Source organism: Streptococcus sp. HSISS3 (assembly GCF_000448605.1).
GTDB lineage: Bacteria > Bacillota > Bacilli > Lactobacillales > Streptococcaceae > Streptococcus > Streptococcus raffinosi.
This window is the reverse complement of the sequence record NZ_CM002130.1, coordinates 123932-181602: the sequence shown is the minus strand read 5'-3', so window position 1 is coordinate 181602 and position 57671 is coordinate 123932. Positions and strand designations below refer to the sequence as shown.

The 57671-nt window shown below is 40.9% G+C and carries 51 protein-coding genes and 1 pseudogene (1 of these 52 cut by a window edge); 10 read left to right on the top strand and 42 right to left on the bottom strand.

From position 1 onward, the window contains the following. Positions 1 to 2472 (bottom strand): annotated as a pseudogene (gene leuS, locus HSISS3_RS00950) (leucine--tRNA ligase) (it extends 29 nt beyond the left edge of the window). A 193-nt stretch (positions 2473 to 2665) separates the two neighbouring features. Between leuS and HSISS3_RS00945 the strand changes: the two are divergent. Further along, positions 2666 to 3433, top strand: a complete 768-nt coding sequence (locus tag HSISS3_RS00945; RefSeq protein ID WP_021151387.1) for a DeoR/GlpR family DNA-binding transcription regulator — start codon at positions 2666 to 2668, stop codon at positions 3431 to 3433. Beyond that, a complete protein-coding gene (locus tag HSISS3_RS00940; protein WP_021151386.1) occupies positions 3426 to 4235 on the top strand; it encodes a Cof-type HAD-IIB family hydrolase in 810 nt (269 codons plus the stop codon). The genes HSISS3_RS00945 and HSISS3_RS00940 overlap by 8 nt, the downstream gene beginning before the upstream one ends. Positions 4236 to 4363: 128 nt before the next feature. Here the strand turns inward: HSISS3_RS00940 and HSISS3_RS00935 are convergent, their stop codons facing one another. From HSISS3_RS00935 to pbp2a, 5 genes are all read right to left on the bottom strand, one after another. After that, complete coding sequence (locus HSISS3_RS00935; protein ID WP_042771689.1) at positions 4364 to 4852, bottom strand: phosphatase PAP2 family protein; 489 nt, start codon at positions 4850 to 4852, stop codon at positions 4364 to 4366. 127 nt (positions 4853 to 4979) lie between these two features. Continuing rightward, positions 4980 to 5519, bottom strand: coding sequence for a transcription termination/antitermination protein NusG (gene nusG / locus HSISS3_RS00930; RefSeq protein ID WP_008535769.1), 540 nt, complete (start codon positions 5517 to 5519; stop codon positions 4980 to 4982). A gap of 203 nt (positions 5520 to 5722) precedes the next feature. Then, complete coding sequence (gene secE / locus HSISS3_RS00925) at positions 5723 to 5899, bottom strand: preprotein translocase subunit SecE (protein ID WP_008535768.1); 177 nt, start codon at positions 5897 to 5899, stop codon at positions 5723 to 5725. A gap of 8 nt (positions 5900 to 5907) precedes the next feature. Beyond that, positions 5908 to 6060, bottom strand: coding sequence for a 50S ribosomal protein L33 (gene rpmG / locus HSISS3_RS11345; RefSeq protein WP_002946904.1), 153 nt, complete (start codon positions 6058 to 6060; stop codon positions 5908 to 5910). A 48-nt stretch (positions 6061 to 6108) separates the two neighbouring features. Beyond that, positions 6109 to 8436: a penicillin-binding protein PBP2A gene (gene pbp2a, locus HSISS3_RS00920; RefSeq protein WP_021151384.1), complete on the bottom strand. Its 2328-nt coding sequence runs from the start codon at positions 8434 to 8436 to the stop codon at positions 6109 to 6111. A gap of 65 nt (positions 8437 to 8501) precedes the next feature. On the opposite strand from pbp2a, the gene HSISS3_RS00915 reads away from it, so the two are divergent. The 4 genes from HSISS3_RS00915 to HSISS3_RS00900 all read left to right on the top strand — a co-directional run bounded on the left by HSISS3_RS00915 (position 8502) and on the right by HSISS3_RS00900 (position 11228). Beyond that, a complete protein-coding gene (locus HSISS3_RS00915) occupies positions 8502 to 9374 on the top strand; it encodes an RluA family pseudouridine synthase (protein ID WP_021151383.1) in 873 nt (290 codons plus the stop codon). 169 nt (positions 9375 to 9543) lie between these two features. Continuing rightward, complete coding sequence (locus HSISS3_RS00910; protein ID WP_021144952.1) at positions 9544 to 9876, top strand: TM2 domain-containing protein; 333 nt, start codon at positions 9544 to 9546, stop codon at positions 9874 to 9876. Next, a complete protein-coding gene (locus HSISS3_RS00905; protein ID WP_042771687.1) occupies positions 9876 to 10193 on the top strand; it encodes a DUF2752 domain-containing protein in 318 nt (105 codons plus the stop codon). Before HSISS3_RS00910 ends, HSISS3_RS00905 begins: the two co-directional genes overlap by 1 nt. 99 nt (positions 10194 to 10292) lie before the next feature. Then, the gene (locus HSISS3_RS00900) at positions 10293 to 11228 is read left to right on the top strand and encodes a superinfection immunity protein (protein ID WP_021151382.1); all 936 of its coding nucleotides are present in this window, start codon (positions 10293 to 10295) and stop codon (positions 11226 to 11228) included. A 74-nt stretch (positions 11229 to 11302) separates the two neighbouring features. On the opposite strand, the gene groL is transcribed toward HSISS3_RS00900, so the two are convergent. From groL to mecA, 34 genes are all read right to left on the bottom strand, one after another. Continuing rightward, on the bottom strand, positions 11303 to 12922 hold the full coding sequence (gene groL, locus HSISS3_RS00895; RefSeq protein ID WP_021151381.1) for a chaperonin GroEL: 1620 nt from the start codon (positions 12920 to 12922) through the stop codon (positions 11303 to 11305). Positions 12923 to 12967: 45 nt separating this feature from the next. Beyond that, positions 12968 to 13255 carry a co-chaperone GroES gene (gene groES, locus HSISS3_RS00890; protein WP_021151380.1) on the bottom strand — a complete coding sequence of 96 codons (288 nt, stop codon included), beginning with the start codon at positions 13253 to 13255 and terminating at the stop codon, positions 12968 to 12970. A gap of 167 nt (positions 13256 to 13422) precedes the next feature. Beyond that, positions 13423 to 14226, bottom strand: a complete 804-nt coding sequence (locus HSISS3_RS00885) for an ABC transporter ATP-binding protein (RefSeq protein ID WP_021151379.1) — start codon at positions 14224 to 14226, stop codon at positions 13423 to 13425. After that, the gene (locus HSISS3_RS00880) at positions 14226 to 16166 is read right to left on the bottom strand and encodes an ABC transporter substrate binding protein (protein ID WP_021151378.1); all 1941 of its coding nucleotides are present in this window, start codon (positions 16164 to 16166) and stop codon (positions 14226 to 14228) included. The genes HSISS3_RS00885 and HSISS3_RS00880 overlap by 1 nt, the downstream gene beginning before the upstream one ends. Before the next feature lie 606 nt (positions 16167 to 16772). Next, positions 16773 to 18635: a proline--tRNA ligase gene (locus HSISS3_RS00875; RefSeq protein ID WP_134954270.1), complete on the bottom strand. Its 1863-nt coding sequence runs from the start codon at positions 18633 to 18635 to the stop codon at positions 16773 to 16775. 73 nt (positions 18636 to 18708) lie between these two features. Further along, a complete protein-coding gene (gene rseP / locus HSISS3_RS00870; RefSeq protein ID WP_021151377.1) occupies positions 18709 to 19971 on the bottom strand; it encodes an RIP metalloprotease RseP in 1263 nt (420 codons plus the stop codon). Between the two features lie 16 nt (positions 19972 to 19987). After that, a complete protein-coding gene (locus HSISS3_RS00865; protein WP_021144944.1) occupies positions 19988 to 20782 on the bottom strand; it encodes a phosphatidate cytidylyltransferase in 795 nt (264 codons plus the stop codon). Between the two features lie 12 nt (positions 20783 to 20794). Next, positions 20795 to 21499, bottom strand: coding sequence for an isoprenyl transferase (locus tag HSISS3_RS00860; protein ID WP_051176034.1), 705 nt, complete (start codon positions 21497 to 21499; stop codon positions 20795 to 20797). A gap of 191 nt (positions 21500 to 21690) precedes the next feature. Beyond that, complete coding sequence (locus HSISS3_RS00855; RefSeq protein WP_004183800.1) at positions 21691 to 22029, bottom strand: preprotein translocase subunit YajC; 339 nt, start codon at positions 22027 to 22029, stop codon at positions 21691 to 21693. A 125-nt stretch (positions 22030 to 22154) separates the two neighbouring features. Next, complete coding sequence (locus HSISS3_RS00850) at positions 22155 to 22871, bottom strand: YebC/PmpR family DNA-binding transcriptional regulator (protein WP_021144941.1); 717 nt, start codon at positions 22869 to 22871, stop codon at positions 22155 to 22157. Between the two features lie 159 nt (positions 22872 to 23030). Then, a complete protein-coding gene (locus tag HSISS3_RS00845; protein WP_021151376.1) occupies positions 23031 to 24608 on the bottom strand; it encodes an ATP-binding cassette domain-containing protein in 1578 nt (525 codons plus the stop codon). A gap of 153 nt (positions 24609 to 24761) precedes the next feature. Further along, positions 24762 to 25634: a helix-turn-helix domain-containing protein gene (locus HSISS3_RS00840; RefSeq protein ID WP_021151375.1), complete on the bottom strand. Its 873-nt coding sequence runs from the start codon at positions 25632 to 25634 to the stop codon at positions 24762 to 24764. A gap of 191 nt (positions 25635 to 25825) precedes the next feature. After that, complete coding sequence (locus HSISS3_RS00835) at positions 25826 to 27175, bottom strand: glucose-6-phosphate isomerase (RefSeq protein WP_021151374.1); 1350 nt, start codon at positions 27173 to 27175, stop codon at positions 25826 to 25828. A 103-nt stretch (positions 27176 to 27278) separates the two neighbouring features. Beyond that, the gene (locus tag HSISS3_RS00830) at positions 27279 to 28094 is read right to left on the bottom strand and encodes an endonuclease/exonuclease/phosphatase family protein (RefSeq protein ID WP_021151373.1); all 816 of its coding nucleotides are present in this window, start codon (positions 28092 to 28094) and stop codon (positions 27279 to 27281) included. 97 nt (positions 28095 to 28191) lie between these two features. Continuing rightward, positions 28192 to 30378: a PTS transporter subunit IIBC gene (locus HSISS3_RS00825; RefSeq protein WP_021151372.1), complete on the bottom strand. Its 2187-nt coding sequence runs from the start codon at positions 30376 to 30378 to the stop codon at positions 28192 to 28194. A 151-nt stretch (positions 30379 to 30529) separates the two neighbouring features. After that, entirely contained in the window at positions 30530 to 31468 is a 939-nt protein-coding gene (locus HSISS3_RS00820) for an AEC family transporter (RefSeq protein ID WP_021151371.1), read from the bottom strand. Positions 31469 to 31627: 159 nt separating this feature from the next. After that, positions 31628 to 32440 (bottom strand): metal ABC transporter permease, encoded by an 813-nt coding sequence (locus HSISS3_RS00815; RefSeq protein WP_021151370.1) that lies wholly within the window; start codon positions 32438 to 32440, stop codon positions 31628 to 31630. Further along, positions 32433 to 33140 carry a metal ABC transporter ATP-binding protein gene (locus HSISS3_RS00810; RefSeq protein WP_004183815.1) on the bottom strand — a complete coding sequence of 236 codons (708 nt, stop codon included), beginning with the start codon at positions 33138 to 33140 and terminating at the stop codon, positions 32433 to 32435. Before HSISS3_RS00810 ends, HSISS3_RS00815 begins: the two co-directional genes overlap by 8 nt. Before the next feature lies 1 nt (position 33141). Next, positions 33142 to 33585: a zinc-dependent MarR family transcriptional regulator gene (locus HSISS3_RS00805; protein WP_021144930.1), complete on the bottom strand. Its 444-nt coding sequence runs from the start codon at positions 33583 to 33585 to the stop codon at positions 33142 to 33144. Between the two features lie 159 nt (positions 33586 to 33744). Further along, a complete protein-coding gene (gene dusB, locus HSISS3_RS00800) occupies positions 33745 to 34722 on the bottom strand; it encodes a tRNA dihydrouridine synthase DusB (RefSeq protein ID WP_002883588.1) in 978 nt (325 codons plus the stop codon). Continuing rightward, positions 34715 to 35581, bottom strand: coding sequence for an Hsp33 family molecular chaperone HslO (hslO, locus tag HSISS3_RS00795; RefSeq protein WP_021151369.1), 867 nt, complete (start codon positions 35579 to 35581; stop codon positions 34715 to 34717). Before hslO ends, dusB begins: the two co-directional genes overlap by 8 nt. Before the next feature lie 80 nt (positions 35582 to 35661). Beyond that, complete coding sequence (locus HSISS3_RS00790) at positions 35662 to 36021, bottom strand: hypothetical protein (protein ID WP_021151368.1); 360 nt, start codon at positions 36019 to 36021, stop codon at positions 35662 to 35664. 121 nt (positions 36022 to 36142) lie between these two features. Continuing rightward, positions 36143 to 37081 carry an ABC transporter ATP-binding protein gene (locus HSISS3_RS00785; RefSeq protein WP_008535734.1) on the bottom strand — a complete coding sequence of 313 codons (939 nt, stop codon included), beginning with the start codon at positions 37079 to 37081 and terminating at the stop codon, positions 36143 to 36145. A 1-nt stretch (position 37082) separates the two neighbouring features. Next, positions 37083 to 38123, bottom strand: a complete 1041-nt coding sequence (locus HSISS3_RS00780; RefSeq protein ID WP_021151367.1) for an ABC transporter ATP-binding protein — start codon at positions 38121 to 38123, stop codon at positions 37083 to 37085. 13 nt (positions 38124 to 38136) lie between these two features. Further along, positions 38137 to 39171, bottom strand: a complete 1035-nt coding sequence (locus HSISS3_RS00775; protein ID WP_037609338.1) for an ABC transporter permease — start codon at positions 39169 to 39171, stop codon at positions 38137 to 38139. A gap of 7 nt (positions 39172 to 39178) precedes the next feature. Beyond that, positions 39179 to 40093, bottom strand: a complete 915-nt coding sequence (locus HSISS3_RS00770) for an ABC transporter permease (protein ID WP_004183834.1) — start codon at positions 40091 to 40093, stop codon at positions 39179 to 39181. A 130-nt stretch (positions 40094 to 40223) separates the two neighbouring features. After that, complete coding sequence (locus tag HSISS3_RS00765) at positions 40224 to 41870, bottom strand: peptide ABC transporter substrate-binding protein (RefSeq protein WP_021151366.1); 1647 nt, start codon at positions 41868 to 41870, stop codon at positions 40224 to 40226. Positions 41871 to 42167: 297 nt separating this feature from the next. Next, positions 42168 to 43586: a Fe-S cluster assembly protein SufB gene (gene sufB, locus HSISS3_RS00760; RefSeq protein WP_004183836.1), complete on the bottom strand. Its 1419-nt coding sequence runs from the start codon at positions 43584 to 43586 to the stop codon at positions 42168 to 42170. A 39-nt stretch (positions 43587 to 43625) separates the two neighbouring features. Beyond that, positions 43626 to 44060 (bottom strand): Fe-S cluster assembly sulfur transfer protein SufU, encoded by a 435-nt coding sequence (sufU, locus tag HSISS3_RS00755; RefSeq protein WP_021144924.1) that lies wholly within the window; start codon positions 44058 to 44060, stop codon positions 43626 to 43628. Continuing rightward, complete coding sequence (locus tag HSISS3_RS00750; protein WP_008535728.1) at positions 44047 to 45279, bottom strand: cysteine desulfurase; 1233 nt, start codon at positions 45277 to 45279, stop codon at positions 44047 to 44049. The genes sufU and HSISS3_RS00750 overlap by 14 nt, the downstream gene beginning before the upstream one ends. Before the next feature lie 53 nt (positions 45280 to 45332). Beyond that, a complete protein-coding gene (gene sufD / locus HSISS3_RS00745; protein ID WP_021144923.1) occupies positions 45333 to 46595 on the bottom strand; it encodes a Fe-S cluster assembly protein SufD in 1263 nt (420 codons plus the stop codon). A 36-nt stretch (positions 46596 to 46631) separates the two neighbouring features. Then, entirely contained in the window at positions 46632 to 47402 is a 771-nt protein-coding gene (gene sufC / locus HSISS3_RS00740) for a Fe-S cluster assembly ATPase SufC (protein WP_021144922.1), read from the bottom strand. A 121-nt stretch (positions 47403 to 47523) separates the two neighbouring features. After that, complete coding sequence (locus tag HSISS3_RS00735) at positions 47524 to 48717, bottom strand: glycosyltransferase family 4 protein (protein WP_021151365.1); 1194 nt, start codon at positions 48715 to 48717, stop codon at positions 47524 to 47526. Positions 48718 to 48720: 3 nt separating this feature from the next. Beyond that, entirely contained in the window at positions 48721 to 49470 is a 750-nt protein-coding gene (gene mecA / locus HSISS3_RS00730) for an adaptor protein MecA (RefSeq protein ID WP_021151364.1), read from the bottom strand. Between the two features lie 205 nt (positions 49471 to 49675). Between mecA and HSISS3_RS00725 the strand changes: the two genes are divergently transcribed. Next, the gene (locus HSISS3_RS00725; RefSeq protein WP_042772030.1) at positions 49676 to 50047 is read left to right on the top strand and encodes a DUF3021 family protein; all 372 of its coding nucleotides are present in this window, start codon (positions 49676 to 49678) and stop codon (positions 50045 to 50047) included. A gap of 206 nt (positions 50048 to 50253) precedes the next feature. Beyond that, positions 50254 to 51135, top strand: coding sequence for a diacylglycerol/lipid kinase family protein (locus tag HSISS3_RS00720; protein WP_021151363.1), 882 nt, complete (start codon positions 50254 to 50256; stop codon positions 51133 to 51135). Positions 51136 to 51336: 201 nt separating this feature from the next. On the opposite strand, the gene HSISS3_RS00715 is transcribed toward HSISS3_RS00720, so the two are convergent. After that, positions 51337 to 52191 carry an undecaprenyl-diphosphate phosphatase gene (locus tag HSISS3_RS00715; RefSeq protein ID WP_008535722.1) on the bottom strand — a complete coding sequence of 285 codons (855 nt, stop codon included), beginning with the start codon at positions 52189 to 52191 and terminating at the stop codon, positions 51337 to 51339. A 202-nt stretch (positions 52192 to 52393) separates the two neighbouring features. On the opposite strand from HSISS3_RS00715, the gene HSISS3_RS00710 reads away from it, so the two are divergent. After that, complete coding sequence (locus HSISS3_RS00710) at positions 52394 to 53944, top strand: ABC transporter substrate-binding protein/permease (RefSeq protein ID WP_021144918.1); 1551 nt, start codon at positions 52394 to 52396, stop codon at positions 53942 to 53944. Further along, a complete protein-coding gene (locus tag HSISS3_RS00705; protein WP_008535720.1) occupies positions 53944 to 54684 on the top strand; it encodes an amino acid ABC transporter ATP-binding protein in 741 nt (246 codons plus the stop codon). The genes HSISS3_RS00710 and HSISS3_RS00705 overlap by 1 nt, the downstream gene beginning before the upstream one ends. A gap of 88 nt (positions 54685 to 54772) precedes the next feature. Here HSISS3_RS00705 and HSISS3_RS00700 read toward each other — a convergent pair whose 3' ends face one another. Then, positions 54773 to 57340, bottom strand: a complete 2568-nt coding sequence (locus HSISS3_RS00700) for an SEC10/PgrA surface exclusion domain-containing protein (protein WP_021151362.1) — start codon at positions 57338 to 57340, stop codon at positions 54773 to 54775. Between the last annotated feature and the right edge of the window lie 331 nt (positions 57341 to 57671).

Here is a 57671-nt window from a genome sequence, read left to right as displayed (position 1 = left end):
TAGGTACCGCAATCACCTTAACAATTTCCTTGCCATCGATCTCTGCTTTGACTTTTTCATCAGCAAGAGCTACTTCTTGCAACTCTTCGCGTGATAGGTCTTTAGCAACCATGAGTTTAGCACGGACTTTACCTTTGATTTGGACGACGATTTCGATTTCATCTTCAATCAATTTGCTTTCGTCCCATGTTGGCCAAGCTACGTAAGAGATTGACTCACCTGTTTCTGCTACTGTTTGCCAGAGTTCTTCTGCCAAGTGAGGGGCAAATGGGGCAATCAATTGGACGAAGCCTTTGGCGTAATCCACATAGAGTTTGTCTTCCTTGTTAGCAGCATTGACAAAGACCATGAGTTGGGCAATGGCTGTGTTGAATTTCATGGACTCGATTTGCTCAGTGACAGATTTAACGGTTTCGTTGTAAACCTTGTCCAGAGCACCATTGTTTTCCGCAACGATTTCCTTACTTGTAATCAAACGGTAAACACGGTCGAGGAATTTACGACTTCCTTCCAAGCCTTCTTCAGACCAAGCGATAGAAGCATCGAGTGGTCCCATGAACATTTCATAGACACGAAGGGTATCCGCACCATATTGTTCCACCACATCGTCTGGGTTAACAACATTCTTGAGGGATTTAGACATCTTGGCTGGTGCTTGCTCCAACTCTTCTCCTGTTTCCATGTGGAAGAAGGAACCGTCACGTTTTTCAACCTTGTCAGTTGCCACAAGAGCACCACGGTGGTCACGGTAGCTAGTTCCTAAAATCATTCCTTGGTTAAAGAGTTTTTGGAATGGTTCTTTAGTAGGAACGACACCGAGGTCATAGAGGAACTTGTGCCAGAAACGAGCGTAAAGCAAGTGGAGAACGGCGTGTTCTGCACCACCCACATAGATATCTACTGGCAACCATTGTTTGAGGAGGTCCTCATCAGCCAATTTTTCTGTGTTATGTGGGTCGATATAGCGAAGGTAGTACCAACTTGAACCAGCCCATTGTGGCATGGTGTTGGTTTCACGACGACCTTTGACACCATCTTCGCGAGTCACTTCCAGCCAGTCGGTCAAGTTAGCCAATGGGCTTTCACCAGTACCTGAAGGGCGGATGTCCTTGGTGACTGGCAAGACAAGTGGCAATTCACTTTCTGGAACGGCTGTTGAAGTTCCATCTTCCCAATGAATGATAGGGATTGGTTCACCCCAGTACCGTTGACGGCTAAAGAGCCAGTCACGAAGACGGTAAGTGATTTTTTCTTGACCGAAACCTTTTTCTTCCAACCAAGCCACGATTTTAGCAATCGCTTCTTCTTTGTTGAGACCGTTCAAGAAGTCAGAGTTGACGTGAAGGCCATCTTCTGTGTAAGCAGCCTCTTCAACGTTGCCACCTTCAAGCACTTCTACGATTGGAAGGCCAAACTGTTTAGCAAATTCCCAGTCACGCTCATCGTGGGCAGGTACGGCCATAACGGCACCTGTTCCGTAGCTAGCAAGAACGTAGTCGGCAATCCAGATTGGGATTTCTTTACCATTGACAGGGTTTACGGCATAAGCACCAGTCCAAACCCCTGTTTTTCCTTGGCAAGGTCGGTACGAGCCAAGTCTGATTTAAGGCTGGCTTGGTGTTTGTAGTCAGCTACAGCCTCAGCTTGTTCAGGTGTTGTGATAGCATCTACCAAGTCATGCTCAGGAGCCAAGACAGTGAAAGTTGCACCAAAAAGAGTATCTGGACGTGTCGTAAAGACTGTAAATTCCTTATCAGTCCCTTTTACTTTGAAAGTGACATTGGCACCGGTTGATTTACCAATCCAGTTGCGTTGCATGTCCTTGATAGACTCTGGCCAGTCAAGGTCATCCAAGTCATTAAGCAAACGTTCTGCGTAGGCAGTGATTTTGAGCATCCATTGGCGCATTGGTTTGCGGACAACTGGATAGCCTCCACGCTCAGACGTTCCATCAGGAAGGACTTCTTCGTTGGCGATGGCTGTACCCAATTCTTCAACCCAGTTTACTGGCACTTTAGCTTCATAAGCCAAGCCTTTTTCGTAAAGTTTGGTGAAAATCCATTGCGTCCATTTGTAGTAGTTTGGATCTGTTGTGTTGACTTCACGATCCCAGTCGTAAGAGAAGCCAAGCGCATTGATTTGGCGTTTGAAGTTGGCAATATTCTCTGCTGTGAATTCTGCTGGGTCATTCCCTGTATCCATAGCGTATTGCTCAGCAGGCAAACCAAAGGCATCCCAGCCCATTGGGTGAAGGACGTTGTAGCCTTGTGCACGTTTGAAACGGCTGAGGATATCAGTTGCTGTATAACCTTCTGGGTGTCCTACGTGAAGACCCGCTCCAGATGGGTAAGGAAACATGTCAAGCGCATAAAACTTAGGTTTTGAGGCATCTGTTCCTGTCTTAAAAGTGTGATTGTCAGCCCAGTATTTTTGCCACTTAGGCTCGATTTCTTTATGATTGTAAAAACTCATGGTTTCTCTCCAATATTCGTAATGCTTCTATTATAGCATTTTTGAGGGATTTTTAAAGATGATAAGGGAACTTTAAGAGGCAAATTCACCCTAGTAGGTTTTGCGCTTTTTTCGTTCTTTTTAAGTTTTTTTGCTACTTTATGTTATAAAAAAGCAAAAAGATGCTATACTAGAATCAGAAAGAAGGTGACTCATGTATCAGGAACAACGATTTGAGAAAATTTTGGATCTCTTAGACGAGCGAGGAAATCTATCCGTCAAGGAAATGGTTGACGCATTAGGTGTTTCCAAAGATACCGTCAGAAGAGATTTCGACTGTCTCAGCCAGAGGAATCTGGCTCAACGTACCCATGGTGGCATTCTGCCAGTTAAAAATACCACTGTTCTTGGCTTCCAAGAACGTCAGAAAGGACTAACAGAAGACAAGAAAAAAATGGCAGACCTAGCACTTAGTTTTGTCAAAGACCAGTCTCTCCTCTTCTTTGATGTCTCTACCTTGATGCTTGAGGTTTCTCAAAAGCTAGATAAAAGCGTTACCGTCTACTCCCACTCTTTGGACAACGCCTTGGTACTAAGTGGCAAAGAAGGCGTTGACTTCCATCTCTTGGGAGGAAGATTTTACAGTAAAAACCGCTTCTACTATTCGCTTCACGAAGCCCAGCTCTTGCAACATCTACGATTTGACTTAGCTTTCTTTGGAGCGGCTAGTCTCAGTCAAGGAGTGGTTAGCTATGAAGATGAAGAGGACGTTGCTGTCAAACAACTAGCCATGCAGGCTGCCAGAACCAAGATACTTATTGCTGAAGTAGACAAGTATGAAAAACATTCCAAATATATATTGGGCAAGATTGAAGACTTCGACTACTGGATTACAGATAAGAAACCTGAGCCTGATTTAGTCGAAGCTCTTAAAGACAAGGTAACAATTTTATACGACGGGAAGGAAAGCAATTATGAGTAGTATTCGTTTGATTATCAGTGACATTGATGGCACTATTCTCACCAGTCACCACCAGGTAGATAAGCAACTGATTGAGGTCATGCCAGAGCTTGAAAAGGCAAAGATTCCCTTTGTTTTAGCTTCTGCCCGTTCTCCACTAGGGATGCAACCAATCGCTCATAAACTGGGACTTCATGAAAATCCTATCGCCTGCTACAACGGCGCCTTAGTACTTGAGGGTAATCGTACTATCATCGAACATCCTGTGGATAAAACTGAAATCCAAGAACTTCTTAGCTACTTATCTACAGACTACCCGAGTGTATCTGTGAATATCTACTCTGGCAAGGATTGGATTACCAACCAACTAGACAAATGGTCTCAGCTGGAAGCAGGTATCACAGGTGAATCTCCTATTCTTAAGGAACTACAAGAAACTGTCTCAGACTCTGAACCACCTGTCCACAAGCTATTGTTGATTGATAAGCCTGAAGTTATCCAGAACCTCCACCAAAAACTCCTAAGCATGGATTTTCCACAGACAGCCTTCTACTTATCCAAAGATAACTACCTTGAAGTCACAGCCAAACACGTTTCTAAAGAGCATGCTCTCCTTGAGGTTGCCAAATATTATGGCATCCCGCTTGAACAGGTTATGACTATTGGTGATAACTTCAACGATAGCCCTATGCTGGCTCTGGCTGGACTAGGAATTGCTATGGGCAATGCACCTGAAGGGGTCAAGGAAACTGCAAACTTAGTAACGGCTTCAAACGATGATCATGGTGTCGCTCAAGCCATTACAGAGCACGTCCTAAACTAAATACTATTCAATGGTGGAAACAACTTTTAATTGCCAACTCGATTTTAGAACAGAAGGAAAGGTACCCTAAGGGGCCTTTTGTTTTTCAAGGAAAAAAGCCTTCCTCTATCGAAGAAGACCAAAATTTTCTAAAGGTAAAGAAGGAGACCTACAAGAATTCCAATGACATAGCCTGCCAAAACATCACTAGGATAATGAACGCCACCTAGCACACGCAAGATAGCCAGAATTGCTGCCAAAAAAAGCATAGTCCCACCTAGCCAGGGGTTAATCATCAGTGCCAACATAGCAATGACAGTCGCTGAGAAAACATGCCGACTGGGAAAAGATTTGCCAAGACTGTCCTTCTTAATAAGGGGCTGAATATCCCAAGTCTGATAAGGGCGTGGGCGATTATAGAGCCTACGACCAAGAGAAAGGAGAAAGAAGCCTCCTCCCATAATAAGCACTGTCGTAAAAAGAACAAACCAGCCATTCCTCAACCAAACCAAACTAAGAAATATAGGAAAAAGTAGGTAAAAAGTCCTAGTTATAACCTTATTAAGCCTCTCTAAAATACTAGTATAAGGACGCAATGGACCGCTAATCCTATCGTAAAATCGTTTATAATTCATCATCATCCGTTAGAAAAAGGGAGTGACACAGAACTAAATTTAAAAAATCTAGCTTCTAGTCTCTCCCTCATGTTTAATGAGATAGTCTTCCGAGGTTGAAATCTCTTATTTTGACCTCTTTTTGTCTATCTTAAAGTTCAGCGATTTGGTAAAGTTCAAGTTCGGCTGCTGTTTCAGAACCAAACATGTTAATCATGATTTTAACCTTGTTATTGTCAATTTCCACAACACGGCCTTCTTGACCCATAAAGGCACCATCAATGATTTGAACCACATCACCAACCTTGATATTAGTATCAAAGACATCAACAGTTTGACCCATTGAAATCAAGATTTGACGAATTTCTTCTTCCAAGAGTGGAGTAGGTTTAGAACGGTTACCGTGAGAACCAACGAAACCAGTAACGTTTGGAGTGTTACGAACAACGAACCATGCTTCGTCTGTCATTACCATCTCAACAAGAACGTATCCTGGGAAGCGGTTTTCTTCCACTTCTTTAACCTTACCATTTTTCTCAACATTGACAGTTTGAGTAGGGATTTCAACGCGCAAGATATTTTCAAGCATGTTGTAAGTCTGAGCACGTTGCAAAAGGTTTTCTTTAACTTTGTTTTCGTATCCTGAATACGTTTGAAGGACGAACCAGCCCTTATCGAATGAATCTAACATTTTAGGATTCCTTTCTTTTTTACTAAAATGGCACTTAGACTCAGAGGAATCTGGATGAGATAGCCATCTGAGTGGTAAATGCACGTGGAGTATCTGTTTTCATTCAAAGCCTAATAAAAAAGCCTCGTGGCCTTTGTTTTCGCTTTTATCTGCACTTATTATAACAAAAAAGAGCAGGCATTCCTACTCTTTTTATGTTTTCTTTAGAAAAAGTTAATCAGTGCTGACATAGCGCGACTCAACAATACATCAAACGCATAGATGATGACTGTGAAGAACGCAGTATACTCAAGAACTGAAATAAAATCGTGCCAGCGTTGTTTGCGATCTGGCCAAGTCGTGTCTTTCAAGACTTTGAAAATACTTCCAGTTTGTCTCACGGTGTCTCCTATCTTGTTTCTTTATGCAAGGTATATTTTTTACAATTTTTACAAAACTTGTTCACTTCTAGTCGTGTTGGTTTGGGAGTGCTACTAACACTAATCGAGTAGTTTCGGTTCCCACAATCTGCACACGCTAGGCTTGCTTTTTTTTGTGCCATAACGCCTCCGTTCTTTTTATCTTACCACTTTTAAACTTAATTGACAAGCTATCTGAATAGACCTGAGAAGGAGTCTGAGATCTTATCCCATAGGCTACTTGCCTGGTCTTTGACATCATTCACAACGTCAGAAGCCTTGTCTGTCCATGACTTATTATTGCTATTACGTGAATCGTTTGGATTTGCTGTATAATCTAAGGTTTGACCATCAGCCGCATAAGCATTTTCAACAGTAAACTCAGTTCCTGGTGTATTTGGCAAAACATCTGCAGCGATATAGCTGAAAATAGTTGAAGCCGTTCCTGAGCTAGCCCCTGTCAGGTAGTGACTCTCATCGGTCTTGTCAAAACCAATCCAAGTTGTCATGACCACATCAGGCGTATAACCAATCACCCACTGGTCACTGGTCAAATCTTTATTAAATTCTGCCTGAACAGTACCTGTCTTACCTGCCATAGTATAACCTGTATAATTGGCATTAACAGCAGAACCATTTGAATAGGTTCCAAGCATCATGCTGGTCATTTGATTGGCAACTGACTGGCTGATAACACGTTTAGACTTCTTACTATGAGTAGCGATGATATCTCCACTGGCATTTTCAATTTTAGTAATGAAATAAGCAGTGTTCATCTCACCACCGTTGGCAAAGGTCGCGTAAGCCTGAGCCATTTGAAGAGGACTAGCTGTCACACCACCACCAAGGGCAACTCCCAATTCTTCTGGGACATTGTCAAAGTTAAGACCAAATTTCTGACCATAACTAATTCCTTTTTGAATACCGATTTGATTAAAGAGGTAAACTGCTGGGATATTGTACGAATTAGCCAAGGCTTGATACATGGGCACATCCTCTGTCTCAACACCACCGTAGTTGGTTGGCGTATAGCCGTTGTAGTCAATCGGTTTATTTGGAAGGTCCTTGTTAATACTCCATCCCGAAGCAAGAGCCGGGGCATAGACTACCAAAGGTTTGATGGTCGAACCAGGACTACGCTTCCCTTGAGTGGCATAGTTGAAGTTACGGAAGGTTGCATCACTGGTACCACCTACACGACCGACTAAACCACGGACTGCTCCAGTCGACGGATCGAGGGCCACACTGGCTGATTGAGCTGTACTACCATCACTTTCTGATGTTGGGAAGAGATAGGTATTTTCATAGGTCTGTTGCATATTAGCCTGTGAATTGGCATCCATCTCTGTATAGATTTTATAGCCGTTCTTAACAATCTCATCCTCACTCAAGCCGTAGGTCTTAGTGGCTTCTTCGATGACGGCATCAAAGTAAGAAGGATACTTGTAGTCATCACCAGTTCCTTGATAGGTATCATCCAAACGACTCGCCATATCTACTCCAGCAGCACTGTCAGCGTCAGCCTGGCTCAACTTCTTGTCATCAACCATGTTGGCAAGGACTGTGTTTCGACGGTTGGTCGCATTTTTGATATTGTCAATGGGATTGTAAATTTCAGGTCCCTTAAGCATACCAGCAAGGGTAGCCGCCTCATCAACGGTTAGATTAGCAGCACTCGTACCAAAGTATTTTTGGCTGGCATCTTCAACACCCCAAACCCCATTGCCAAAATAAGCATTATTAAGGTACATGGTGAGGATTTCTTTTTTGCTATACTTCTTGGTTAATTCCAAAGAAAGGAAGAATTCCTTGGCCTTACGTGTCACTGTCTGCTCTTGAGTCAAAAAGGCATTCTTAGCCAATTGTTGCGTAATGGTTGAACCACCACCAAAGTGTCCCATAGACACAATCGCCAAGAGGAAACGTTGAACATTGACACCACTATTTTTGTAGAAAGTCCGGTCTTCTGTTGCGATAACAGCATTTTCCAAGCTATCGCTAATGGCATCAAGCTCCACATAGGTTCCTTTTTGTCCAGACAAAGAACCGGCTTGATTGCCGTCTTTATCATAGATAACCGTAGTTGCCTTCAGAGCATCTTGAAGATCTGAGACATTGGTTGTCTTAGCAATGTAAAAGAGGTAGGAACCTATAGTCAGAACCAGTATAGCCACTAAAATAAAGAGAATCTTGCCAATATGATAGCGACGCCAGAAACGACGAATAGGATTTCTTGGTGAAAGGGTGAATTTGCTCAAGAAAGCCTGAACCTTACCCAGTGGCTTGCTTGTATCAATAGGTTTCTTTTGCTTAGAACGTTGATAACGTGAGGTTTCTTGATTTTCTCGAGACATATCTAGGTCTTCAACAGCCTGTTCGACCTCATCAGGCTTCTTGGTGAAAAGACCCTTAATCTTGTCTTGAAAATCCTTGGATTTTCCTACAGATTGATCATTCTTAACCCTTTTGCCATTTTCTTCTTTAAAAAGTTTGTTTTTTAGATTATCAAAAAATGTCATAACTTTATTATACCAAGTTTTAAGGGATTCTGTCCTCTTTGAAGCGTTCATGATATAATGAAACCATGACTTTACACGTAGATATTATCAATCCCTATCCCGCAACAACGGTCAAAGACCTGCTTGAGTCAAAACTCCTTATTCCTCGTAAAATTCGTCATTTCCTACGCACTAAAAAACACGTGCTCATCAACGGAGAGACCATTAATTGGCAAAGTCCAGTTGAAAAAGGCGATAAAATTAGCCTGACCTTTGACACAGAGGACTATCCTGATAAAACTATTCTCATGGGGGAAGCCAGTCTTGTAGAGCCTCTCTATGAGGATCAGCATCTCATCGTTGTCAATAAACCCGAGGGGATGAAGACGCATGGTAATGAGCCTACAGAGATAGCCCTGCTTAACCATGTCGCAGCCTACTGTGATCAAACCTGTTATGTTGTTCATCGACTAGACATGGAGACCAGCGGAGCTGTTCTTTTTGCTAAAAATCCTTTTATTCTACCAATCCTCAACCGACTCCTGGAAGATAAGCTCATCCAACGTCAATATTGGGCTTTGGCAGAAGGAAGGTTTCAGACTAAGGAAACCGTTTATAAAGACAAGATTGGTCGTGACCGCCACGATCGCAGAAAACGTGTGGTGGACCCTCGAAAAGGACAGCGTGCTTATACGACGGTCACGCGCCTCAAGACATTCAATGGTGCTAGTCTGGTCAACTGTCAGTTGAAGACTGGCCGTACCCACCAAATTCGTGTTCATCTAGCCCATCATGGGCATGCTATCTTGGGAGATCCACTATATAGCCACCGACATGCATCCCGTCTCATGCTCCACGCCCACTCTCTTAGTTTCACCCATCCCTTAACACTCGAAAAAATCACTGTGCAGGCTAGATCAGAAAGTTTTGAACAAGGGTTGAGAAATCACAAACCATAGAAGCAAGCTCATTCTCAGACATGGTGCGAAAAGATTATTCTTATTTATAGGACAGTGGAAGCTTGCAAATAAGTTGCTTTTATTGACTTCGAAAGCCTTGACCACCTTGAATCTCCCTAGACATTATGTTAAGCTTTACATATCATATAAATTAGAGGAGTATTTCATTATGAATCCAGCAGATCAATGGTTAGCTATCAATGCCAAGTATTTCCCAACAGAACAAGTTCAATATATTCGCCAACGTATTGAGGCTCTTCCAGAGGCACAAGTCCAATTGCTCTATACACTTAGTTTCCAAGACCCAACCATGATGTTGGTTATCTCACTTTTCGGTGGATCTCTTGGAATTGACCGCTTTATCTTAGGACACGTGGGATTAGGTGTTGGTAAACTATTGACAGTCGGTGGCTGTGGTATCTGGACAATCGTTGACTGGTTCCTTATCATGGATGCTACTCGTCAAGCAAATGCTCAAAAACTTTATTCTCTTATCGGCTAATGAAAATTTATTTCACACGCTTGTGGGCTTACCACCAGCGTTTTTTTAGACTGTACCTCTTACTTTTAGTGGCTATCTACGGAATTTATCTTCTACACCTTCCAACACCACTCAGCCTTATCCTTAAACCTTTTGGCATAAAAAGTTGGAGTGCCGGATTAACACGGGCTAGTGTTAGGCTTTTTCACCTAGATTGGCAGGGAGCTTGGGACTATAATCCCTTAATCTATCCTCTGGTAATATATATCTTTGCCTATGTCTTTCTTTTTCCTATTTTCAGCGATAAGAACATCAATACAAAAGTGCCAGGCAAATAAAGTAACCATTCCTATATGACTCCCATTGCACATCATTAACACTATTGCTATAATTGTAATTATCAAATTTTATAATCAACTCAAACGGAGGTTAAAAACATGAATCAAAAAGATTGGATTGATTTTTTCCAGGCAGTTAACGGACGCAATCCAAGTATCCAAGAGATGGCTGACGCAGCCAAGAGAGGCGAATTTGTCCGAGAAAGCTCTAAAAGACAGGAACAACCTGTTGAGGTAAAAAAAGCTGAGGAAACGGTAGAAATCAAGGAACCTTTGGCACCTGTCGAACCAGCCAAAACTGAAAAAACAGTAGAAACGACACTCCCTAAAGAAGCCACAGAAAGTGTTGAACCTGTCGTTGAGAGCTATGATGTCGCTGAAGAACCCTTAGTTGATTCTAGTATTGAAGAAAGACAAACTTTCCAAACTCCTAACCTAGGTCAAGAAGCTCCAACAGCTAACTTTCAAGCGCAAGTAAATCCAATACAGGGCACTACTAATAAGTCTTTAAATTCCTTTGCAGAGCAAGCTAATGCAAGCTTCCAACAAACAAATAGCACCCTCAACCAGCCTTGGAAGAAGCCAGAAAAGAAATCCCCAACAAACCTCATCATGATAGCCATCGCTACCATCCCTGTTATCCTTTGGGCTCTTGGAATGTTCATACTTGGAGTTGTTGGAGACGAGTCTAGTATGGGCTTGGGTTTGGCATTTTGGACTTTGGTTGTGGGGCTACCAGCAATCATTATTGACATCCTACCAGCACTTCTAAACAAAACAGATAAGAAATGGCTAATCTTTGTTTTCTCAATACTATTAAGCTGGACTTTCCTTGGATGGATCATCTTACTCATTGTTTCCATCAACATGAATAAGGAAGCAGAACGTCTTAAACAGCAACAAATGATGATGCAGATAACGGGAGAACTCGGAAACACTGCTACCTATAATTCCTTCCAAACACAAGCAAGGACGGCTCAACAATTCCAAGATGCTTCGTTTGGCCCTAACTCAAATCCAAATAACACTAACTAAATTTCCTTAGTTGACACAAAAAACCTAGAAAAGTGAAAACTCTTCTAGGTTTTTATTGTTTATTTCTTAAAATCTTAGTAACCCATCATACCTGGATCCATAGCTGGCGCTGCTGGAGCCTCTGGTTCAGGCTTATTAGCAACGACTGCTTCTGTTGTCAAGATAAGACTAGCTACAGAAGCGGCATTTTGAAGGGCAGAACGTGTTACCTTAACTGGGTCAATGATTCCTGCTTCAACCATATCTACCCACTCACCGTTGGCAGCATTAAAGCCTGTACCAACTGGACTATTCTTCAATTTATCAATGATAACTGAACCTTCATAACCAGCATTGAAAGCAATTTGACGAACTGGTTCTTCCAAGGCACGAAGAACAATGTTACGTCCTGTAGCGTCGTCACCTTCAAGGTCAAGTTCAGCTACCTTAGCAATAACATTGACTAGAGCTGTACCACCACCAGCTACGATACCTTCTTCAACAGCGGCACGAGTGGCATTAAGGGCATCTTCGATACGAAGCTTCATTTCTTTGAGGGCTGTTTCAGTGGCTGCACCAACTTTAACGACAGCAACCCCACCTGACAATTTAGCCAAACGTTCTTGAAGTTTTTCACGGTCAAATTCAGAAGTTGTTGTTTCCAATTGAGATTTGATAAGGTTGACACGGTTGGCAATAGCTTCTTGGCTTCCTGCCCCTTCAACGATAACTGTGCTATCCTTTTCAACAGTTACTTTTGATGCTTGACCAAGCGCTGCCATAGTCGCATCCTTAAGCTCAAGGCCAAGGTCTTCTGTGATGACAGTTGCTCCTGTCAAAACGGCAATGTCTTCCAACATCGCTTTACGACGGTCACCAAAGCCAGGAGCCTTAACAGCTACGACATTGAAAGTTCCACGAATCTTGTTAAGAACAAGGGTTGGAAGAGCTTCACCATCCACGTCATCAGCAATAATCAAAAGTGGACGGCTTGTCTTAAGCACTTCTTCCAAGAGTGGAAGAACATCTTGGATATTTGAAATTTTCTTGTCAGTCACAAGGATAAATGGATTATCAAGGTCAGCTACCATTTTTTCATTGTCAGTCACCATGTATTGAGAAAGATAACCACGGTCAAATTGCATACCTTCGACCACTTCCAGTTCTGTCTCCATACCACGAGACTCTTCAATAGTGATGACTCCGTCATTACCAACACGTTCCATAGCTTCTGAAATGTATTCACCAACTTTTTCAGAGCGAGATGAAACCGCTGCGACTTGAGCAATAGCTTCCTTATTGGCAACTGGTTGGGCAATGGCTTTAAGCTCTTCCACAGCTGTAGCTACAGCTGCTTCAATCCCACGACGGATACCAATTGGATTAGCACCAGCCGTTACGTTTTTGAGCCCTTCACGGACAATAGCTTGTGTCAAAACGGTTGCTGTGGTTGTTCCATCACCGGCAATATCATTCGTTTTTGAAGCCACTTCGCTAACGAGTTTGGCCCCCATATTTTCAAAGTGATCTTCAAGTTCAATTTCTTTAGCGATTGTCACACCATCATTAGTGATAAGAGGTGATCCAAAAGCCTTTTCCAAAACAACATTACGACCCTTAGGGCCAAGCGTTACCTTAACTGTATCAGCTAAAGTATCAACACCACGCACCATTGCTGCGCGTGCATCTGATGAAAATTTAATATCTTTTGCCATAGTTACTCCTTCTTTATCTTAGTTTATATTCTGATTAGCAAATGCCTAGGCTAGGACTGCTAAAATATCTGCTTCACGAATAATAGAAACGGAATCATCACCGTCTTTAACAGTGACACCTGCACCATTTTCGACAAGGACTTTTTCGCCTGCTGCAACACTAGGTGTAATCAATTCACCAGTAAGCGTACGAACGCCTTCACCTACTGCCAAAACCTCTGCAGTCTTTGTAGCTTCATGACTAGCTCCTGCCAATACAAAGCCACTGGCTGTTTTTTCTTCTGTTTCTTCAAAACGGACGACGATGCGGTCGCCCAATGGTTTCAATGCCATACCAATTACCTCCAAATGTTATTTCGTATAAGTAACGTTTTAAACGTTGTTTTTAGCACTCATACACGATGAGTGCTAATCTATATATTCATTTTAGCACTTGGTCAAAAATAGTCAAGAAAAAACTACCCAAAACATAAACTTTGGATAGTTTCTTTTCTAATCTCTTAACCAAGTACCAAGGCGTCGTCATTGAGGACCTGTCCACTATTTTTATGGAAGAGATCCATAAGTTCTGCCACAGTGAGGTTTTTCTTTTCTTCACCACGCACATCTACTACGATCTTACCATGATAGAGCATAACTAGACGATTTCCATATTCGATGGCATGTTCCATATTATGGGTAATCATGAGGGTCGTTAACTCTTGTTCTTCGACAATCTTGCGAGTTAGATGCATGACCATGTCACTTGTCTTAGGATCTAGCGCCGCAGTATGTTCATCTAAGAGCAAAATCTTTGGACGGACTAGGGTTGCCATAGCAAGTGTTAAAGCCTGGCGTTGACCACCTGACAAGAAATTGGCATCGGTCTTCATACGATTCTCAAGACCAAGACCAAGGTCTACCAAGGCTTTCTTGAAAAGTTGGCGTTCACTTTCGGTGATTGACTTTTTAAAGAAGCTACGTTTCTTACCACGACGGTAGGCAATCGCCATATTTTCTTCGATAGAAAGGTTGGTCGCTGTCCCCATTCGAGGGTCTTGGAAGACACGGCTAATATCCTTAGAACGCACATCTACAGATGCTTTCTTAATAGACTGCCCTTCTAATAAGATATCTCCCTCATCAATGCTGAGGACACCAGCGATGGAATTCATCAAGGTTGATTTACCAGCACCATTTCCTCCGATAACAGAGATAAAATCTCCTTGTTCGATGTCAAGATCCAAACCACGTAGGACGTGATTTTCATTGACTGTCCCTTTTTCAAATGTTTTATGAATCTTTTGTAAACTAAGCAAAGCCATTACTTGTCACCTCCTGGAGTCAATGATTTATTGGGCTTGATTTTCAATTTTCCTCGCACTTCAGGTACATAAAGAATGATAGAAAGCAAGATAGCTGAGGCCAATTTCAACATCTGTGCGTCAACGTTCATAGCAAGGATGATAACCAAAACCAAACGATAGAGAACAGCACCTAGGACAATTGACCAGAGACGTTTGCCAAGTGGTAAGTACTTAACAATAACTTCAGCCAGGATGATAGCAGCCAAGCCGTTTACGATTGTACCAGTACCCATGTTCATATCTGCATAGCCATTATTTTGGGCTAAGAGGGCACCTGAGAGGGCAATCAATCCATTAGAAATCATGTAGCCAAGAATTTTCATACGGTCTACCTTGATACCATTGGCTTCACCCATAGCAAGGTTATCACCGGTCGCACGAAGAGCTAGACCAACCTGCGTATTGAGAAGAACAACCAACATGAGCACGACTAGGCTAACAAAGATAAGCCCGAGTAGAATGACACCATTTAACTTAGACAAACCAAGCCCCATAACCATGGTCACGAGCGTGTTATGCCCTGCAAGAGAGACGTTGGCGCTACCAAGAACCAAAAGGTTAACTGAATAGAGACCGGTCAAGGTGATGATCCCCGTTAAGAGAGCCGGTATTTTCATTTTGGTATGCATAAATCCAGAAACAGCTCCTGCAAACATACCAGCTACAAAACCACCAATAGTCGCAAAGATTGGGTTAATCCCACGGATAATCATGATAGTTGTTGTCGCAGCACCAAGTGGGAAAGCCCCTTCAGCTGTCAAATCAGCAAGGTCCAAGATACGGAAGGTAATGAACACCCCAATGGCCATAATGGCCCAGAGAAGACCTTGAGAAATAGCTGTCAACACCACATTCGATAAACCATTTTTAGATGATTTCTTCACTTGAAGCTTGATGACACCCTTGTCTTTTTTAGCGATAGGTTTGTCATCTTTCATTGCAGAATTAGATTCCTCATCACTAATACTAGACATATCAATACCGAGTTCCTTGGCCATGTCATGGTTAATCACAACATTCAAGGTCTTAGGATATTCGGCATCTACATCCTTGATTTTCTCACCTCGGATAACACGACCTGCCAACTTACCGGTTTGGCGACCAAGTGCTTCATAGTTCGTTCCGTAGGTAAAGAGAACACCTTTTTCAACACTTCCAGCATCACCACCGACAACTGGTATCTTCGTCTCCTTCGAAAGGTCGACCAAGGTATTGATTGCACTAACAATGGTATTGTCAGTCGGGATAAAGATAACTTCTGTCTGACTCATTAAGCTCTTGGCTGTATCTTGGATATCATTGGTTGATGAAATTCCCTTAACAACTGTCTCTATACCAGCTTTCTTGAAGTATTTCTTGGCTTCTTCAACCTGAACTTCTGAATTACGCTCACTAGTCGTGTACATAATCCCAACTTTTTTAGTGTTCGGAAGGACCTTTTTCAATAATTCAACTTGTTTATTGATAGGTGACATATCACTCGTTCCGGTGACATTGCTACCAACATTGTCCATAGACTTAACCAACTTAGCTGAGACTGGATCCGTAACAGCTGTAAAGAGAATGGGTTTATCCTTTGTCAAACTACTCAAAGACTGGGCCGCAGGGGTTGCGATAGCCAACATGAGATCGTTATCTTCAATGAGCGATTGAGAAATCGTCTGTAAGTTAGACTGATCTCCTTGCGCATTTTGATAATCAATCTTGATGTTCTTACCATCGACATAGCCTTCCTTTTTGAGTTCTTCAATGAACCCCTTACGTGCTGCTGACAAGGACGGGTGCTCCACATATTGGAGAACACCAACGTGAACCATTTTTTTGTTAGAAACATTGGAACATGCAACCAAGAGGACAGCTGTGAGAACAGCCATCATACTGACCAAGAATTTCTTCATCTTGTATACCTCTATTTTTTTATTCTATCTATTTTCGATTCCTTTTTCTGAAGCGGTCAGACTACAAACATGCGTCTTCGTCGTTTCATTGTTTACTTCAAGGAAGCACTTTCCCAAGTCATCCATCAAGTAAACACTGGCACGCTTTACATCTCAGCGACAAGTAACCAAGATATAGAAAATGCGTGTGGTAAAAAGAGATATCAAAAATAGACCACGGCATGGAAAAACCAGCTAGGACAGGCCCAACTGGTTTTCTGCATCTTGACTAGCATAAGCTAGCTTATGTCACCGGTTAGACCTATTCATCTAATCGGCTAATCCACCACAAAATGCTTTAGCTTCATAGATACAAACTGACTGACGCTTGTATCCTGAAACACAAACGTCCTATCTAAAGAAACTAAAGTAATAAAAAGCTTTAAGATTTCCCAAATGGGTCGCTTTATTAAGCATGTGATGCCTCCGTAGTTAAGATAGTTTTAAGTTTACACTATTTAGACAATTCTGTCAAATTGGAATTTGTCTCCTTCTCCTTTCTTAACCATATTTACACTTAAGACAAAAAATCTCTTCCTGCTCCTGCAAGAAAAGATTTTTTAAAGATTAAGCATTTTGTTCTGTTGTCAAGATAGCGAGTGTTTCAATCAAGTTATCTGCGTTAACTTCAATAGTATCACCAGTTGCCTTAATTTTAACTTCAACAACACCTTCGCTGGCTTTTTTACCAACTGTCACACGGATTGGAAGTCCGATGAGGTCACTATCAGAGAACTTAGAACCGACACGTTCGTTACGATCATCTGTCAAGACATCATAACCTTCAGCCATAAGAGCAGCTTCCAAACGTTCTGTCAAGGCAGTTGCTTCCTCGTCTTTAGTGTTAACCGTAATCAAGTGAACATCATAAGGCGCCAATTCTTTAGGGAAATTAATACCCCAAGCATAACGGTATTGACCTTTTGGAGTCTTGTTAACAAAGAGACGTGCATGTTGCTCGATAACCGCTGATAAGATACGGCTAACACCGATACCGTAACATCCCATGATAATTGGAACTGCACGACCATTTTCGTCAAGAACATTAGCCCCCATACTTTCTGAGTAACGCGTACCAAGTTTGAAGATATGGCCGATTTCAATACCACGCGCAAACTTAAGAACTCCTTGACCGTCTGGAGAAATCTCACCTTCTTTGACTTCTCGAATATCCACGTATTCCGCCTTGAAGTCACGCTCTGGGTTAACTCCTGTCAAGTGGTAGCCATCTTCGTTAGCTCCAGCGACAGCATTAGCCACATCTTGAACCTTACGGTCGGCAATGATACGAATATCGTCAGGAAGGTTGACCGGACCAAGAGAACCAAAGTTAGCACCAAAGACTTGACGAGCCTCGTCTTCTGTAGCTGGTTCAAGGAAGTCCGCTGCAAGGAAGTTCTTCAACTTCACATCATTAACATGATCATTACCCACGAGGAGGGCCACTACAGGCTCATCATCCGCCACAAAGAGTAAGGTCTTGATAGTTTGTTCTTCTGGAACATTCAAGAAAGCAGCAACTTCATCAATTGACTTGCAATTTGGTGTTTCAACACGAGTCACTTCTTCTTGCGTCACAACCTTGGTCGCTGGTGTGTAGGCATTTGTTGCCATCTCAAGGTTAGCGGCATAGCTTGATTCTGTAGAGTAAGCAATCGTATCTTCACCTGATACCAACCATGATGTCAATTCATGCTTGATGTCTTCCATGACATCTTCTGGGATTTCATCTAATGAAGCGATTGACTTGTCAAGAACGACCCAACGATCAAGGTCTGTACGCTCAGGAGTAACCGCCATGAATTCTTGAGAATCCTTACCACCCATGGCACCACCGTCACCGATGATACCCTTAAATTCAAGACCAGCACGTGTGAAGATAGCCTCATAGGCCTTACGGTAGTCTTCATAAGTGACATCCAAATCTTCATAGTTTTGGTGGAAACTATAGCCATCTTTCATGATAAACTCACGTGTACGGAGAAGACCGTTACGTGGACGTTTTTCATCACGATATTTAGATTGGATTTGGTAGAGGTTAAGTGGCAATTGCTTGTATGATTTAACCGCATCACGAACCAAGGCTGTGAACGTTTCTTCATGAGTTGGACCTAAGATAAAGTCAGATTTATCACGGTTTTTCAATTTATACAGGTCTTCACCATAGGTTTCATAACGGCCTGATTCACGCCACAAATCTGCTGTCAAAAGCGCTGGCGCCAACATTTCAACCGCACCGATTTTTTCAAATTCCTCGCGCATGATCGCTTTGAATTTTTCAATAGCACGATTTGCTAATGGCATATAAGCGTAAATACCAGCAGAGACCTGACGCACGTAACCCGCACGTACCATAAGGGCATGACTGATAACTTGAGCATCACTTGGCATTTCACGAAGTGTTGGAATCAACATTTTACTTTGTTTCATCATTTACATACTAAGGAGCTGGCCCTTGGGTCAAGTCCCTTAGACTTCCTTTCATTTCATTTTTTGTTTCTAATTAAAAGAAAGCACGTATAATATCATTCCAAGTGACTGCAATCATGAGGACGACCATGACCGCAACACCTGCAAGTGTGATATAGCTTTCAATTTCTTGATTAAGGGGTTTACGACGAATGGCTTCAATAAGGTTCATGACAATTTTACCACCGTCAAGGGCTGGAATTGGAATAAGATTGAAAATTCCCAAGTTAATAGAGAGCATTCCCATAAGATTGAGAATATCAACCAACCCATTTTCAGAAGCTTGAGCAGACATCTGGAAGATGGCAACAGGTCCACCGAGCTTGTTCAAACTAAAGTGGGTAATAAGGCCCTTCAGCGCCACAAGAATGGTTGTTGTCCCTTCCCAAGCCATTTGGAAACCACCAAAAATCTTATCTTTAAGACCTGTCTTTAAGGCAGGAGAGACACCCAAAAGATAGCTACCTTGGCTCTCCTTCGGTTTAATAGAAACTGTTTCTTCCTGACCACTACTTCTCTTAACTGTCACAGAAAGGCTGTCACCTTTGGAGAATTTTTGAGTATTACTTGTCAAAGCTGCTTTTAAACTATCCCAATCCGTAACCTTGTCCTTATTGATAGCCTCAATGGCATCTCCATTTTTCAAGCCTGCCACCTGAGCAGCACCACCATCTGCCACTTGAATACGGTTGGTTGATGTGTCGTGGACACCTCCTTGAACAAAGGCTAAGATAATAAAAACAAGCACTCCAAGAATGAAGTTATTCATAGGACCAGCAAAGTTGGTTATTAAACGTCCCCAAATGCTAGCATTTTGATATTGGACGTCCTTTGGAGCGATACGAAGTTCTGTACCATCTTCCTCAACAATAGTAGCATCATGGTCAACGTCATAAGTCTTGGTTTCATCTAGAACTAGACCAGTAATGGTCAACTTATCTTCTAAATCATAGGCAGTGACATTCATAGGCAAAGCCGTCTGGTCAACCTGACGATTAGAAAGATTAATACGCCTTACCTTACCATCAGTCCCAATCGTTAGACTGGCAGGGCTACCCGTCTTAATCTCAGTTGTATCTTCACCCCAACCAGCCATACGGACATAACCACCCAAGGGGAGGATACGAACAGTATAAACGGTACCATCCTTACCAGTGTGGGCAAAGATTTTCGGTCCCATTCCGATGGCAAATTCACGAACCAGAATGCCCGAGCGTTTGGCAAAGAAGAAATGACCAAATTCATGGAAGACGACAATTACACAGAAAATCAGTAAAAAAGTAATAATAGCTTTCATTTAGACACCACCACCCTTAAAAAAGTCCTAGGAAGTGCATAATTGGGAAAACGACAATCCAGCTATCACAACGGTCCAAAATACCACCGTGCCCAGGAATGAGATTTCCTGAGTCTTTAACGCCGAAATGACGTTTAATAGCTGATTCCACCAAATCACCAAATTGACCGAAAATACTAAAGAGAATCGTACAGATAAGCAACCAGAAGAAGTTGTGTGGAGCATAGACTCCATGGTTAATCAAACCAAAAACAAGTGCTACAATGATTGCTGATAAGATACCACCAACACTACCTTCAATGGTTTTGTTTGGTGATACTTTTGGCAATAACTTATTCTGACCAAATTGACGCCCAAAGAGGTAGGCTCCAATATCTGTCGCCCAAACAATGAAAAGCGCAAAAAGAACTTTTTCCCAACTATCCAAACGTGCCGCAATAAGATTTTGGAAACCGAAACCAACATAAAAGGCAGATGCGATCGGATAGGCTGCATCGTCAAAAGAATAGTGGTCGCTATTAAGGACAATCCCTGCTAAAATCAAAAAAGAAATAATAGCAAAGCCTGTCACACTGGCATTTGTCGGAAGACTGACAAAGTAATGGTCAATCGGCACTGCCAAAATAAAGGCTGCCAACATAGACAAAATACCTTCGATAGAGAAAATCTCCAAGTGCTTCATACGAAGCATCTCAGACACTGCAACCATGGCCATAGCCCCAACCAAAAGCTGGAAAGGAAGACCACCGATAAAGAGCAATGGGAGGAAAATGGCTGCTGCCACACCCCCACCAATTAAACGTTCTTGCATGAGAGGTCCTTTCTAGACACCACCGAAGCGACGGTGACGTTTATTGTAGTCAGAGATGGCTTGGCGTAGCCCTTTCTGGTCAAAATCTGGCCAGAAAACATCTGTGAAGTAGAACTCACTGTAGGCAGACTGCCAAGGTAAGAAATTACTTAGACGAAGCTCCCCACTCGTACGAATAATCAAATCCGGATCACGGTAGAGGTACGGCAACTTATCCGTCATCAAATGCTTTGCAATAAGATCTTCATCAATAGCCTCAGAACTAAGTTTACCTGCTTCAACTTCTTTAGCAATGGCTTGAACAGCAGACACAATCTCCGCACGGCCACCATAATTAAGCGCAAAGTTAAGAACCAGACCTGAATTATGTTTAGTCTGCTCAACCGCCTTTTCAAGAGCCTCCAAAGTTTCCTTAGGTAGACGACTATTATCCCCAATCGTCAAAATACGAACATTGTTTTTGTCTAATTCTGGTACATATTTGTTAAAAAATTCAACTGGCAAATTCATGATGAATTTTACTTCATCTTGTGGGCGTGACCAGTTCTCCGTTGAAAAGGCATAAACCGTCAACACCTTGACTCCAAGTTGTGACGCTTCGATGGTTACCTTTTGCAAAGCATCCATCCCAGCCTTATGACCCATCACACGTGGTTGCAGACGCTTTTTAGCCCAACGGCCGTTCCCATCCATAATAATACCAATATGGTTAGGAATCTTGTCTAGAACCTCTTGATGAGATTTTTTTCAAATTTAAACATGGAATATCCTCTAAATATAGTTTACCCTTTATTTTACCATATTTTTAGGGGTTCTGAACAGTTTTTAACACTAGGGAGATTAGAAAACGTAAAAAGAGGCTGGAACAAAAGTCGCCAACCTCTGAATTGGAATTATAACTTCACAACTTACTTTTCATCAGAAGACTCAATGGCTGAATCTTCTTCAATGACAGTCTCTTCACTAGTTTCTGTTTTTTCTAAACTTGGTGCAGGCGTAATCACTTTCATGATTGAACGGCTCAAATCGAAGGTCAAGAAAACACCTTCAGCATCCAAAACGATACGATTATTTTCTTTATCAACCTCATCAACGATAGCAATTAAACCACCAATTGTTTCAACTTCAGCACCTTTAGCAAGACCTGAAAAGCGGTCTTCTTGAGCTTTTGCCTGACGACGACGGCTATAAGCGATGTAAGCAATAAATGCAATCACATAAATAGCAAGAATAGGTATTATTTTCATATTTCGTGTTCCTCCAATAATTCACTTGGCTACTACTATATCAGATTAAAGCAGGACAAGCAAGGCAAATCTTTAGACAAATCACATAAAAACACTTTCCATTCTGAGGAAAGTGTTTAATCACATTACAAGTCTGCTACGTTATGATAAACTTTTTGAACATCGTCATCTGCTTCAAGTGCATCAACGAGTCCTTCAAAGACCTCAAGGTCTTCACCTTCGAGAGTAACTTCAGATTGTGGAATCATTTCAAGTTCAGTGACTTGGAATTCCTCTTGACCATTAGCACGGAGAGCTTCCAAAGCTTTGTGAAGGTCTGTTGGTTCTGTGTAAACAGTAATTGTTCCATCTTCTGCTTCTACATCTTCAACGTCTACATCTGCTTCAAGCAACTGCTCAAAGATAGCGTCTGCATCTTCGCCAGCAAATACAATAACACCTTTTTTATCGAACATGTATGATACTGAACCTGAAGCACCCATGTTACCACCGTTTTTACCAAAGGCAGTACGTACATTGGCAGCTGTGCGGTTAACGTTTGAAGTCAAAGTATCTACGATGATCATAGAACCATTAGGCCCAAATCCTTCATAACGCCCCTCAACGAAAGTTTCATCTGTGTTACCTTTGGCTTTATCAATGGCCTTATCAATAACGTGTTTTGGCACTTGTGCTTGTTTAGCACGTTCCAAAACGAATTTCAAAGCTGAGTTTGATTCTGGATCTGGTTCACCTTGTTTAGCAGCTACATAGATTTCAACACCAAACTTAGCGTAAACCTTTGAGTTAGCACCATCTTTAGCAGTTTTCTTAGCAACGATATTAGCCCATTTACGTCCCATGGGATTCACCTCTTCTAAGAGATGTTCTGACATCTCTGATTTGTTTTTTCTTTTTTGAAAATAGCAAAACACGCTAAATTCACAATCCCTTACATTATAGCACTTTGACTGCCGTTAGTAAAATTGAAATAAAGACGAACCACTTAGCTTACAAAACATCTACTCATCACTCTCTCCCAAACGAACAATCTTATCAAAATATAGTTCATTTCCCTTTATAAGATGGTGGGTAACCGTGATAAAAGTGATATCGGGATCACTTAATAATTGGTACTCAATACGAGTAGCATTATCATGGTCAAGATTTGCAGTAGCTTCATCAAAAATCACAACTGAACTTCCTTTTAAGAATGCTCTTATAAGACCTATTCTTTGTTTTTGTCCCTCCGAAAAGCTTCCATCATTTACTTGCTCATCTATACGACTTAGGAAAGATAAAAGATTAACTCTTTCAAGAGCTTCCTTGATGTGCGTATCAGTAATAGCATCATTCCAAAGAGTTAGATTATTCCTCAAGGTGTCATTATAAATATGGGTTTGACTCCCAACATAGGCACATGAAGACACGATTGAATTCTCATCAATCTCTTTTGACTCCAATTTTCCAAACAAGATTTTTCCTTCATAATCTTTAAGATTTCCTAGGAGCAAATTAATCAGGGTTGACTTCCCACTACCTGAGCATCCAGTAATAGCGTATTTACCTCCCTCTTTAAAGGTTTGAGTGAATCCCTTAATAATAGCATTTTCTCCAAAAGAATAACGCACATTCTCAAAATTAATATCCTGAAAAATAGGTAGGTCAGACTTTGAGACCGTAGGATAATCTTCGAATTTTCTTAAGATAGGTTCAACAGACTTAATGGTTACTTGTAGCTGATTAATAGTTGATAGAGAGTTAAATATGTTACCTGAAATCTGACCCACAGAAGCAATGGTACCTACAGCAATATTCCCAAAAATAATTAACAAACCGGTTAAGAGTAGTATCAACATCTGAGCGATGACTGAAAACAAGGACATCAGAGTCTCTGTACTAGTGCTCCTTTTTGTATAAATGATTTTCTGGGAAATATAGTCCTCAACAATAGATTTCACTTGTCTAAGAAAAATATGTTTACGACTGGCGTAATAAACATCTGCATATCCATATAACTGGTCACTTATTCCTGAGACAAGTTCCTCATTCGCTTTGGAAAATCTCTCCATTGCTTTCTGCATTTTAGTGGCAAATGGTTTAGGAAGATAAGTCAGGCACAAAGTTAATAAAATGACTAACAGAACAATCCTTACATCATAACTTAATAAGGCGATAATCGAAAATAAGGTAGTAAAAACCGTTGAACAAAGGATATAAATACTTGTAAAGCCGTTCGATTCAATCAATTGAATATCATTATTTAATACTGAGAGATGTTCTCCAATATCAATCTTTCTGAATTCACTAAAAGAATGATGAGTAATTTTACTAAGATAAGATTGCCGAATCACCAAAGACATCTTCTGAATTAATTTTGCCTGATGAACTGTGATAATATAATTCAAAACTAAATAAATAACGTAAAGTCCTACCTCCAGACCTAATAAGGCCAAAAAAGATTGGATTTGCTTTGATACCAGCTGATTAGTCATTAAAGCTAAAGTAACCGAAGCACTCACAAAAATAGCGGCATTCAGCGCTAACAGTAAGATATGAACTAAGTTTTCATACTTGTATTTAAGAATATGGGTTCTCATAGACTTCCTCACAATCTACATCACCTTAGTATATAGCTAGTTGGATAAATCGAAGACATTGGAATACCTTGTATCCATTGAAATTTAAAAACCATAGTGATGTTGTACTATGGTCTTAGTTTATCCTATTTTTTTGCTCATTCTATAAAATTGTCATATAGTGGAATTCAGCAACTCTTGATACTCCGCATCCTTCATAAGCAATAACTTTTCTGCACCTAAATTTCTAAGTGTTTCTAAACACCCCTCAATTAGATTTCTTCCTTCAGCAACTTCACCCGACTTTATCAAGTAGAACCCCATTACAAATATCAACTCATGTCTTTCATATAATAAAACCTCAGGAATTCCAATATCATTGACTAAATCTAAATAGTATTTCGCAGAATCTAATTCATCACGTCGTAAAAATTCATAAGCTGCATTAATGAGAAGACTAAGTCGAACTCTTTGATTTGAGTCGCTATTTCCAAAAAGGCTAGTTCTATACACTATCTCCTTGGTCAAAATATTAAGTGTCTGGGTGGAAATAAATGACATACTATTTCCGAATATGATTAACTCTCTTTTTCCCCATTGTTCAATGCTAAAAAGATAGTCTGTTAACTCCCTTATCTTATTTTCATCAACTTCTTTATTGGAAACACTTGCCGAAAAAGATTCTAGCATAATACTGTTATAGAGAAATGATTTTTCTTGTGTGAGCTCAAATTTATGACGCTCTTCTCCTGCATACTTCTGTAACAATAAAACATCGTTTTGATAATACGCCTTACTAGCATTTTCTAATAACTTTTCGGTATGAGTTGGATTATCTTGATATAAAATGCCATAGAACTCTTCAATACTGACATCCAACTTATCTAACAAAAGAAAAAATCTAGATAATGAGATATCAGATTCTCCACGTTCAAACTTGGATAGGAAAGATACTGATAAATAATCACTAGCAAGTTCTTTCAATGTTAAATTCTTTGATAAACGAATTTTTTTCAATAAAGCACCCATTTCCGTAGGTCCAATCATAATCCATCCTCCTATGATGAATTAATTATAGCAACAATCATCCCTAAATTAAAGAGTCATAAAACCCAACTAGCCGGTTCAAACATGTTTAAAACAAAAATCGTAAATTAACCTACAAGAAATAATTAATGGAGAGTTTTAGCCTACAAATGGATAAAAAAAGACCAGCCAAAGCTGATCTTATCTGATAATTACAAGCGAGCGTTAAGTTCTGCTCCAAGTTCTTCAAATCCTGGTTTTCCAAGAAGAGCAAACATGTTTTTCTTGTAAGCTTCTACACCTGGTTGGTTAAATGGATTAACAGCATTCAAGTATCCTGAAAGAGCAATCGCAATTTCAAAGAAGTAGATGATGTAACCCAATGTAAAGGCATCTTGTTCAGGGATAGTGATGAACATATTTGGCACGTCACCATCTGTGTGAGCAAGAAGAACACCGTCTGTTGCTTTTTTGTTAACAAAGTCAACATCTTTACCTTGGAGGTAACCAAGTCCATCAAGGTCTTCTTCCAATTCAGGAATAATCACGTTCTTACGTGGTTTTTCCACACGAACAACTGTCTCAAAGAGGTTACGTGTACCTTCTTGGATAAATTGTCCAAGAGAGTGCAAGTCTGTTGAGAAGTTTGCTGATGTTGGGTAGATACCTCTTTGGTCTTTACCTTCAGATTCACCAGCCAATTGTTTCCACCATTCTGAGAAGTATTGAAGTGATGGTTCGTAGTTAGCCAAGATTTCAGTTGTGTAACCTTTACGGTAAAGGATGTTACGAAGTGCAGCGTATTGGTAAGCTTCGTTTTCAGAGATTTTAGATGAAGAATACTCTTTACGTGCAGCGTTAGCACCTTCCATAAGGGCTTTGATATCAGCACCTGAAGCTGCGATTGGCAAGAGACCTACAGCTGTCAATACTGAGAAACGTCCACCGATGTCATCTGGAACAACGAAAGTTTCCCAACCATTAGCATCTGCTTCAACTTTAACTGCACCTTTTTGGCGGTCAGTTGTTGCGTAGATACGTTTGTTTGCTTCTTCTTGACCGTATTTCTTAACAAGGAGTTCCTTGAAAACACGGAAAGCGATAGCTGGTTCAGTTGTTGTACCTGATTTAGAGATAACGTTAACTGAGAAGTCTTTATCTTCAACATACTCAAGCAAGTCTGCAAGATAAGTTGATGAAATTGAGTTACCAGCGTAAACGATTTGTGGTGCTTTGCGTTCTTCTTTTGTTTGAAGGTTAGCAAAGTGATGATTCAAGAAGTCAATGGCTGCTTTGGCACCAAGGTAAGAACCACCGATACCGATAACAACCAAAACATCGCTTTCTTCTTTGATTTTTTCAGCAGCTTTCAAGATACGATCAAATTCTTCACGATCGTAGTTTTCTGGAAGGTCACGCCATCCAAGGAAGTCTGCCCCTGGGCCAGTTCCTTTGCGAATCATTTCGTCTGCTACTGTTACTTGTGCTTGAAGGTTGTCCACTTCGTGTGGTGCTACAAATTTATCCAAAACTTTTGAATAATCAAATGTAATATGAGCCATTAGTCTCTCCTTATAAAAATTCAATTATAGCTTCTAGTTTACTCTTTTATTTGTCTTTTGACAATGTTTTTTACCCTTATTAGGTCATAATAGGATACAGTTTCTACTTAAATGTTAATTCTGCTTCAAGACCGTAGTGGTCACTTACCAAAGGTTGATTATTGCCGTCAAAAATGACACTAAGTCGGTTGACTGTCCAATCTTGGCTAGCAAAGACATAATCGATACGTAAAGGCTCTTCATTGCCCTTCCAGCCATCGATACCTGGTCCAACTGTATAGCTACCAGTTGTTTCTTTAGCTACTTCAAAACTATCTTGAAGATTGAGCGAGCTAGCCAAGATGGCTTGATGCCCTTCGCGACCTGCTGGGTTATTAAAGTCACCTGCTAGGATGAGCGGTTTCCCAATAGCTTTGAAACGTTCCTCAATACGTGCCCACTCTTCTTGGAAACCTTTGTCCCACCATGAAAGGTGAACACTAGCAACAGCAACTTCTCGGCCATCTACAGTAGTTTCAGCAACTGCTACACGGCGTGTATGGTAGTCAGTTGGATCATCAACATCTGAAACCAAGATTTCGCTCGCTGTCAATGGTTGACGTGACAAGACGGCAACCCCCTCATTAAGGTGATCATAACCAATGTGATTGTAGGCCCAAGTCCAATGGTATTGAAGCCCTTCTTCAGCTAACTTTTCCACAAGAAGACGGACAAAGTGATCTTGGTGGATTGGTGTTGCTGATGGAAGTGCATGATAGTAAGCATCCGTGTCTACAACAGAAGTCTCTATTTCTTGGTTAACTTCCTGGAAGCAAATAATATCATACTGAGCCTTTAGGATTTGTTCCTTTAAGGTTTGGAACTTTCCTTCTGCATCTTCTTCCATCCAACTGTGAGTATTTAAAGTTAGAAATTTCATAAGTTTATCCCTCTTCTGACTTGCATCTAGAAATGACATAGGGTCATTTACAAACAAAACAGCCCAAGGGCTGTCTGCTTGTTTATCGTTTAGCAAATTAAAGTTCTACTTTTGCAACTGGAGCGTTAGCAGCCAATTTACCTGTATGTTCTACTTTAACTGATTTAATTGCATCTGCATTTGTAAAGACAACAACTGTAGATGTTGCACGACCTGCTTCACGGATAGCATCAAGGTTTGCTTCAACCAAGAGATCACCTGCAGCAACTGTTTGACCTTCAGTAACTTTAACGTCGAATGGTTTACCTTCAAGACTAACAGTGTCAAGTCCGATGTGAACCAAAACTTCAAGACCATTGTCAGTTACCAAACCAAGAGCGTGTTTAGTTGGGAAGATACTTGTCACTTTACCAGCTACTGGTGAAACGATTTTACCGTTTTCTGGTTCTACAGCGAAACCGTCACCCATCATTTTTTGTGAGAATACTGGGTCTTTAACATCTTCGATATTGATAACTTGACCATCAGCGACTGAATGCACTTCATCAGTAACACCTTTGAATTTAGCTTCTGCTTTTTGAACAGCAGTCATTTGACTTGGAAGTGTTTCAGGGATAACTTCACCTGAATCAAGTACATCTTGGATATCAGATTTCAATACGTCAGCTTTAGGACCGTAGATAGCTTGGACACCTTGACCTTTCATAACAAGACCCATAGCGCCTTCAGCTTTCCATTGAGCTTCAGTTCCGACTTTTTCAGCGTCTTTAACAGTAACACGGAGACGAGTCATACATGCGTCAACATCGACGATGTTAGCTCGTCCACCAAGAAGGTTGATAATGTTGATAACTTGTGAACTTGCTGAGCTTGTTCCAGCACCTGCTGATCCAGCAGATTCTGCAGGAGCATCATCGTTTTGTTCATAGTTACCGTTACGTCCTGGTGTTGCGTAATCAAATTTCTTAATCATGAAGTTAGCGATGAAGAACATGATAACACCAAAGAGTACAGTTACCCAAATGAAGTTAACGATATCCATCGCCAAACCAGCGTTAATAGCGAGTGGTGTACGTGTCAAGAATTCGATAGAACCGAATGAGTGAACACGGAGGTGAACGATATCAGCCATTGCAAAGGCAGCACCTTGTACAAATGCGTAAATGATGTAAAGTGGAGTAGCCACGAACATGAACATATACTCGATAGGCTCTGTTACCCCTGTCAAGAATGTTGCAAGCGCAGTGGCAGTCAACATACCTTTGTACTGATGTTTCTTATCATCGTCAACGTTACGATAGATAGCTACGACCATACCCATCAAGATACCAAATGAACCAATCATTTGACCAACTTTGAAACGAGCTGGTGTGTAGGCTTCAAGAAGGTGTTTGTATTGATCTGGGTGAGCACCTTTAAGGTTAGCAAGGTCAGTAACCCATGCGAGCCAGAGTGGGTCTTGACCCAAAACTTTAGTACCTTTTGCAGCACCAGTCAAGACTTCATAAGTACCACCCAATTGAGTGTAGTTAATTGGGATAGTCAACATGTGGTGAAGACCAAATGGCAAGAGAAGACGTTCCAATGTACCGAACAAGAACGGTGCCAAAATTGGAGCAGTTTCTTTTGAGTTGGCAATCCACATACCAAAACCGTTGATTCCAGATTGGATAACTGGCCATACAATGGCAAGAACGATAGCTGCAATAGCTGAACGAAGAATGACTACGAATGGTACGAAACGTTTACCATTGAAGAATGACAAAGCTTCTGGCAATTTACGGAAGTTATAGTATTTATTGAAGGCAGTAGCTCCGATGAAACCAGAGATGATACCTACGAACACACCCATGTTAAGGGCTGGAGCTTCCATAACACTGATGAAGTAATCAGATACCTTGATTGATTGACCAAAAACGGTGTGGACTGTAGCAGCTTTATCAGCAAGAATATCCGAAGTGACACCAAAGATTGAACCAGTCATGCGGTTAATCAGGATAAAGGCAAGACCTGCTGCAAAAGCACCTCCTGCACGTTCCTTAGCCCAACTACCACCAATGGCAAGGGCAAACAAGATGTGAAGGTTACCGATAACCCCCCAACCAATTTGCTCAAGAAATCCACCTGTAATAACGAGTGGTGCCACGTTTGGATTAATCATGGCAATCGTTTTACCGATAGAGATCATAAGACCTGCTGCTGGCATAACCGCGATAACAACCATGAGGGCTTTACCGAATTTCTGCCAGAACTCAAAGCCAAATTTTTCTTTTAGCTTATTCATTTCATTTCCTCCTACTTTTGATGCAAACGTTTGCATACCTTATGTAATTATTATAGCATCTTTTACTGATTTGTAAAGCGCTTTCCTTAACTTTTTTTGATTTTTTTAAAAAAAGTTAAAACCCCAGTAAAACCGGGGCTTTTGATACGTATTAAGCCATCAAAACCATGAGAATAGGAATCACCACCATGGTTGCAAGTGTTGTCTCCGTCACCATGACTGCAGCGTAATCACTATCTGCTCCGTAGAGTTTGGCAACCACAGGTGCATTGGTCATAACAGGCATAGCGGACTGGATGATAAAGACTTGCTTCATCAAAGTTGGTAAGGGTGACCAATAAACGATGGCAGCCATCAAAAGTGGGGCAACCACAAAGCGACCAAGCAGAATTAAGACTTGATCCTTTTTAAGAGTCAGTTGCTTCACACCTGCATTGGAGACCGACAAACCAATAAATATCATAGATAAGGGAGTGGTTAAACTACCTAGATACTGCAAATCACTGGCTAGAAAAGCGGGGAACTTAATATGTAGAATAACGATAAGAAGCCCCAGCATAAAGCCCATCAAAGGAGGTGAAAACACCTTTTTCAAGCTTGTTTTTAGGTCAAACTCAGCTTCTCCTTCACCATCACGCTGGATGAGATAGGTCCCCAAGGTCCAGAAAAAGGTCGTATTACACATGTAATAGATCAAAACATAGGGAATACTAGCATCTCCAAAAAGGGCCTGATTGATGGGAAGCCCCACGAAAATCGTATTGGAATTAAAAAACATGGAAATAAAGAGGCCACGGCGGTCCTGTCTCACGGCAAAAATCCTAGCCACGGCTGTCGCAATACCAAGTAAGATAACCATAGATAGCGCTGGAAAACGTAAATCTGGCAACATTTTTAGGAGGTCAGCCGCTGTGAAACGTTGCGTGATGGTATAAAGCATATAGCAGGGCAAAGCAATTTGAGTAACCAACTTAGCGATTAAACCACGCGACTTGTCATCAAACCAGCCCTTTTCACCCATGACGAAGCCCACTAAAATCATACCCAAGATGACTAGGATTCCAGATATACTTGTTAAAAAGATTTCCATGTTTTCTCCTTTTTATTATTTTTATGAGGGAATGATAGACATTAACAAATAGCCAATGGATTTGTTTGACCACATTTAACGCCTTTTTCAAACAATATCTCAAAAACTACTTTAGTATATCACAAAAAGAACTTGATTTCTCAAGCTCTTTTCTTCTATTTATTCTGCTTTTAAAAGGGGTTCAAAGATTGATACCAGTCCAAAGAAAGCAATGAAGATCAGTGTGATGGTCGCACTTGCTGGCGTTTCCCAATAATAGGAAATGAAGATACCAGAGAGCATACCGACCAATCCAATACCAATGGCCCAAAAAATCACGGATTTGAAGGTTTGACCGATTTTCATGCCGATCGCTGCTGGAAGAATCATAATAGTAGAAACCAAGAGCGATCCTGCTGCTGGAATCATCAAAGCAATGGCTACTCCGGTTACGATATTGAAGAGGAGAGACATAAGACGTACTGGTAAGCCATCGACATGAGCAGTATCCTCGTCAAAGGTCAAAAGATACATAGGACGAATAAAGAATAAGGTCAAGACCAGTACAATCGCCGCAATCACAAAGAGGGCACGCACCTGTTCGGAGCTAATGGTGATAATAGATCCAAAGAGATAGCTATCTAAGCTCATGCTACTGCTACCCGCCTTGCTACTGATAATCAAGGCTACAGCCAAGCCCATAGACATAAGGATAGCCGTTGAAATCTCCATATAGTGCTTGTAACTAACCCTTAGATACTCTAGGACTAGAGCAGCAATCACCACAACCAGCAAGGTGGTCCAAGTAGTTGATTGCCCCAAGAAAATTCCCACAGCCACCCCAGCTAAAGAAACGTGACTCAAGGTATCACTCATCAAGCTCTGACGACGAAGAATCAAAAAGAGTCCCAAAATAGGTGAAAAGATACTGATAGCGATGACGGCGAGAATAGCACGCTGCATAAAATCATAGGTTAATAATTCACTAATCATGTTTGTGCCCCTCTCCATCTTTTTCATGGACGTTAAAACAACGCCAAGGCAATTTCTGATTACGAACCAGATGGATATTACGGTCCGTGTATTCCTTGACCTCTTCTGGGTCATGGGTAATCATCAAGACAGACTTACCATGCTTATGAGCTGAGTGGTGCATAAGTTCATAGAAGGTATTGGCTGTTCCTGCATCCATCCCTGTCGTTGGTTCATCCAAGACAAAAATATCTGGATCTGAAGCGAAAATACGAGCAATGACGGCACGTTGCTTTTGCCCACCTGAGAGATGTCCAATCTGCTTGTGACGATTTTCCCACATACCAACAGATTCTAGAGCACGTTGAACATGCTCTAAGTCATGTTTGTTCAAACGACGGAACCATCCCTGATGGGGGTAACGACCTGACTTGACAAACTCATAAACGGTACTTGGGAATCCTGCATTAAAGCTGGCAATTTGTTGTGGTAGATAGGCCATTCGAAGCTTCTTGCCATCTTTGTTAGTATCAGAAATCGTCACAGTCCCCTTCTTAGGTTTGAGAATACCCAGGGTTGCCTTGATAAGCGTTGATTTGGCAGCACCATTTTCCCCAGTCAAGGTCACAAACTCTCCAGAGTCCAAGTGATAGTGAATATTATCCAGAACGGGCTCCGCATCATACTGGAAGCTCAGTCCTTCAACTGTAATATAACGCATCTTATTCCTCGATTTTTTCTTCTAATTTCGTCAAGAAACGCCCTATAATCTGACGTTCTTTACTATCAAACTGCTCCAATACAGAGCGATAGACGCCTAACGTTTCTTGGTGGTGTTCCTCATGCTCCTGGGCAATGGGTTGAGCCTCTTGTGTCAGGACAAAGTAGGTCACCCGTCCATCATCCTTATCCTTCTTGGCCTCCAACATTCCTTCCTTGACCAAGGTCTTAACAGCCTTAGTAACAGCAGCCTGACTGACATTTAAGGTCTTTGCCAGCTCCGAATTGGTCTTGCGACCCTCAGCCAAAAGCATCAGAATATGTTCCTGAGTATTAGTCAATTTAACTTGACTACGGCACTGCCCAATAAGGAGCTCATGCTGATTTTCAGACTTGAGCACGATTTGATTAATCAATTGATTGACTTGTTCTTCTAGTTCTAGCATTGCTTTCTCCATTTACTTAACCAGTTAATTATATCGAAATTACAGAGGTTTTGCAAGGGAGGACGAAAAAAATGGAAAAACTCTATCAATACTATTAAGGAAGAATAGACGGAAAATAAAAACCTAACCAATCTGGTTAAGTTTTCATCATATAGAAGCTTATCGCAAAGTCGCAAAGATTTCTTCGACCTGAGCGACAGACTCAGCACGTGAGACTTCGCCACGAACCTTAGCTGCTCCTGCTGTTCCACGAAGATAGTGTGGTGCCAGACCACGGAATTCACGGACAGCAATCTTTTCACCTTTAAGGTCTACCAAACGTTTGAGGTGGTCTTCAGCGATGTCCAATTTCTTATCAAATGGAAGCTCTGGCAACTCCTCTCCTGTTTCGAAGAAGTGGTTGATTTGCGTGAAGATATAAGGATTGTTCATAGCTGCACGACCCACCATAACGGCATCTACACCAAGTTCTTCAATCATGAGTTTAGCGTCTTGAACGCTACGAACATCACCATTTCCGATAAATGGAATCTTAGTGATAGCCTTAGCAACACGAGCCAGAGTCTCATGATCACAGTGACCTGTGTACATCTGCTCACGGGTACGACCATGCATGGCAAGGGCAGAAACACCTGCGGACTCAGCTGCAAGAGCGTTTTCTACAGCCAAATCACTGTCTGACCAACCCGTACGCATCTTAACAGTCAAAGGAATATCAAGTACTGACGTTACTTCCTTGACAATGTGGTAAATCTTGTCTGGATCTTTGAGCCACTTGGCACCAGCTTCATTTTTGACGACCTTATTGACCGGACAACCCATGTTGATATCAACAATATCAGCCTTGGTATTGGTCTGAATAAAGTCTGCTGCTCGCTTCAAGCCTTCAGCATCACCACCGAAAAGCTGAATAGACATTGGATGTTCATTCTCATCGATATGAAGCATGTGGAGGGTCTTCTCATTATTGTAGAGGAGCCCTTTTTCAGAAATCATCTCCATAACCACAAGACCAGCACCAAACTCCTTGGCAATGGTACGGAAGGCCGAGTTGGTCACACCTGCCATCGGAGCTAGCACTGTACGATGAGGAATCTCCACATTCCCAATCATGAAGGACGAATTAAGTTTAGTCATTGATGAGTTCCTCCAAGTCAGCTTCTGAAAATTCATACTTGTTTTGGCAGAATTGGCAGACGATTTCAGCACCGTGATCTTCATCTTTAATAGCTTGAAGTTCATCCTTACCTAGACTCAAGAGAGCATTTTCAAAGCGTTCACGTGAGCAATCGCACTCAAAGCTAAGCTCCTCTTCAGACAAACGCTTGAAAGGCTCATCCCCATAGATAGCATGCAGAAGCGCTTCAATATGGTCATCAGATTCCAATAGTGTTGAAATGGCAGGCATTTCTTGGATACGTTTTTCATAACGAGCGATTTCTTCCTCGGTGGCTCCTGGCAAGACCTGAAGCATAAAGCCACCGGCAACCTTGACCTTGTCCTCCTCGTCGAGAAGAACATTAAGACCAACGGCAGACGGGGTTTGCTCAGACTCTGTTAAATAATAGGCAAAATCTTCACCAATTTCACCAGAAATAAGTGGTGTTGATGACGTGTAAGGATTACCAGTTCCATAATCGATGATTGAAACAAACTGACCTTGTCCCATGAAAGGACCGACTAAGACTTCACCGGTCGCTGTTTTCTTGATGTCTACACCTGGATTTTGGATGTAGCCCTTAACATGCCCCTTGGTATCGGCTACAGAAATGATATGTCCAAAAGAGCTGTTTCCAATAACCTTTACCGTAATCTTGCTATCACCTTTTTGGTTAGCAGCCAAGATTTGATTGGCAATAAGGGTACGCCCCAAAGCGACTGTTGATGATGATAATGTATTGTGTTTTTCTTGTGCGGTTCTAACTGTTTCAGTGCTATCAAGAACGTAAGCACGGAAAGAACCTGATTCTGAAATTGTTTTTATTAATTTATCCATAGTGACTCTATTATAACACAAAAAAGAGGGTGGAAAAGTCGTAAACGCTTGACGTCTCCTCTCCCACTCTCTCTAGCAAATTACCATGAAAATTCTGAAAGTTTAGCTTTCCAGTCCATTATTTGGCGATTATCAAGCTGATGTTTTTCCCTTATTAATGGCGGTAAATTCTCCAAATAATCAATATAAACACTCACCAAAAGCTTATAATCATTAGGCGTCAAACGTTTGAGTTGACTATGGACAAAATCAGTTGCCTGACGGTATTTGGAACGAAGCACCAAATCATCAATGTAGTCATTTCCACTAACCATTTGACCATTTTCATCTTCGACCTGACCCAAATCAATATCCAGACTCTCAAACTTAAAAACCTTACTGACGACGTTAGCTGTCCCACGAATCTGATTGAGCAACCAGTCGTTATTATACACTCCCATGTTAGTCCCCTTTCACTATTGCTGTATCACCTTTATTATACTGTTTTGCCTAGGTATTGTAAACGTTTGCTCACCTAAAAATAAAAAGGAGGCGACTAAGGAATCACCACCTTTTTACGGTTTAATTTGCCTTGGCTTCTTCTTTGTAATTTTTAGCCTCTGCTTCTGTAGCATAAACAAAATGTCCTGGTCGGATTTCATACATTTGTCTACTTTCTCCATCATTTTCAATAGAGGAATCGTAAATCAAATGTTGACGCTTACGCTCTCTTTCTGGATCTGGTTCTGGAATTGCAGATAATAAACTCTTCGTATAAGGATGAATCGGGTTATGATAAATCTCATCTGCAGGTCCTACTTCAAGGAGTTTACCCCAATGCATTACACCAATACGATCGGATATATATTTAACCATTGATAGGTCATGGGCAATAAACAAATATGTTAATCCCTGTTCATGTTGCAACTTCTGCATCAAATTAACCACCTGTGCTTGAATAGAGACATCCAAAGCAGAAATCGGTTCGTCTGCTACGATAAAATGAGGATTAACCGCTAAAGCACGCGCAATACCAATCCTTTGGCGTTGACCGCCAGAAAACTCATGAGGATATCTTGATAAGTGATCTTCATTTAATCCTACCAAATCAATGAGCTCTTTAACCTTGGCTTCACGTTCTTCTTTGGTTTTAGCCAATTTATGAATATCAATACCTTCAGCAATAATATCACGGATTTTCATGCGTCCATTAAGACTAGCTTGAGGATCTTGAAAAATCATCTGAGCTGTCTTACGGAATTCATGAAGGTCTTTCCCTTTTAAGCTTGATATGTCATTACCTGCAAAGGTAACAGTACCCGAATCAATATCATAAAGCTTTAAAATAGAACGCCCAATGGTTGTTTTACCTGAACCAGATTCACCAACTAGGCCAAAAATTTCACCCTCATAGATATCAAAGCTAACGTCATCAATCGCCTTAACTTCGTTTGATTTTCCTTTATTAAAAGTTAGAGACACATTTTTTAGTTCTACTAACTTCTTACGTTCTTGTGTCATCTTATTTCTCCTTCATCTTTGACCATTTTTCCCATCGTTTCAATATTGGTGAAGGAGGGGTTACTTTAGGAGCTCGTTCATCCAAGAGCCATGTTGCTGCAAAATGCGTATCTGATACCTTAAACATTGGCGGTTCTTCCTGATAATCAATATCTAAAGCAAAGGCATTTCGAGCAGCAAAGGCATCACCTTTAGGAGGATAAAGCAAATCTGGAGGAGTCCCTGGAATAGCTTCTAGGCTACCAGATTCTGTTTCTGTTGTAGGCATAGAGTTAAGAAGACCCCATGTGTATGGGTGTTGCGGATTGTAGAAAACCTCATCCACAGTCCCATATTCCACTATTTTACCAGCATACATTACCGCCACACGATCAGCCATCCCAGCAACAACACCCAAGTCATGTGTAATAAAAATAATGGATGAATCACGCTTTTCTTGGATTTTTTTCATCAGATGAAGAATTTGTGCTTGAATCGTAACATCTAAGGCAGTAGTAGGCTCATCAGCAATCAAAATTTCAGGATTTGCAGCTAGAGCAATGGCAATTACTGCTCTTTGACGCATTCCCCCTGACCATTGGTGAGGGTAGTCATTTATATGTTCTTCGGCATTAGGTATGCCAACATCTTTCATTAATTGTAAAGCCATATCTATGGCTTCTTTTTGAGATACCTTGGTATGAAGCATGATAGGCTCAGCAATTTGGCGCCCAATTTTCATAGTAGGGTCAAGACTGGTCATAGGATCCTGAAAAATCATAGCAATATCATTTCCACGAACCTTAACCCAATCTTCCTCCTTCAAGGTTTGCATATCACGCCCCTTAAAGGTAATGTCTCCAGTTACCTTAGCGTTTTTGTCTGATAGACCCATTAGCGTCCTTGTCGTTACAGACTTTCCTGAACCAGACTCACCAACAATCGCTAGTGTTTCACCTTTTTTCAAGTCAAAATTGACATCACGAATCGCTTTTACTTCTCCAGCGTAAGTATGAAAATTAACATGGAGATTTTTTACACTTAAAATCGTTTCTTTCATCATTATTACGCTCCTATTAGTTTTCTTTGTTAGATTTAGGGTCAAACGCATCACGCAAGCCGTCCCCTAAAAGAATGAAGGCAAGAGAGATAAAAACAAGAGCCAAGGCAGGAATAACCACCTGATAAGGGTAGTATTGAAGATTTTCAGAAGCATCTGTAATCAACGAACCTAAAGAAGCTGTTGGTGGCTTAACTCCCAAATTGATAGCTGACAGAACCGCTTCGTACATAATAGCACTTGGAACTGTCATCATAATTTGAACAATAATGATACCTGAAATATTTGGTAAAACATGTTTAAAAGCTATCTTGAATTTATTTTCACCCAAAGCACGTGAGGCTAAAACAAATTCACGTTCTCGGTAAGATAGGGTCAAATTACGTACTTGACGCGCCATGGACGTCCATCCGACTATGGCAATTGAGATAATGATTGACAACACACCACTACCCAAAAGAAGCCCTAACATCGTTACTATGACCAAGTTAGGGATAGATGAGATGACCTCAATAACACGTTGCATGAAGAGGTCAATCTTTCCACCTAAGAAACCTGACACCAGACCATAGGTCACTCCAATAATCAAATCAATTAAAGTAGCAACAATGGCAATTAAGAGAGAGATACGTATACCAACAATCACACGTTTCGCTAAGCTACGTCCCAGATTGTCAGTTCCCAAAATAAATTTATCGTCTTTTGGAACTGATTGATCAGAGTACACATCATTAGGCTCCGTATTACCTGAAAATACAATACTACCATTCCAGAATGGTAAGCTATCTGATAGTTTAGGTGGTAAATTACGATATGTCTTAACTTCATCACCATTAAAACTATTAGCATCCTTGGCATTAACAAAGAAATTTGAGCCAATTGAAAAGACCAGTAGAATGGCTAAAAACCAAAGGGATATGGTCGCCAATTTATTTTTTTTCAGACGTCTCCAAGCATCTTGTGTAAAAGAGAGAGTCGGTTTTTCAATTTTTTCTTGTGATTCAGTATTTCCAGCACCAACAAGTTTAAATAGTTGTTTTTCTTCCATGATACTCTCCTTACTTCAGACGGACACGTGGATCCACAAAACTAGTAATGATATCTGTCAATAGGATAGCTACCATAAGCATAACGGCATAAACGATAGTGGTTCCCATAATGACAGGATAATCTTTTGTTGGAATAGAGGTAACAAACTGTTGGCCAATTCCAGGAATTGAGAAAATCTGCTCTATGAGTGCTGAACCTGTTAAAATATTAGCAGCCATTGGACCGATTAAGGTAAGAACAGGAATCATTGAATTGCGATAAGCATGTCGATTACTAATTTGACGTGCTGTTAACCCTTTAGCCCTAGCTAGTTGAATATAATCAGTATTCATGGTTTCAATCATTTCACTACGGAAAAAACGGGTGACTTGAGCAAATACTGGAATAGCAAGAGCTAAAGTAGGTAAAATCGTTTGGCTAAATGAACCCCATCCAGATAAAGGAAGAACTCCCCACTTAAATCCAAGGTAATCCAAAAGCAAAAGACCAATAATGAATGAAGGTACTGAAATACCGAGTGTTGATAGCACGCTCAAGATATTATCAATCCAGTTATTTTTATTACGTGCTGACACTGCTCCTACAAAAAGACCAGACAATACCCCAACGACAAGGGCTTGAATACCCAGTTGCGCTGAAACTGCCAAACGCTGACTAATCATCATGCTAACAGGCTGATTTGCAGACTGATAACTTGTTCCTAAATCACCGTGCAGGACATTCCATAGATATTGCAAATACTGTTGCCATACTGGCTTATCTAAGCCATATTGCTTATTCATAACCGCAATCATATCATTCGTTAATTTGGGATTATTGAATGGTGATCCCGGCATAACTTGCATTAGGAAGAAAGATAGAGTGACAACCACCCATAGGGTAACTAGCAAAATAGCTATCCTTTTCAATAAATATTTCGTCATAAAATTTCCTTTATGTAACAACGAAAGAAGCTGGGACTAAAGCCGCCAGCTTCTTAGTTCATTTTGCGATAAACGTACATACAGTAGCTGATGAATGTTCTACTTTACTCTGTCATTATAATGATAGCAACTATTTATCTTTATAAGCATAGGTGAAGTCAACATCAAGACCAGTTGAGTTACGTACAAGTCCTTTGATTGAAGGATTTTGCAAGCCTTTTGTAAATCGGAAGTAAATCGGATTATACATCGCTTCATCATAAAGTGCTTTTTCAGCAGCTTTATAATCATTTGCAGCGGCTGTTGGATCTAATGCATCAGTCGAAATAGCTTTTTCATAGGCTGCATCGTATGTAGAGCTATTTGCCTTACCATAGTTATAAGCGGAATTTGAAGTGAACAAGCCATAGAATGTTGATCCTTCTGGATAGTCACCACCCCAAGAGACAAGAGCAACATCAAAGTTTTGATTCTTAGTATCTTCAAGACGTTGTTTAAATGTCACAAATTTTTCTTCAACAGTCAAACCAGGAAGAGCTTTTTCCCAAGTTTCTTTAATGTAATCAACTGCAGCTTTAGAAACAGGTGAATCTGAATCTGCTGTAATTGTCAATTTCAAGTCACTTAAACCAGCTTCAGCAAGACCTTCTTTGAAGAGCTTAGCTGCTTCTTCCTTGTTATAGCTATAGCCAGGTGCCACATATTTAGATAAATCAGTACCATCAGGTAATTTTTCCAATCCAGTAGGTGCAAGACTAGTTGCTGGGACTGAACCTGTATCAACCGCAGCTTCGACAATACCTTTACGGTCAGTAGCAAGGTTGAGAGCTTGACGGATTTTAAGATTATCTAGACCTTTAACTTTACCAGTTTCATTATAGGTCATATAACTTGTTGTTGCTTCTGGAACTGTAACAACATCTTTGTTCTTTTTATTTGAATTAAAGATTGCTGACGTACTTGAAATGCTTGCAAAGTCAAGTTGACCTTGTTTATACATTTGGACGGCTGTATCAGGTTTTTTAACCGTTTGAATATTGATTGTCTTTGTTTTAACGTGCTTAGCATCCCAATAATTGTCATTTTTGACAAGTTTGAAGCTACCGCTTGTACCATTCCAATTTTCAACTTTAAAAGGTCCAGAATAAATTTGTTTATCAGACTTCGTTCCGTATTGTTTTCCAGTCTTTTCTACAAATTCCTTATGTTGTGGAACAAAGTTTGAGAATGACAAAAGACTCTTGAATTGTGGAGAAGGATTTGACAAAGTAAAGATAACTTTATTTCCTTCAGCCTTAACACCCAATTCATCAACGCTCTTCTTACCAGCAATAATGTCTGCAGCATTAACAAGGTGAGAATCTGAAGCAAGGTAAGCATACTCAGAAGCTGTAGCAGGATCAACCATACGTTGCCAAGTATAGACAAAGTCCTCAGCAGTAAGCTTAGTACCATCTGAATACTTCAAGTCATCTCTAAGAGTCGCTGTATAAGTCAAACCATCAGCTGATACATCAACCTTTTTAGCCAAATCAGGTTGCAACTTCCCATCTTTATCAACACGAAGCAAGTTACTTTCTGAGTTCCCAAGCGCCAAGGCTGAATAGTGATCTGTATTTTTAGAAATATCAAGGGTCAATATTTCAGTAGGGGTGTACCAGTTAATTTCATCTTTACTTGAGGTTGATTTTGAGCCACAAGCAGCAAGAAGTGTTGCAGAAGCTAAAGCAATTACTCCAACAGCTACAATACTCTTAAAGTTACGTTTCTTAATCATAATTATAAGAAACCTCCTCCAATAAAAAATTTACTTTCGTGTATAATTATACCTCAAAATAAGCTAAAGTAAAGACGTAATTCTTAATAATTCGACAATTCAGTCATTTTTGTCTTTAAAAAGACTCGAAATATCCCAAAAATGATGCATTTATAGCTCTTGCTTCACTATACATAGGCGATTTACAATCAATGCCAACAACAATGCCAACAAAAAAAGGCTAAGATGCATATCTTAACCTTTTTTGTTTTAAACTAAATTCTCAGTTTACTCTGTATTTATACACAAGCTTACTTCTTACCCAACTGATCCTTCCATTTCATAACTAATCAAGCGGTTAAGCTCAACAGCATATTCCATTGGAAGCTCTTTGGTAAATGGTTCTACAAATCCCATGACAATCATTTCAGTAGCTTCTTGTTCGGAAAGACCACGACTCATGAGATAGTAGAGTTGCTCTTCAGAAATTTTAGAAACTTTGGCTTCGTGTTCCAAAGCCACTTGCGAGTTGTGAATTTCATTAAATGGAATCGTATCTGACTTAGATAAATCATCCATCAAGATCGTGTCACATTCAATGTGGGAACCAGATTTTTTAGAGTCCTTATTGAAAGTTACTTGGCCACGATAGTCAACCTTACCACCATTACGGGCGATTGATTTAGAGACAATAGATGATGATGTATGTGGCGCATTATGGATCATCTTAGCTCCTGTGTCCTGGTGCTGACCAGCATTGGCAAAGGCGATAGAAAGCATAGTCCCACGCGCACCTTCACCATCTAGGTAAACTGATGGGTACTTCATTGTTTTCTTAGCACCAAGATTACCGTCAATCCACTCAACAGTCGCATTTTTCTTAGCAGTAGCACGTTTGGTTACCAAATTATAGACGCTATCTGACCAGTTTTGAATGGTTGAATAACGCATATAGGCTCCTTCAAGCGCAAAGATTTCAACGATAGCCGCATGAAGGCTGGCTGAAGTATAGGTTGGTGCCGTACAGCCTTCCACATAGTGAACGCTGGCCCCTTCATCAACGATGATGAGTGTGCGTTCAAACTGAGCCGTAGCTTCATTATTGATACGGAAGTAGGTTTGAAGTGGGATATCTACCTTAACACCTTTTGGCACATAAATAAAGGTACCGCCTGACCAGAAGGCTGAGTTAAGGGCCGCAAATTTGTTATCTGTTGGAGGAACCAGTTTTGAGAAGTACTTCTTGAAGAGTTCTGGGTACTCTTTAAGAGCTGAGTCTGTATCCGTAAAGATGATTCCCAACTTATCGTACTCTTCTTTCATATTGTGGTAAACCACTTCTGATTCATACTGAGCCGAAGCCCCTGCTAGGTAAGCACGTTCAGCTTCGGGGATACCAATACGTTCAAAGGTTTCCTTGATTTTTTCAGGAACATCTTCCCAGTCACGAGCAGGTCTGTCTGACGCTTTTTGGAAATAGGTCAAGTCATCAAAGTCGATTTCAGAAAGGTCTGGTCCCCACTCTTGCATAGGCATTTTGTTAAAGGTTTCCAATGATTTCAAGCGGAATTCAAGCATCCACTCAGGTTCCCCTTTTTCAGCAGACATGGCACGAACCACGTCTTCACTGATTCCTTTTCCTGTTGAAAAGACTGGTGTCACATCATCATGGAAACCGTATTTATATTCCCCAAGATCAATGGGTTTTGGTTCTACTTTTTCATTTGTTTCAGTCATAGTATTTTCCTTTTTAAAGGGTTGATTAGTTTTCTTATTTTAAAGCTCGCTTCTCTCTATAGCCTTTTTGAGAGCATTCCAAGAGAGGGTTGCACATTTGATACGTTGTGGAAATTTGGAAACTCCTGCCAAGAGCTTAGCTTCACCTAATTTATCTGTATTGATGTCATGTTCTCCTTGAATCATGAGCGAGAAAATTTCCGCCAGTTCTAAAGCTTCTGCCTTAGTCTTACCAATAACAGCATCCGTCATCATACTTGATGAGGCTGTCGAAATGGTACAACCATCGCCAGCAAAGGCAATGTCTTCAATCACGTCCCCATCAAATTTGACTGACAGATTGATAACATCTCCACAAGTCGGATTATTCAGTTGAAGTTGCTCCACATCAGGCAAAACACCATAATGGTGAGGGCTCTTAGAGTGGTCGGCCACAACAGCCATATATAAACTATCTAGTCTAGAGAGTGCCATTGAAAAACTCCTTCGTCGCAAGAATTGCCTCCACAAGCTTGTCACAATCCTCTTTGGTATTGTAAACATAGAAGCTTGCACGGGCAGCTGATGAAATACCTAAATGAGTGATCAACGGCTGGGCACAGTGGTGACCTGCGCGCACGGCCACCCCTTCATAATCAAGGGCAGTCGCCACATCATGGGGATGAAGTCCATCAATATTAAAGGCAATAACACCAGTATGTTGATTAGGATCTTCTGGGCCATAAACCGTCAAACCTTCAATTGCTTGAAGCTTAGGCAAAACATAGTCAACCAATTCTTGCTCGTAAGCATGAACATTTTCCATACCCAGGTTAGTGAGGTAGTCCACAGCAGCACCAAGAGCAATAGCTCCTGCAATATTAGGTGTCCCAGCCTCGAATTTCCAAGGCAGTTCCTTCCAAGTAGCTTCTTGTTCGTAGACGAAATCAATCATCTCACCACCAAACTCAATAGGATTCATCTGGTTGAGAATTTCTTCCTTGCCATAAAGCACACCAATTCCTGTTGGACCTAACATCTTGTGCCCAGAAAGGGCAAAGAAATCACAATCCAAATCTTGAACATCAATGGTCATGTGAGGGGCAGATTGGGCACCATCCACAACCATATAAGCCCCAACTTGATGGGCTAGCTGGGCAATCTCCTTAACAGGATTGATACAACCTAGAACGTTAGAAACCTGAGCCAGACTTACAAATTTTGTCTTTTCTGTAATCTTGTTGGTCAAGTCTTCCATATCCAACTGACCGTCTTTTAAGTAGGCATAGACAAGCTTAGCACCCGTCTTCTTACAAGCTTCTTGCCAAGGAATGACATTGGAGTGGTGCTCCATAATGGAAATAAGCACTTCGTCTCCTGGTTCAAGAACCTGCTCCGCAAAACGACCAACCCAGTTAAGACCGGTTGTCGTTCCACGTGTAAAGAGAACTTCTTTAGTTGTTTTCGCATTGATAAACTGACGTAACTTTTCACGACTAGCTTCGTAAGCAGCTGTTGCACGCTCTGCCAAGGTATGCACGCCACGGTGAACATTGGCATTATCCTCATGATAATAGGCCATAAGGGCGTCTAGAACTACTTGAGGTTTCTGAGTCGTCGCTGCATTATCCAAGTACACCAAGGGCTCATCATTAACTACTTGATCTAAAATGGCAAAATCTTGTCGAATCTTATAGGCATCTAAAGTTGACATCTTATCTCCCTATCTAGATATATCATAAGTTAGACTATCTGTGTCGATAGTTCCTAACGTTTGTTTAGTTTGGTATCTGTTACAGAAATCATCTCGTCACGCACTTCTTTAACTGGGATTTCAGTGATAACTGCTCCCAAGAAGCCACGAATAACCAAACGTTCTGCAGTGTCTTGATCAAGTCCACGACTCATGAGGTAGTACATATCCTCTGGATCCACCTGACCGATTGAAGCGGCATGTCCTGCTGTAACTTCATTTTCATCAATCAAAAGGATTGGGTTAGCGTCTGAACGGGCCTTGTCTGAAAGCATGAGCACACGGCTTTCTTGTTGCGCATCAGCACCCTTAGCACCTTTGACAATGTGACCAATACCATTGAAAGTCAAGGTACCACGTTCTAAGATAACCCCATGTTGTAGGATATGACCCACAGAGTTGTTACCATAGTTAGTCACACGAGTATCAATCCCTTGAACCTGACGGCCAGATGAAAGTCCGATAACCTTAAGATTAGCATGGCTACCATCACCAATCAAGTCACTATCAAAGTCTGCAATGACATTACCCTCGTTCATAATACCAAGAGCCCAATCAAGACTCGCATCACGACCGATACGTCCTCGACGACTGATATAGGTTGTCACATTTTCACCCAAACGGTCAATGGCCGCAAACTTAACTTGGGCACCGTCTTGAGCAATAACTTCTACAGAAATATTAGCACTGGCTTTTTCAGTCGCTTCACCTAGGGTTTCAAAACGTTCAAGGTAAGTCAATTTACTGTTTTTACCAGCTATAATTAAAATGTGTTTGTTAAACGGAACATTTGAAATCCCATCTTGGTAGAAATAGCCCTCAACTGGCAAATCAACTTCGACATTATCTGGCACGTAAAGGACCGCTGCACTATTGAAGTAGGCATAGTTATAAGCTGCCAATTTGTCCTCATCATAGGCTACGGCCTTACCAAAGAAGGCTTCAACGACTTCTGGGATTTCCTCAAGAGCAGTTGTAAGGTCTGTGAAGACCACACCTTGGCTAATCAAGTCAGCTGGCAATTGTTCAAGAACAGTATTTGTTCCTACTTGAACCAATTTAGGGTTGTTTCCGAGCGCTGTAAAATCAGGCACATTGGCTGATGGTTCATTTTCAGTAAGCGTGCCATCACCGAGATTCCAACGATGGAATTTTACACGCTCAATTCTTGGAAGATCCAAGCTTTCAAGCTTATCAAAGGCTGCTTGACGAAGGTCTTGCAACCAGAGTGGCTCTGCTTTTGCTTGAGAAAAAGCGATAATAGATTCTTTTGACATAGGTTACTCCTTTTCTAGTTATTTCGAGTAACTGACTTAAGCTTCTTCGTGGTACTCGTAGCCGAGCTCTTCAGCGATTTTCGCATACCCTTCTTGCTCAAGACGAGCAGCCAATTCAGGACCGCCTGAAAGAACCACTTTCCCTTCCATCATCACGTGTACCACATCTGGAGTGATGTAGTTCAAGAGACGTTGGTAGTGAGTGATAATCATGGCACCAAAACCTTCACCACGCATGGCATTAACCCCTTTTGAAACTACTTTAAGGGCATCAATATCAAGACCTGAGTCAATTTCATCAAGAAGGGCAAATTTAGGTTCCAACATGAGCAATTGAAGAATTTCGTTACGTTTCTTCTCACCACCTGAGAAACCTTCATTAAGGTAACGCTCAGCCATTTCTTCACGCATACCAAGTAATTCCATTTTCTCATCCAATTTAGTGATGAAATCAAGGACAGAAATCTTATCCTCATCTTCTTTACCAGCGTTCATAGCCGCACGGATGAACTCAGCATTCGTAATCCCTGGAATTTCAGCTGGGTATTGCATGGCAAGGAAAAGACCGAGACGTGCACGTTCGTCAACTTCCAAGTCAAGGATGCTTTCACCATCAAAAAGGATGTCACCTTCTGTAACCTCATAGTTTGGATTACCCATGATAGCAGCTGAGAGGGTAGATTTACCTGTTCCGTTAGGACCCATGATGGCAGCAATCTCACCCGTTTTAAGGGTCAAATTGAGACCCTTCAAGATTTCCTTATCTTCAACAGAAACATGAAGATTTTTGATTTCAAGTACAGACATTGTATACTCCTTTTTCATATATACAGCGAGACTTAGCTCGCAAAATACCATTATTTTTGAAAACAGCATTGCTATTTTCTGGAAAATAGGAAACAAATTCCATCTTCCTTAATTAGAATCATTATAACAAAAAAGCCATTACTTGGCTTTTCAAATGTTTATTTTTTCGTTCTTGCTTCCATTTCAACATGGTCGCTTGACGATAGTCGCTATTCCCGATAAATTTCAAGAGATTAAAGAGTGGTGTCCGACCAACGCCCCAAATCTCAAGCCCTTCAATCAGAATTTCCATTCCCAATATCAAGCTTAACAGTAAGAGAATACCACCTAGACGGCTAGAAACATTGAGCAAGAGGGCAATCAATGAAAATAGGATAGCGATAGCATAGACTACTAGAACAGCTCCTCGATGAGTGAACCCCATAGCTAAAAGTCGGTGGTGTAAGTGCATCTTGTCAGCTTCCATAGCTGGACGCCCAGACAACTTACGACGGACAATGGCCACCACCGTATCTACAATCGGTACCCCAAGGATAATAACTGGCGATAAAATCGCTACAGCCGTTGCATTTTTCAAACCCTGAAGCGATAAGACACCAATCATAAAACCAATAAAGAGAGCCCCCGTATCACCGAGATAAATAATAGCAGGGTGATAGTTATAAGGGAAAAAGCCAACAATAGCCGCCACCAAGACAAAGATGGTCATGGTCAAGAAAATATCAGTATCATAGAGGAAGAAATAAGAAATTACCCCCATCGTCATAAGGGAAATGATGGAAACTCCTCCGACCAAACCGTCCAAACCATCAATCAGATTAATAGCATTGGTGATGGCAGTAATCCATAATACCGTTAAAATCAAGGTCAATACTGGCCCAAAATAAATCATAGGACCACCAAAAGGAATCTTAAAGCTATCAAATCGGAAGTCCGTAAAAGCCCACACGACGATTGCTCCGGTCATAATACCAATCATCTTAGGCAGAGGCTTTAATTCTAGAATATCATCAATAAAGCCTGTCAATGCGACGATAGCCCCCCCCACGACAACGGGTAGAATGTACCTAATATATGAAATATGCCAGATTTCCTTATGGATGACCATGGGCATGAACACCAAGGTTGATAATACAAAAGACAACAAAATGGCTAAACCACCTGCACTAGGCATTGGTTTTTTATTAATACGTCTAGCATTTGGATTGTCAACGGCTCCGACACGAAAGGCCAAAGAGCGAACTATAGGGGTCGTCACAACAGCGATTAAAAAAGCCCCAATCAAGACAAAAATATAGTTAATTGTCCAAGGCATATCTTAGCTCCATTTCGTTGCTTGTAATACCGGTAAGGCGTCCTCTTCCATCAAGATTATTGCATGCTCTTGTAGGTAGGCACGTGTGCGATCTGCCACATTTGCATATTCAAGGAAACGCGCATACATATTGTTCGCGTAGTAATCAGGCTCATCGGCCAAGTAAAGAAGGATTGTCATATAGTAGACATCGCCAAGTTTATAAAGCTCAGAACCTTCTACAGGCACATCCTTCAAGCCTTGCGTAAAGGTCACCACTTGATCAAAATCAGAGAAAGCCAAGACGTAGTGGGTATAATCTTCACGAATGTTTTCCTCAGCTTCTTCTTTGCTAGGTTCTGTCATTGACTTATCAACTTCTTCCAAAGTCTTTTCGAGTTCTTCAAGCTTATGGTGAGCCTCAATATCTCCCTTATCCATGAAGTTTCCTTCAAGAGCCTTTAGGAACTCTTCTGGAGAAAGGCCAGAGTACTCATCCATGTCAGACAAATCGTTGAAGTCAAGTTCTTCCTTAATATCTGATTTGGTTACGAAAACATCCACACGGTCCTTGCGTGGCGTGACACGAAAGCTCAGCATTCCGCTATTTTTAAAGTTATCTGGCAAGTCCAACTCATCCATAACAGTGTAGAAAAATTCCTCTGTTTTTTCCTGGGGAATCAAGAAATCTTTCAACTCCATACCATGCTCTTCAAGATCTTCCATGGTAATCATGATTTTTAGAGTTGTCTCGCTTATTTGTTTCATTTCCATATGTAAAAACCTCGCACGAGTAGTTATTTCATTATACTAGAAAAGCCAAGAGATAGCAATTTCTGAGCAAGTTTAGATCTTATTTTAAGAGGCTTTTCTAAAAATTCTCTAATGCTAGCAAAGACCTGAATTTCCCTTTTTATAGCCGTCATATATCCTAGAAAGGAGTATAATAAAAACGGATATATAGTTGGAGGTGATGACCATGACTACTTATAAAAAAGGATGGCTTCGAGCTAGCATTGCTGGAGGAATAACGAGTTTTTTGACGCTTTTTCTCTACTTATCCGGGCAACCTCATCAAGTAAACAAATCTACCTTTCTTACAGGACTAATCATTGCCATCATACTGGCAACTGCCCCCATTTACGACGATAACCGTTTATCGCTCAGACAACAATCACTCCTTCACTTCTCAATCATGTGTGTTACCATCCTTCCAATTCTATGTTTCTCTGGATGGTATCCCTTGCATAATGTCGTGGACTTCTTGAAAATCCTAGCGAGTTTCTTAACCTGCGGACTGGTCCTTTGGACACTAGCTTATCTCATCTTTGGAAAACTCCTCAGCAAATAGACCTTAAACTATATGGAAGGTACGTTTTTAACTTTCTTCCCCAATTGTTCATAACAGTTACTACTTCATAGACGGAGAGGATTAGAATTATTGAGATAGAAAGTTTTGGCTATATACTACCCTAGCTAATAAAAACAATAGAAAGAGCACACAACCAGTTGATGTGATACAATACAACTAATTAAAGTTGCAGGGAGAATAAAGCAATGAAAAAAGCCATGTTAATTATTAATCCAACCTCAGGTGGAGAAAAGGCGCTAGATTATAAAGCAAATATAGAAAATAAAGCTAGGGAATATTTTGACGATGTTGAAACTAAAATCACACAAAAATCTAAAGATGCTACCCACTTTGCTGAGAGGGCGTCTAAGGAAAAGTATGAAGCGGTGATAGTTTTTGGTGGGGATGGTACGGTAAACGAAGTCATTTCAGGAATCGCTGAAAAAGATTACATTCCAAGACTTGGCATCATTCCTGGAGGAACTGGTAATTTAATCACAAAATTACTGGAAATAAATCAAGATATTGACAAAGCCATTGAAGAACTTGATTTCAATTGCACGAATACCATTGACATTGGAAAAGCTAATCAAAATTATTTCGGCTATATTTTTAGTATAGGATCTTTGCCGGAAGCCATCCATAATGTTGGAATAGAAGATAAAACTAAATATGGAATCTTCGCATATGCAGTCAATACAATGAAGTCTGTCATAAAAGACGAAGTATTTAATATTCTTATTGAAACCGAAAATGGCAATTATAAGGGAGAAGCAAGTCAAGTATTAGTACTCTTATCTAACTATTACGCTGACAAAAAACTATTTGATGAAAACAAAGACGGCTATGGAAATATCTTGATTTTGAAAGATGCGTCCATTCTCTCTAAGCTATCTACTATTCCAGATTTGTTAAAAGGGGAAGTCGTTGAGAACGCTAATATTGAATATATCAAAGCAAAAACGATAAAAATATCTTCAGATATCGCCTTGGAATCAGATGTTGATGGTGATAAATCTGATAACTTGCCAGTGGACATTAAAATACTTGGAAATCACATTGAAGTTTATTCCGTTCCGAAAAAATAGGCCTTTTCTAAGTGTATAGAAAATAAACATCCCGAAAGATAGCCTTACTAAGGATGTGACCGATAAAAAAGAGATGCAATACGGTGTAGTGAAAATAAAAAAACGAGGAACCTGCTCTGATTTTTTGAGAGATTCCTCGTTTTTTACTTGCTTATTACCTTGAGACTCCTTGATTGTGATCTCTTTGTCAAGTTGCTTATATTATCCAAAAATAAGTTTGATCGCTCCATAGAGAAGCACGATAATACCAAGTACAATACGGTATTTTCCGAAAACCGTGAAGTCATGTTTCTTAATATAGTTCATCAAGAAGCGAATGACAAACAAGCTGACAACAAAGGCTGTTACACTAGCTACAAGGAGAATGGCTACTTGTCCTCCAGTCAATGTATTCCCATCAATAAAGTACTTAACTGCCTTAAGACCACTGTAACCAAACATGGTTGGAATACCAAGGAAGAAAGTGAAATCAGCGGCTACGCTACGGCTAGTACCAACGATGATACCCCCAAGAATAGTAGCACCTGAACGGCTTGTCCCTGGGATGATACTCAAAACTTGGAAAAGACCGATATAGAAAGCTGTCTTGTAAGACATTCGTGCCAAATCGGTTACCTTAGGTTCAACACGTCGATTACGGTCCTCAATCCAAATAAAGGCAATCCCGTAAACCACCAACATGATGGCTACAACAAGGAAATTACTGAGGTGAGCTTCCATCCAATCATCCAAAAAGAGTCCAATGAAAGCTGAAGGGATACAAGCAATGACTACCTTAAGCCAAAGTTGCCAAGTCAATTGCACTTCACGTGCTGTCTTACCAGGTTGGAAGGGATTCAAACGTTTAAAGTAGATGACCATAACCGCCAGAATAGCACCAAGTTGGATTACGATATTAAACATATCGATGAAGGCTTTACTTTGTCTCAAGTTCAAGAATTCATTAACCAAAATCAAGTGACCTGTTGACGAAATAGGCAACCACTCAGTGACTCCTTCAACAACCCCTAGAAAAACCGCTTTTAGTAATTCAATAATATACTGTGCCGTTTGCATAATTCTCTCCGTTTTAAAATGTTAGTCTTATCACACTAATAGTGAGTAAGGCTCTAAATTGTCCTTCCCATTATATCAAATTAGCAACTGTATTTAAAGACAATCCTGATATACAGTTTTTTCTAGTCTTAACTTATTGTCATCAGTCCTAATTTCCTGTAAAATAGTAAGGAATGACATTTTTATAGGAGACATTGTTTCAATGAAAAAAATTATTGTAGCCTGCTTTGCAGCGCTTCTCCTCGTTTTTGGTGGGGTATCAAGCGCTCAAGCAGACGAGTATCTCCGTGTCGGGATGGAGGCTGCCTACGCACCTTTTAACTGGACACAGGACGATAACTCAAATGGAGCTGTTCCAATCGAAGGAACAAAACAGTATGCCAACGGTTATGACGTGCAAATCGCTAAAAAAATCGCTGAAGCTCAAGGTAAGAAACCTTTAGTCGTCAAAACGGCCTGGACCGGTCTCATCCCTGCCCTCACATCTAGTAAGATTGATATGATTGTTGCAGGTATGAGTACAACTGCTGAACGCCGTAAAGAAATCAACTTCTCAGATAGCTACTATACGAGTGAACCTGTAGTTGTGGTCGATGCAAAAGGTAAGTATGCCAATGCAAAAACGATTGACGATTTCAAGGGGGCCAAGATTACTGCCCAACAGGGAAACTACTTGGTAGACCTAATCACACAAATTCCAAATGTTGATAAACAAACACCCATGAGTGACTTTGGTGCCATGCGTCAAGCGCTATCTTCTGGCATTATTGATGGTTATATCTCTGAGAGACCTGAAGCACTTACAGCTGAGGCAGCTAGCTCAACTTACAAGATGATAGCTCTCAAAAAAGGTGACGGATTCAAGGTCTCTAACGACGACATTTCGATTGCCGTTGGTCTTCGTAAGGACGATACAGAAACACTCACTCAAGTTAATAAGGTCCTTGCCACTATTAGTCAAGATGACCGAGCTAAACTCATGAACCACATCATTAGTATTCAGCCTGCTGAAAAACATGATGAAACAAAGAAGACTAGCTTCTTTAGCCAAATGGCAACTATTCTAAGTAAAAACTGGCCACAATTCTTACGTGGTACAGGAATTACCCTTCTTATCTCAATTATCGGTACAGTTGTGGGTACTTTCATCGGTCTTATGATCGGTGTTTACCGCACAGCTCCTAAAGCTGCTAATAAATTTGTAGCCTTGCTCCAAAAACTCTTCGGTTGGGTTCTTAATGTCTATATCGAAGTTTTCCGTGGCACTCCTATGATTGTACAATCTATGGTTATCTACTACGGTACTGCCCAAGCCTTTGGTATCAATATTGACCGCACCCTAGCCGCTGTTATTATCGTTTCTATTAATACCGGTGCCTACATGAGTGAAATCGTTCGTGGTGGTATCTTCGCAGTAGACAAGGGACAATTCGAAGCCGCAACTGCTCTTGGTTTCTCTCACGGTCAAACCATGCGTAAGATTGTTCTTCCACAGGTTATCCGTAACATCTTGCCAGCCACTGGTAATGAATTCGTTATCAACATCAAGGATACTTCTGTTTTGAACGTTATCTCCGTTGTCGAACTTTACTTCGCTGGTAATACTGTGGCAACACAAACTTACCAATACTTCCAAACATTCTTTGTTATCGCAGCCATCTACTTTGTCCTTACCTTTACAGTGACACGTGTCCTACGTTACGTAGAACGCCGCTTTGACCAAGATACATACACACAAGGAGGGGCTCACTAATGACTGAGACGATTTTAGAAATCAAAAACCTCAAAAAATCATACGGACAAAATGAAGTCCTCAAAGATATCTCCCTCAGTGTTAAAGAAGGGGAAGTTATCTCAATTATTGGTTCGTCAGGTTCAGGTAAATCAACCTTCCTTCGCTCCATTAACTTGCTTGAGTCACCTTCAGGCGGTGAGATTCTCTTCCATGGAGAAAATGTTCTTGAAAAGGGCTATAATCTTACTGCTTATCGTGAAAAGCTAGGAATGGTGTTCCAATCCTTCAACCTCTTTGAAAACCTCAACGTTTTAGAAAATGCCATCGTGGCTCAAACAACTGTTCTCAAACGTGATCGCAAAGAAGCTGAAAGCATCGCCAAGGCAAACTTGGAGAAAGTTGGCATGGGTGAACAATACTGGAAAGCTAAACCAAAACAACTTTCAGGGGGACAAAAACAGCGTGTTGCTATCGCTCGCGCCCTCTCTGTAAATCCAGAAGCCATCCTATTTGACGAACCTACCTCAGCCCTAGACCCAGAAATGGTTGGGGAAGTTCTCAAGACCATGCAGGAACTGTCTCAAACTGGTTTAACCATGATTATCGTAACCCATGAAATGGAGTTCGCACGTGACGTTTCAGACCGTGTCATTTTCATGGATCAGGGTGTTATCGCTGAACAAGGGAGTCCAGAACAACTCTTTGAAAATCCTAAAGAAGAACGTACCAAGGAATTCCTCAAACGTTTCTTGGGTTAAAAACGAAAAAGTTAAGGTTTCGACCTTAACTTTTTTTAGATTCTCAAATATATAAAAAAAACGGCAGATGCCGTTTTTTTGTCTATGATTAGTTACGACGTGTACGTCTGTCAACAAAACCAAGGAAGGCCAAGATGGTCATAAAGAAACCTACAAGGCTAAGTCCTGCTGCAGCTGACTCACCTGTTGCTGGCAAGCTATCTGCTTCTTGTACAGGAGCTTGTTTCTCAGCTTTGGTTTGAACATAACTTACAGGAATTTGATCTACTGTTTGAGCTGCCTTTTCTTGTGTTGTGAAAGCGACAACCTTACCATCTGCATCATAAACAGGTACTGGTGTAAGACCTTTAGATGTGACGTCCGCAAACTCTTTAGCCAATTCTGTTTGACGTTCTTTGTCCGCCTTAGCTTTCATATAGTTATCAAAGACAGTTTGAAGAGTCGTATAGTCGCTTGTTAATTTATCACGTTTAGCTGACAATTCAACAAGTTTCGCACGCTCAGCTGAAAGAACACCTTTCGCCGCAGTCAATTTATCGAAGGCTGTTGCACGTTCTGCCTTAGCCTTAGCTAGATTACCTGAAGCATTCGTAAGGGCTGCTACACGGTTCTTAGCAGCTGTCAAAGCTTGGTTTGCTTGTGTCAAGGCTGCTTGTTTCTTAGCAGTGTCTTGTTTAGCAGCGTTATAAGCATTTGTCAAACGTTGCAAGGTCGCAGAGCTTGTTGCAAGATTAGCTTTAGCTGTTTGAAGCTCAGCTTGTTTTTCATCAAGAGCTGCTTGAGCTTTGCTGAGAGCTGCTGCTTTTTCTTGTGCATTAGCATTAAGGTTGGCAACAGTAGCGTTAGCCTTTTCCAATTCCGATTTGGCTGTTGCAAGGGCTGCTTGTTTTTCAGAAAGGTTAGTCTGAGCTGCTGCTAACTTACTTGCTGAAGCTTTAAGAGTAGCGAGTTCTGTTTGTGTATTATTAAGTTTAAGAGTCGCAGACTCAGAGGCTGCTTTCTTGCTTGCTAGATCACTTTGTGCTTGATCGTTAGCTTGTTTAGCAGCTTCATATGCTTGCTTAGTAGCTGTTTGGTTTGAGCTTGGGGCTGGTTGAGATTGGTTAGTCTCATATGGATTAGGAATCTTAGTTGTATCAAAGTCACTATCAGGACCAGTAGAGTTTTTATTCACATTGTTAACGTGAACGTTAAAGGCACCTGCAACGACACTGACATCTGTACCAAGGTAAGTTTCGCCTCCATCTGCTAGAAGCCCTGCAATAGAACGAGCGTGGTTCCACTCTCTACCATTAAACATGAAGTCAAGCATAGCTTCAAATACATATTTCTTAAGGTCATTAAGAGTGAACGGACCTGTCAAACCTTGCCATGTGTTGAGGTTTTCACCAATACTTACACTATGGAAAGACTTACCAGCACGGTCAAGAGCTGCACCATCATGTTGGTTATTACGGATAGATTCCCAACCCCAGTTGTCAGCAACATAACCATCTGTAACACGGTCTGCTGCCAATACACTACCTTTAGATACAGATGTTTGAGTTGTACCAAAGGCTGTACGGATTTGGTTAACCAAACTTGAAGCATACAATGACAAATCTGTAATTTGAGCTTCACTAAGATTGTTCAAATCACTGATTGTCACATTTTTATCTGCTTCATTATCTTGGTAGCTATTGTTACTACGATCACGTTTGTTAACGTTCTTCAAAGTCTGTTCAGCTTGTGCTTTTTCTGCTGCTGTAGCTGTTTTTGACTCATATGTCTTAAGAGCATTGACATACTCTGACGATACTGTGAATCTTTGGCGAGCATTGGCTGTAGTAGCTGTTGAAGCTTCTGCTTTTTTCTTAGCTACTTCAGCGGCTGCAAGAGCGGCTGCTTTTTCATTGGCTACTGTTTGGGCATTTTCATAAGCTGCTTTAGCTTGGTTAGCTGCATTTTGATCTGCAGTCAATTGCCCTTCTTTAGCTGCAATAGCAGTTGCCTTTTCTTTATCAGCTGCCTGAGCGGCTGCCAATTCTTCTTGGGCTTTCTTCTCAGCTACCGTTGCTGCATCAAATACAGTCTGTGCTTTAGCCTGATTAGAGGCTGCATCAGCAGCACTAGAACCATTAAGAGCAGCTTTAGCGGCATCAACTGATTTTTGAGCATTGGCAACTTCTGTTGCTTTAGCATTGACCTTAGCTTGGTCTGCATTTACCGCAGCTTGTTGCTTGTCTGCTGCAGCTTTAGCAGATTTTTCTGCTGATTGAGCACTAGAAACTGCTGACTTAGCGTCATTGGCTGCTTTTTCAGCTGTAGTTACTTGACCTTGAGCAGCTGCAATAGCTTCTGGACTTGCCTCATTGGCTGCTGTTTGCGCCTGTTGCAAGTTGGCATCTGCTGTCGCTAGGTTTGCTTGCGCCTGGTTAACAGTCGCTTCGTTATTAGCAACTACTGATGCTTGTTGTGATACTGCTTGATTAGCAGTGTTAGCTTGTTCTCTAGCCGTTTCGACTTGGGCTTGAGTTGGGACAGCTTGTGTAGCTGTCGATGATACTGATGCTGTTGTTGAGGCTTGATCGTTTGTCGTTACCTCATCAGCTTTAGCAACTGTGGCAGAAACCGCAAGAGCTGCAATTCCGGCTGTCGCCAAAACCTTTTTATTCATAAGACGAACTCCTTTTTATGTTAAAAATTCACTACTATATAATAACATTTTAATAATATTGAAACAAGATGTTGACTCCTAATTTTTAAAATTTAATTGTTTTATAAGCTTTCACAGCTTGTTTACAAAAAATATTAAATTGTTAGTCAAAAGTAGAAATGCTGTTTCAAAGTCCTTTTTTAGTCTTTGAATTTGCCTTATCTATTTATTTTACCAAATTTTCGTTACAGTTTCTTAACTTTCTTTAAACGATTTTTTGATATAATGTGTACTCATCACATGCAAAAGGAGGCTTACGATGGCAAAAGGATTAAAATCATTGGGTGACATC

Excerpts from the sequence above, each read along its gene's own strand:
- HSISS3_RS00945 (WP_021151387.1), top strand. The coding sequence starts at position 2,666 with ATGTATCAGGAACAACGATTTGAGAAAATTTTGGATCTCTTAGACGAG.
- HSISS3_RS00940 (WP_021151386.1), top strand. The coding sequence starts at position 3,426 with ATGAGTAGTATTCGTTTGATTATCAGTGACATTGATGGCACTATTCTC.
- HSISS3_RS00935 (WP_042771689.1), bottom strand. The coding sequence starts at position 4,852 with ATGATGAATTATAAACGATTTTACGATAGGATTAGCGGTCCATTGCGT.
- nusG (WP_008535769.1), bottom strand. The coding sequence starts at position 5,519 with ATGTTAGATTCATTCGATAAGGGCTGGTTCGTCCTTCAAACGTATTCA.
- rpmG (WP_002946904.1), bottom strand. The coding sequence starts at position 6,060 with ATGGCACAAAAAAAAGCAAGCCTAGCGTGTGCAGATTGTGGGAACCGA.
- pbp2a (WP_021151384.1), bottom strand. The coding sequence starts at position 8,436 with ATGACATTTTTTGATAATCTAAAAAACAAACTTTTTAAAGAAGAAAAT.
- HSISS3_RS00915 (WP_021151383.1), top strand. The coding sequence starts at position 8,502 with ATGACTTTACACGTAGATATTATCAATCCCTATCCCGCAACAACGGTC.
- HSISS3_RS00910 (WP_021144952.1), top strand. The coding sequence starts at position 9,544 with ATGAATCCAGCAGATCAATGGTTAGCTATCAATGCCAAGTATTTCCCA.
- HSISS3_RS00905 (WP_042771687.1), top strand. The coding sequence starts at position 9,876 with ATGAAAATTTATTTCACACGCTTGTGGGCTTACCACCAGCGTTTTTTT.
- HSISS3_RS00900 (WP_021151382.1), top strand. The coding sequence starts at position 10,293 with ATGAATCAAAAAGATTGGATTGATTTTTTCCAGGCAGTTAACGGACGC.
- groL (WP_021151381.1), bottom strand. The coding sequence starts at position 12,922 with ATGGCAAAAGATATTAAATTTTCATCAGATGCACGCGCAGCAATGGTG.
- groES (WP_021151380.1), bottom strand. The coding sequence starts at position 13,255 with ATGGCATTGAAACCATTGGGCGACCGCATCGTCGTCCGTTTTGAAGAA.
- HSISS3_RS00885 (WP_021151379.1), bottom strand. The coding sequence starts at position 14,226 with ATGGCTTTGCTTAGTTTACAAAAGATTCATAAAACATTTGAAAAAGGG.
- HSISS3_RS00880 (WP_021151378.1), bottom strand. The coding sequence starts at position 16,166 with ATGAAGAAATTCTTGGTCAGTATGATGGCTGTTCTCACAGCTGTCCTC.
- HSISS3_RS00875 (WP_134954270.1), bottom strand. The coding sequence starts at position 18,635 with ATGAAACAAAGTAAAATGTTGATTCCAACACTTCGTGAAATGCCAAGT.
- rseP (WP_021151377.1), bottom strand. The coding sequence starts at position 19,971 with ATGAAAGCTATTATTACTTTTTTACTGATTTTCTGTGTAATTGTCGTC.
- HSISS3_RS00865 (WP_021144944.1), bottom strand. The coding sequence starts at position 20,782 with ATGCAAGAACGTTTAATTGGTGGGGGTGTGGCAGCAGCCATTTTCCTC.
- HSISS3_RS00855 (WP_004183800.1), bottom strand. The coding sequence starts at position 22,029 with ATGAAAATAATACCTATTCTTGCTATTTATGTGATTGCATTTATTGCT.
- HSISS3_RS00850 (WP_021144941.1), bottom strand. The coding sequence starts at position 22,871 with ATGGGACGTAAATGGGCTAATATCGTTGCTAAGAAAACTGCTAAAGAT.
- HSISS3_RS00845 (WP_021151376.1), bottom strand. The coding sequence starts at position 24,608 with ATGAGAACCCATATTCTTAAATACAAGTATGAAAACTTAGTTCATATC.
- HSISS3_RS00840 (WP_021151375.1), bottom strand. The coding sequence starts at position 25,634 with ATGATTGGACCTACGGAAATGGGTGCTTTATTGAAAAAAATTCGTTTA.
- HSISS3_RS00835 (WP_021151374.1), bottom strand. The coding sequence starts at position 27,175 with ATGGCTCATATTACATTTGATTATTCAAAAGTTTTGGATAAATTTGTA.
- HSISS3_RS00830 (WP_021151373.1), bottom strand. The coding sequence starts at position 28,094 with ATGAAATTTCTAACTTTAAATACTCACAGTTGGATGGAAGAAGATGCA.
- HSISS3_RS00825 (WP_021151372.1), bottom strand. The coding sequence starts at position 30,378 with ATGAATAAGCTAAAAGAAAAATTTGGCTTTGAGTTCTGGCAGAAATTC.
- HSISS3_RS00820 (WP_021151371.1), bottom strand. The coding sequence starts at position 31,468 with ATGGAAATCTTTTTAACAAGTATATCTGGAATCCTAGTCATCTTGGGT.
- HSISS3_RS00815 (WP_021151370.1), bottom strand. The coding sequence starts at position 32,440 with ATGATTAGTGAATTATTAACCTATGATTTTATGCAGCGTGCTATTCTC.
- HSISS3_RS00810 (WP_004183815.1), bottom strand. The coding sequence starts at position 33,140 with ATGCGTTATATTACAGTTGAAGGACTGAGCTTCCAGTATGATGCGGAG.
- HSISS3_RS00805 (WP_021144930.1), bottom strand. The coding sequence starts at position 33,585 with ATGCTAGAACTAGAAGAACAAGTCAATCAATTGATTAATCAAATCGTG.
- dusB (WP_002883588.1), bottom strand. The coding sequence starts at position 34,722 with ATGACTAAACTTAATTCGTCCTTCATGATTGGGAATGTGGAGATTCCT.
- hslO (WP_021151369.1), bottom strand. The coding sequence starts at position 35,581 with ATGGATAAATTAATAAAAACAATTTCAGAATCAGGTTCTTTCCGTGCT.
- HSISS3_RS00790 (WP_021151368.1), bottom strand. The coding sequence starts at position 36,021 with ATGGGAGTGTATAATAACGACTGGTTGCTCAATCAGATTCGTGGGACA.
- HSISS3_RS00785 (WP_008535734.1), bottom strand. The coding sequence starts at position 37,081 with ATGACACAAGAACGTAAGAAGTTAGTAGAACTAAAAAATGTGTCTCTA.
- HSISS3_RS00780 (WP_021151367.1), bottom strand. The coding sequence starts at position 38,123 with ATGATGAAAGAAACGATTTTAAGTGTAAAAAATCTCCATGTTAATTTT.
- HSISS3_RS00770 (WP_004183834.1), bottom strand. The coding sequence starts at position 40,093 with ATGACGAAATATTTATTGAAAAGGATAGCTATTTTGCTAGTTACCCTA.
- HSISS3_RS00765 (WP_021151366.1), bottom strand. The coding sequence starts at position 41,870 with ATGATTAAGAAACGTAACTTTAAGAGTATTGTAGCTGTTGGAGTAATT.
- sufB (WP_004183836.1), bottom strand. The coding sequence starts at position 43,586 with ATGACTGAAACAAATGAAAAAGTAGAACCAAAACCCATTGATCTTGGG.
- sufU (WP_021144924.1), bottom strand. The coding sequence starts at position 44,060 with ATGGCACTCTCTAGACTAGATAGTTTATATATGGCTGTTGTGGCCGAC.
- HSISS3_RS00750 (WP_008535728.1), bottom strand. The coding sequence starts at position 45,279 with ATGTCAACTTTAGATGCCTATAAGATTCGACAAGATTTTGCCATTTTA.
- sufD (WP_021144923.1), bottom strand. The coding sequence starts at position 46,595 with ATGTCAAAAGAATCTATTATCGCTTTTTCTCAAGCAAAAGCAGAGCCA.
- sufC (WP_021144922.1), bottom strand. The coding sequence starts at position 47,402 with ATGTCTGTACTTGAAATCAAAAATCTTCATGTTTCTGTTGAAGATAAG.
- HSISS3_RS00735 (WP_021151365.1), bottom strand. The coding sequence starts at position 48,717 with ATGCCTTGGACAATTAACTATATTTTTGTCTTGATTGGGGCTTTTTTA.
- mecA (WP_021151364.1), bottom strand. The coding sequence starts at position 49,470 with ATGGAAATGAAACAAATAAGCGAGACAACTCTAAAAATCATGATTACC.
- HSISS3_RS00725 (WP_042772030.1), top strand. The coding sequence starts at position 49,676 with ATGACTACTTATAAAAAAGGATGGCTTCGAGCTAGCATTGCTGGAGGA.
- HSISS3_RS00720 (WP_021151363.1), top strand. The coding sequence starts at position 50,254 with ATGAAAAAAGCCATGTTAATTATTAATCCAACCTCAGGTGGAGAAAAG.
- HSISS3_RS00715 (WP_008535722.1), bottom strand. The coding sequence starts at position 52,191 with ATGCAAACGGCACAGTATATTATTGAATTACTAAAAGCGGTTTTTCTA.
- HSISS3_RS00710 (WP_021144918.1), top strand. The coding sequence starts at position 52,394 with ATGAAAAAAATTATTGTAGCCTGCTTTGCAGCGCTTCTCCTCGTTTTT.
- HSISS3_RS00705 (WP_008535720.1), top strand. The coding sequence starts at position 53,944 with ATGACTGAGACGATTTTAGAAATCAAAAACCTCAAAAAATCATACGGA.
- HSISS3_RS00700 (WP_021151362.1), bottom strand. The coding sequence starts at position 57,340 with ATGAATAAAAAGGTTTTGGCGACAGCCGGAATTGCAGCTCTTGCGGTT.